Origin of the sequence: Nocardia xishanensis NBRC 101358, from assembly GCF_001613365.1 — a bacterium.
In the GTDB taxonomy this organism is placed as follows: domain Bacteria; phylum Actinomycetota; class Actinomycetes; order Mycobacteriales; family Mycobacteriaceae; genus Nocardia; species Nocardia xishanensis.
In genome coordinates this window covers 57,672-115,342 of the sequence record NZ_BDCF01000009.1, presented here as the reverse complement: position 1 = coordinate 115,342, position 57,671 = coordinate 57,672, and the positions used below count along the sequence as shown (strand labels likewise).

The following is a 57,671-nucleotide window of genomic DNA, read 5'->3' as shown; positions in this document are numbered from 1 at the left end:
TCGCGGGTCAGCAGATACCGCGCCTGCGCGACGGCGGTACGGACCGATTCCGAGCTCAGATCCGGTATCTCGATGCCGAGCGGGCCCGCGAGCGCCAGCAGCGCCCGCGCCTGTGTGTCCAGCTCCTGCGCGGCCTGCGCGACCTCACGGCCCCATTCGGCGAGATCGTCGTGGGCCGGCACCGACGGGGTGTGCTCGGCGTCGGCGGAGACCGGTGGCTCCAGCGAGGCGTCGATGCCTGGCGCGGGCTGCGCCGCCAGCAGTGCCTGCGGCACCGGCGGCCCCGCGAGGAAGCGGCCGGCCAGTCCGAGACGGCGGAGTTCGGCCTCGTGCTCGCTGATCTTCTGCGGGTCGCCGTCCTCGCGGGCGTAGTCGTAGACATCGCCGGTGCGCGAGACGGGCCCGTGCGATTCCGCGGAGGTGACCTGACCGAGCAGGAATGCCTTGATCTTCGGCCAGTTGCGCTTGAGGTTGACCACCTCGCGTGCGGTGACCGCGGGGTTGGCCTCGAAGTTTCCCCAGAAGTCGCTGTCGGCCAGGTGACCGACAGTCTGGACCGTGAACGACTGGCCCGCCGACACGAGCTCAGACGGCGGATGCTGCGGGTTGACCACACCCTGCCGGTCCCGCAGGGTCTGGAGCAGACCCGGATGGGCCTCCGGAGCCTTGACGATCGCGGCGGTGGGCACCTCCGGCGCGGCCAGGCGGGTGGCCGGTTCGACGCGCCAGCCGCCGGAACCGTCCGGGGTCAGCTGAACCGGGATTCGTTCGCCGCCGACCTCCAGGTCGATCCGCACCGGGCCGCCCGGTGTCCGTCCCGCTTGCAGCACCTGGGTGACATCGGCCAGATCCGCGACCGCTTGCGCGCGGGCCAGCGTTTCCGACCGCAGCCGCTCCATGGTCTCGGTGAGGTTCGCCGGCGCCAGGCCGTTGTTCGGTATCGCGAGCAGGTCGGCCCAGACTTCGACGATCTTGCCGATCTCGGTCCGCTGATCCGGGTCCAGCGCGAGATCGCGTCTGCCCACGGCGGTCGCCAGTGCTTCGATCGCACCCGCGCGCAACAGGATTCGATAGCGCTCCTGCGCGATGGTGCTCGCGAGATTCGCCGGGTCCCGCTGCTGTGCAGTGAGATTCAGCTGGTCCGCGAGCGACTGCTGAGCCTGCGCCATGGTGAGCGGGCGTGGCGGGTCGGCTGGATCGGGCGGCGAGACCAGCGGGCCCGCGACGGCATCCGGGTGCGCGAGCGGGATCGGCGGCGCCGGTTGAGTTTCCGGCGGCTGTCCGATCGACCGCTGGAACGCCTCGGCCGCGTCGCGCTGGGCGAGGAACTCGGCATCGGACGGATCGGACGGGTAGCGCCAGTAGTGCTCGCCGGGGAACTGCTCGTCCGCTGTGAGCGTGTCGAAGTTCGTCGGGAACAGCATGTGCTGGTCGGCCAGGCCATCCGGCGAAGCGTCCAGGAAGCGGCGAGCCAGCGCCATCTGCGCCAGGTCCTGCAGCGCGGACTGCGGATCCGGCAGTGCCCCGAGAGCATCCGCGAGACCGAGGCGCTCGGCGAGGTCTCGCGCGTAGGCCAGATGCGCAGCGGAGGGCTCGGCCCCTGACTCCGGTTCCGTGCGCAGGCTCGGTGTTTCGTCGAAGAACCGTGCCGCCTGATGCACCGGGTCCTCGGGCCGGCGCGGCGCGGGCGGATCCTGGCCGATACGCAGGTCGGCGTCCGGCATCGGACCCTCGTCGCCGAGACCCGGGACATGCGCGTCGTTCTGGAAGACGCTCGCCCAGGTGGCGGCGGTCTCCGCCGGTGTGCCACCGGTCAATTCGGCCAGCGACAGCGGATCGGTGCCGCCATTGGGGCCGAGGTCGAACAGCTGCTCCTGGCCCTCGGCATCGATATCGGCGAGCAAAACCCGCTGGCCGTCCACGTCGAAGACGTCGCGACCCAGGTAGGTCACGGTGTAGGCGTGGCCGCCGACCCCGTAGTCGTCGACGGTGGTCCGCTGGTCGATCACCACGGCCGACGCGCCTTGGCCCTGCGCGCGCAAGGTGGTCAGCAGGCGGGCGTGTGCGCCGCCCTCCTCCCCCGGCAGGAACGGCTCGGGCTGCGCGGTGCCGAAGTGGTCCGACAGCTCACCCCACGGCACGCCGCTGATCCGGCCGGGATCGACGGCGAACCCGCCGAGCACGTTCGGGTGCCGCACGGCCAGCTGGTCGAAAGCCCTTGGCACACAGTGGTTGATAAGGGCGCCGCCGGTGGGCAGTCGATAGTACGTTTCGGCCAGCGCGGCCAGGGCGGCGAGATCGGCGGCGTCTTGGCGGACATCGGCACGCAACTCCGCCAGCGCCTCCGCGATCTGCTCCGGCGTGCGCAGCGTGGCCACGTCGAGCCGGCCCGCCCGGAAGTTCTTGTAGATCGACTCCAGCTCGGACGGTGTCGCGGTGTCCACATCGATGCCGAGCAGGTGCACCCAGTCGGCGTCCGGGTCCGGGATGCCGGGCTCCGGCCCGGGCAGGGTCTGGCCGTGCCTGGCCAGCGCCAGGAAGTCCGCGAGATCGTCGACGAGCAACCCCACCTGAGCGTGGGTGTCGTGATGCATCGGCAAGCCGCCGGGCCGCAGCTGATCCTGCGCGTCGTAGAGGTTCGGATCGAAATCGACCAGGTCGGGGTCCTGGCTCAGCAGCCGGGCCAGCGCGTCGAGCTTCGCCGCCCGTTCGGGATGCCGCTGCTTCAGCTCCTCGACCGCCGCCAGCGGGCGCCCGCGCAGCTCGGACCGGTTCACCCCGGCTTCGTGCAGCGCCCGTTCGAAGGCGTTGAAGCGGGCCACGTTCGCGTGCAGACGGGCCAGATCGGCCATGGCCTCGATCCGCACCGCGCGCATCCGGTTCGCGGCGCGTGCCGCGTCGAGGGTGTCCGCGACGCGGTCCGGGGCCAGATCGGCCAGCTGCACACCCTGCCGGGCCGCCGCGTCCTCGACGCGGGCCGCCAGCTCCGCGGTCGACAGCGTGGCTGGGTCGGGCACCGGAATCCGGTTGTCCGGCTGTGTGAGCGCGCTTTCGCTGGGGATGACGCGCCATGGGCTGTCGTCGTTGTCGCGGACCATGGTGAGCTCGAGCCCGCGACCATCCGCAGCACCGGAGAAATGCCGGACCTGCGGTGCGTCCACCTCGGCCACATGGATGACGCCGGTGCGGTCGGCCCAGGCGACCCGGTATTCGAGCTCCAGCTCGCCCTGGGTCAGCATCTGCGCGATATCGGTATTGCGCGGGTCGGCGAGCGCGTTGGCCAGCTGCTGGTCGTGATCGCCGCCGTCGTTGATCACCACCAGTCGCTGCGGATTGCCGTCCAGCAGGCCGATACCCGGCGCGCTGTCCGGATCCAGCAGGTCGCCGCCCTGGTCGAGCAACCATCGGTGCCCCGCCGCGGCCGCCATCTCCTCGGCGATCCGGGCGAACTCGGTGTCGGCATCGGTGTAGGCGGTTGCCAGCTGCGCGAATTCGGTCGCCTGTCGTGCCAATTCGGCAGCACGGTCGTGCAGCGCGGTCAGCGCGCGGGCGACATCGGCCGGGCTGTGCTTGGCCGGATCGACATCGAGCAGGTTGGCCCATGTGCCCAGTTCGGCGCGCACCTGTTCGCGCTGCATCGCCTCGAGGAACGCCTCGCGGGCCTCCGCGCTCGGGTTGCCCTCCGGATCCCACCAGAGCTTCAGCCGCGTCGGATTGTTGTTGACGCCACTGGCTTCGGAGTCCGCACCGGGCAGGCCGGCCGCAACGGACTGCTCACGCATATAGCGCTCGAGCGGATCGGGACGCATGTCGTTGGTCGGCAGATAGCCCAGGCGCTCGTTCTCGTTGTGGAACCGCGTGGCGGCCTCCGCGTAGGCCGCGGCCGCCGCGGCCTGCCGCATCGCCCGGTAGTTCGCCTCACCGACCGCGGTGCGGACCGCGTCGGGGCCGAGATCGGCCAGCGATAGCGACAGCGCGTCCGCGCCCTCGTAGAGCGCGATACCGGCGGCATTGCGTGCGGCGATGGCGTCGCCGAGTTCCGCGCCTCGGCGCGCCAGATCCGGATCGGGTACCGGGCCTTGCGGTTCCGCGTCCGGAACCGGCGGCACCACGTCCTCATCGATTCCGGCGCGCTCGTCGGGCGAAACCGGATCCGGCGCCTGCGGATCACCGATCCGGGGACTGGCCGAGTAGTTGCCGGTGACCATGGCCCAGAACGCCTCGCGGCCCTTCCACAGCTTCGACGCCTGCAACGCGAAGAACGCCGGATCCCAGTCGAACCCACTGACATCGGCCGCCGCGTCACCGAAGAACAACTCGATCTCCGCGCCGAACGCGTTGTAGAGATCGGTGTTGTTCCCGGAACCGAGCGCGTACTGGATCGGCCGGCCGGTGCCGTGGCTGCCGAGATGGGTGCGCAGGAGCTTTACCGCCCGCTTCCCCGGGCTCTGCGGTTGCGCGCCGGGGTCGCTCGATGAGCCCGGCACCGGCGGCGGCGCCAGCGGCTCGGCGGGCCGCACCCGCCACCCTCCGGAACCATCGGCGGTCAGCAGCACCGGCACCCGCTGGTCGTCCACCATCACCGTGTACCGGCGGGTCTCGCCCTCGGCCACCTGGGTGGCCCGGCCCTCGACCGCGTGCACCGCCTGGGCGACATCGGCCAGATCGTTCAGGGCGACGACGCGGGCCAGCACGTTGTCACGCAGCCGCTCCAGCGTCGTGTCGACCTGGCCCTCAGCCAGGTCGCTGTCCGAGAGCTGGAGCAGATCTGCCCACTGGTTGACGATCTTGGTGAGATCCGCCTGCTGGTTCGGGTCGACGGCGGCATCCAGCCGGGCCTTGGCGTACGCGAGCGACTCGATCGCGCCCGCACGCAGCATGGTCCGATACCGCTGCTCCGCGATGGTTTCCGCGAGATTCGCCTGGGTCACCTGGTCGGCGTTCAGGCTCAGCTGACGCAGCAGCTGCGCCTGCGCCGTCTGCGGCGCGAGCGGATGCGGGGTCCGGGAGTCAGGCCGGGCCTGCGCCGGACCCAGCGCGGGTGCGATCGCGTCCGGCACGGCGATCGGCATGGCGGGCGCCGGGGCATCGGGATCGACAACCGGCAGGGCGTGAGCTTCGTCGCGCTGCAGGGCGAAATCGGGGTCGCTCGGGTCCGGCGAGTAGTTCCAGTACCGCTCGCCCAGATGCTGCTCGTCGATGCTCAATGGAGCGAAATCGGGCGGGCCCATGAGCTCGTTCATGTGCCCGGTGACCGGGGTCGGGTCGAGGAATCCACGCGCCCAAGCCATTTGGGCCAGATCCGCGAGGACGCGGCGCGGGTCCGCGAGGCTCGGCAGCGAGTCGCCGAGTCCGAGTGCCTGCGCGAGGCGGGTCAGGCGGGCGCGGTCGGCGTCGGTCAGCGAGGACAGGTCGCCCGTCGGCGTCGTCTGGCGAGCCGGGATCAGCTGCGGACCGGACGCCGATTCGGCATCGGGGTCCGGAGTCTGTTGTGGCTCCGAATCAGGCTGGGCACCCGGGTCCGGGTTCTGCTGCGAATCCGGTTCCGGCGCAGACTGGTTGGCGCCGCGCTCTCCCTCGCTCCTGCGCTGATTCTCTTGCTGCCGCTGTTCGTCCAGGAAGCGCCGGAGGTCGCGCATCGGATCCCGCCGGCCCTGATCGTCGCCGACCCGCGGCAGGTTCCGATCGTCATCGTCGTGGTCCTGGGTGGCGGCACCCACCGCGAGCGGGCGCGCCGCCAATGGGCGCACGGAGTTGCCGTTCGCGTCGTAGACCATGACCCAGGTCTTCTTCGCGTCCGGGAGATTGCCGGGGTCGAACTCGACCGGGCCGTCCGGATACTTGTACGGGTCGTCGACCATGATCTTGCCGGTCTCGGCGTCGTGGTACATGACGTACGCGTGCGCACCGACACCGTGCTCGTCGACCGTTTGGTTCTGGTCGACGACGATGACCGTCGCCTTGCCCTTCATGAAGTCCAGCGCCTCGGCGATCGCCTTGTGCGGCGACTTGCGCTTGCCGACCTCGACCTCGGTCGCCTGGGAATCGGCGTGTTCTTCGAGCTGGCGCACGGACACACCGTCCAGGCCGACATCGGTCGGCACGGTGATGTCCGGGTTACCGGTGCGCTGGCGTGCCCGGTACAGCGCCTGCTCGGAACACCCGTTCTCCCGCAGCGGGGGCCGATCGGTGTCCAGGAACGACTCGTTGTCGGGCGCTTGGAATTCGGTGGTGCCCGCGGCGATGTTCTCCAGCCGGTACATGCGGTCGACCGGCACGCCGTTGTCCGGCGGCTTCGGGCCGGTGGTCTCCGGTGCGTCGAACCGGTGGAACAGGCCGTTGGCGCGATCCTGGATGTGCACACGGACGTCGTCGCCGAAGTGCTTCTCCCGGATCAGCGGTTCGCCTTCTTCGCCGGAGAAACCGATGAGCACGACGTCGTCGACCAGGCGCTCCAAACGCCCCTTGTGGCCGGACGATTCGACCACGTCGACGCCGTAGCCGCGCGCGATGATCTTGTTCGAGACCGCGATCTCGGGTTGCCCCTGCGCCACCCGCCCCTCGTTGAGCGCTGCTCGAGTCGCGCTGAAGGCGGCCAGATCCCGGGCGAGCAGCTTGCCACCCTGACGCGCATGCCAGGTGGTCATGGACTGGGCCTTGTTCGGCGTGCCGTAACCGACCCACGCGATCGACGCCGCCGACTCGCCAGGGCGTAGTCGACCGGCGGTTGCCTGATACTGGCCGGCCATCTCGTTCACGGTGCTGCCGATATTCGCCAGCGACGCGTCCCGGCCCGGGACGTGCCAGGACACCTGGGTCGCGGTGTCGATGTGGCCCATGGCGATGGCCGCCCGGCCGCTGCCGTTGAACGCGGTGGAGTCGAAGGCCATGACGTACACCGGCGTATTCGGCGCGACGGTTCTGGCCACCCCCTGCGCCATGGCAATCGCCTCTCGAGTACGCAGCAGGTTTACCAGCTGCTTGTGCGAGGCGGAGTCCAGCTTGCTTTGCTGAATCAGACTCCTGAGCTCGTTCTCGACGCGCTTGACCGTCTTCGCGGCCTCTGTGCGAGCTTCGTTGATCCGCTGTTTGGCTTCGGCTCGTTCTTGGGCGGCCTGACGGCGTGCCGCCGCCTTCTCCGCCCGGCTGCTGTCCGGATTCACCTGTGTCCGCGCCCGCGGCTGCTCGGCTTTCGCCTGCGCCAAGTCGGCCGCCGCCTGCTGTTGCTCGGCCAGCAGACGCACCATTTGCGCCTGCTGGTCTTCGGTCAACCCGCTGCGAGCGATCAGACTCTGCGACTCCCGGACGATCTGTATCCGGTTGGCGATGTCGACATCCGGCGCGGGGATGCCCGGCGCATTGTTGCCGAAGCTGGCCGGATGCACTTGGAGCAGGACCAGCTGCTGCTCTGGTGTGAGCGAGTTCCACCGCTCGGAGTTCTTGCGCGCCAAAGCATCCGCCTCGGCCTTCGTGGCCTTGGGGTCGAGCTGGAAATCGGCGGGCTTCGGCTTGCCCTCCATGCTGTCGAGGATCGCGGCGGCCTGCTGCTTTTCCGCGTCGGTCGGTGGCCTGGCGTCGGGCACCCTACGCGGGCGAGCGTTCTCGTCGGTGTCGGGATTCTGGCCCGCCGAATCATCGGGCTGGTTAAGGGTTTCCGGATCGCTGTCGGTATCGGTGTCCGTGTCGGGGTCCGTGCTCGCATCCGGATCGGTACTGGGGCGCGCCGGAGCCGGGGCCGCCGGAGTGGGCGGCGGAGGCGGCGGAGCAACCAGCGCGGATTCCTCGTCGGCATCCGAACGCGCCGCCGGATCCTCGTCGCCGTCCGGGCGCGCGGGCGCACTCTCGTCACTATCGGGACGCGCCGGACCATCCTCGTCGCTGTGCGGCCGCGCCGCCGGATCCTGATCGCTGCGGGGACGGGCGGGAGCATCCTCGTCGCTGTCGCTCTGTGTCGCCGGATCCAGGGTGCTGTCGGTCCGCGCCTGGACGATTTGCGGATCGCTCTCCGGTGTGACCTGCACCTGGGTGTCGGCGTCGCTCGCCGAGTCCACGGTGGTATTCCGTTGCGGCGCTTCGGTATCCGAGATCTGCGTCTGCACCGGACTGGCCGGGGCGGCGCCGGGGGTCGCGGCCCGAGCGGACGAGCCCGCGCGCGACGCGGGGGGCGACTCGGCGTCGGTACTCGGGGCGACGTCGGACGTGCCGTCGTTGAAACCGGCGACGGAGGTGTCCCCGGCCCGGGGCGTACCGGGCAGGTTGGGCGTCGACGGCCGCCCGGCGCCCGGCTGGCCGGTGGCGGCGCTCGACTGGCCAGTTGCCGGAGACGTGGAGGTGGACCCCGGCGCGGACGACGAGCTGCCCGGCGCGACACTGGACGCGCCCGTGCTCATCGACGCGCCCGGCGTCGGCGTGCTCGCACTCGGCGCCGTCGTCGCTCCTGGTGCGGGTGCTCCCGGCGCCGTCGTTCCAGCCCCGTTGGTGTTCGAGCCGGTGTTCAGGCTCGAGTTGGGATCGCCCGAAATGCCTGCGATTTGGGGGTCGCCCAGCGGTGAACCGGCGAAGTTGTTGACCGCGCCCGGATCGGTGACCGGGCTGACCTGCGCGGCCCCCGCACCGGGATCCGTAACACCCGCACCCGGGTCCGAAGCACCTGCGCCTGGGTCCGAAACAGCGGCTCCAGCACCGGGATCCGAAACACCGGAGGTGGGACTGCTGGCGGCCGGACTCGAATCGCCCGTCTGCGGTGCCGAATTGCTCTGGTTTCCACCGGAATTCGACGAGCTACTGTCGCCAGCACCGGCTTGCGAGCTCGGCTGACCCGCCTGTGGCCCGGCGCCGGTCTGCTGCTGGTTGCCCGCGCCCGAGTCAGCGGCGCTGGCCTGCGGCGCGTTCGTGTGCTGCCCGGCCTGCGGCGCGGAGGTATCGCTGGCACCGGCGGCGTTCGTGCCCGGGCTGTTGTTCCCGGCACCGTTCTGGTTTCCGGCACCGTTCTGGCTTCCGGCGCCGTTCTGATTCCCGGCCCCATTCTGGTTCCCGGCACCGTTCTGGCTTCCGGCCCCATTCTGTCCCGCGCCCGAATTATTTCCGGAACCAGTGGAATTGGACGGATCGGTCCCGTTGGTCGGCCCGCCCGGCGGCGACGCGGTACCGTCCGGCGCGTTCACGTTGAAGTTTCCGCCGTTGAAGTTCCCGCCGCCGACGTTGGGCGCACCCGCGTACTGCCGATTTCCCCGGAAACTCGACGCACCGGAGGGAATCGCGCCCGACAGGCCGCCACCGACGAACGACTCCAGAGTCCACTGACCGGTCAGCAGGCCCGCTGCCGTCGCACCGACCACACCCGCGCCGATACCGACCAGCCCACCGGCCATGGCGCGGGTCCACCGGTTGTCGCTCATCATCATCCGGTTGAGCGCCGGGATGTGGCCCATGCCATAACCGGCGCCGCCGCCCGCCGCACCCGCCGCGAACGAGACACCGACGTTCTTCAGGTAGCCGCCCCAGTCGAAGGGCTGCGACTTCAGGCCCTCCGCCTTGAGGATGTAGTGGGTAGCGGCTTCCTCGATGGTGCTCTGGACGACCTCGACGAAACCCTCTTGAAGCATCTCGTAGACGACTTTGGCGATGACGGTGCGCGCCGCCTCGGACAGGAAGCGCTGACCGATGATCCGGGCGATCGCGCTCTCCAGAATCTCGCCGATCACCCGGAAGGCGGCACGGGTGGCAGCGATCGCACCGGCCTCGACGGCGGGCGCGGCCGGGCCCGAGGCCAGCGCCCAGGCCAGCTCGATGACCAGCCAGCCGAGCGCGAAGATCGCGCTCAAATGGTTGCTGTGGACCTCGCCGGTGAAGTCGTCGACCGCGGTGGCCAGCTGGTCGAAGGACTTGCCCATCAGCTCGATGGAGCCGTGTTTCGGGTCTTGGCCGTGGATTACGCTCTGGAGCGATTCGAATATCTTCTCGCCGCCGCTGCCCTGCGGGTAGGACACGCGGACGGATTGGCTGGCGGTATCGGCCTCGGCGATGGCCTGCTCGAGGATCTCCCGGCCGACCTCACGCAGCACATCCGAGATCCCGTCCAGGTCGTTGGGATCGATGTGGGTGATCTCCGCACCCGCCACCCACCCGACCCAGGCGAACTCGTCGGGGATATGCCAGTAACCCATCTAAACCGTACGCACGTCACCAAACCGAGTCGGTGACGCCCTTTCCGGTTTCGGACTTGCCCTCGAGGGTCTCCACATCGGTGAAAACCAGTTCCGCGTCCTCGCGCTCGGCGTCACCCGGCGGCGCGACGGAAACCGGCGGCTCCATCGGGATCTCGCTCTGGAAGTCGGGCATTCCCGGGATCACGTCGGAAAGCTTGGGCAGCCGCGCCCGCTCCTCCGCCAAGGGCGCCATGACTCGCTTGCTCTGCTCGAACACATCCTCGGCGGCCTGCTGGGCCAGCCGAGTGATGGATTTGGCGATGTCCTCGTAGCTGTATTCGTCGATGCCGCTGCCGAATTTGGTTTGGATGACCACCCCGTTGGCGTTCACCGTCACCGAGATCTGCCGGTCCCTTGTGCTCGCGGTGGCCGTGAGCTTGACCCGCTGCTGCTGCATCTCGGCGATCTCGCGGATGCGGCTGCGGAATTCCTCCATCACACCGGCGATCTCGGCATCGCGTCTGGCCATCTAGTTCTCACCCACTCCACAAACTCTCATGGCGGTCCGAGTGGACCGCCGGCCGACTACCAACAAGCGGTGCGGCTCAAATGTTCTCGAACTGCTCTCGGCGCTTCTGCTCTTCGCGTTCGGCGTTGGTCGCGTTCTGGAACTGGCCATCGGAGAGCTTGCCCCAGGACTTGGCCATGGTCCGCGTGCCCTCGACGGCGCCCTCGAGCTGGTATTTGAGACCCTTCGGGTCATCCATGAACTTCTTGCCGAATACCGGGTCGGAGCTGACGATCGAGATCAGCGAATCCAGCTGCGCCTGCACTCGATCGGCGAGTTCGTCCATGCGGTCGCGCACCTTGCCGGTGTCGGTACCCGCGATGCGCTGCTTCTCCACAAAACTCTCGACGTCCACAGTGCACCTCTCATCTCACAGGCTCGTACCAGCCACGAAAGCCGCTGGTAAGCACAGCTTTCCGACCATTCTGGCACCTCGGCCGACGATGCGGGCCGATTCACCGGTCCGAAAAGCTTAAGAACCCGTAAGGAAATTCGCCATCGATCCGTTCCCTGATGTTAACCCGCAATGGGCGGGTAACCAGGGTCAGGCGTCGACCATCCCGTTGCGCTCCTGAAAGCGCTGCTCGAACTCCGCGATGTAGCGCGAGGGCGCGATCGACGACGAGGACTGCTCCAGCACACCGTCATCGGCGATGTAGAACAGCGCGCGGCCGATGGCGATCTCGCCCGGCGCGGTAGGCACGTAGACCATCCAGCCGCAGCTGATCCGGTCGGCGCGCAGCTGATCCAGCGGATAGCCGGTGGTGTCGAGATCGCGCTCGAGAATGTAGCGGCGCACCTGATCGATGGCCTCGTCCTCGGGCATCGGATCCGGCAGCGTGGTGGCCACGCCGGCCATGGTGAGCTGGTAGAAAGCGCTGTCGATATCGTAGTCGCCCTCGTCACCGAAGACGCTGATCAGCGTATCCCTTGTCACCACACCGGCTTCCGCGGCCGAGACCAGCGTGGCCACGGCGGCGACCTGGCCGTCGGTCGGCTCAGCGGCGACCAGGCTGGAGATCACGTTGGTCACCGTCTGCGCGGTCCAGATACCGGGCACGGCCTCGGCGAGCTGATCGGCCGTCGGCGACTCGGCGCGGTACCAGCGACCGCCCTCCCACCAGTAGCAGAACGACAGCAAACCGCTGGCGGCCCGAGGGTTCAGCACCGGGTTCGCCACCCAGGCCGGAGCACCGGCGTAGTACGCGGGCAGCTGCGCGCCCTGGTTGTACGCCGCGTCCAAGGCGGGCGCGTTCCAGACACCACCGGAGAACACCGCTCGGCCACCGGGCAGCATGTACAGCGTCGAGCCGCCCCGTTTGGCGCCTTCGAACCACCCGAGCGCGGGCAGGATACGCGGCCCCCACTCGGAACCGACGGCGACGAACGCGGCCGCCAACACCGCCCAGCGGGCCCACAGTGTGGGCAGCGCCGGGAAATCACGCTCCGAGATCGTCCCGCGCACACCGGCTTCTCGATCCGCACGCGCCCAAACGGCAGCCTCGGCCGGGGTGCGGGACTGGCGGTTGCCGTGACTCACGTACGCGGCCAGCCACACCGGCAGCCGCTCCCGCGGATTGGCTTCCAGGTCGGCCTGATACACCTCGGCCGGGAACAGGTGCTCGTCCGGGAACGGCTCGTCACCGTAGTCGTAGTCGATATCCAGCTGACCGGCAGGCGTCAGCTGCAACAGCAGCCGCCACCACGGGCCGTCGCCCATGGCGGCGGACACCTCGCGGTGCCTGCGCACCAGCTCCAGCACCGCCTCCGACGGCTGGATGCGGACCGAACGCTCCCGATCGTCGCTGAACACGATCTGCGCGACCTCGGCGACCGCGGTGAAAACGAACACCGCGTCCAGCTTGGACCAGCCCTGCGGAGCGCCGGTGGCCAATTCGCGGGCCAGGTTGTGGCCGATCTCGCGGGCCTGCTCGGCCGGGTCGACGGTTTCGGGCCCCGGCTCCGGCTCCGGCTCCGGCTCCGAATCACCTAGCGAGAACTCCACATCGGGTTCGTCGCTGCTCTCCTCGAACGCCTGCTGGAACTCCTGGCGGAACTCTTCGTCGGCGCGCTGCTCGGGTGTGCGATTCGGCTGCTGATCGCCGGGGACCTGGTTGTCGCCGGCCTCGTTGTTCGGGCCTTCTTGGCTGGTCACGGTGCAGCTATCTCCTCATCCACGCACCCGTGACCGGAATCCCGACGGGGCGTCCGGTCGCAGGCTAGAGCCGACTTGCTGTCCTTCATCCTGACACAGGATGTCGAAAACCGACCCGGAGCCGAAACCCACACCCCTCAGGAGGATTTACGGACCCGCCGTGGCGGGCCTCGGCCGACCTCCGCAGGGCAGGACGAGGCCGCGGCGCTGCCGGCGGACCGGGGCCGCTGGTCATCGGCTACTTCGAAGGAAGCAACTGAGAAGCAATTCTCGCGCACCGGGCGGTTTTCGTCCCCCTCACGAGCGGTGACTTTCCTAAGAACGTGTCAAGGTCTCGGATAACCTCCGCGTCCTTTCCCTAAGGGACGGTTAGAGATTTCGCATTACTCGTGGCATTTCCAGTGACCGGCGACACAGTGGGGTTGCCCAAAAGTGTGCGGAGTCCAAAGGAGTTCTCATGACTGCGACACAAGCCGCCGGCGAACGCAGGGTCGTCGGCAACGTGATGCGTGGATCGCTCGGCAATCTGATCGAGTGGTACGACTGGTATGTCTACGCGGCGTTCAGCGTCTACTTCGCGAAGACGTTTTTCCCCTCCGGCGATTCCACCGCCCAGCTCCTGCAGTCCGCGCTGGTCTTCGCGCTCGGCTTTCTGATGCGGCCGATCGGCGGCTGGCTGCTCGGCCAGTACGCCGATCGGGCCGGTCGCCGAACGGCTTTGACGCTCTCGGTGACGGTGATGGCGGCGGGCTCGCTGATCATCGCGGTCACGCCGAGCTACCACACCATCGGCATCGCCGCGCCGATCATTCTGCTGGTGGCGCGCCTGCTCCAAGGGTTGTCGCTCGGCGCCGAATACGCGACCAGCGCGACCTATCTGTCGGAGGTGGCCACCCCCGGCAAGCGCGGGTTCTACTCGAGCTTCCAGTACGTGACCCTGGTCGCCGGTCAGCTCACCGCCCTCGGCGTGCAGATCATCTTGCAGCACATCCTCACCTCGGAGCAGATGAACAGCTGGGGTTGGCGCATTCCGTTCGTGATCGGCGCGGCGGGCGCGGTGGCGATCATGTGGCTGCGCCGCGGGATGGACGAGTCGTCGCACTACGAGGCCGCCGCCTCCGACGCCACGGCGCAGGAGAAGAAGCGCGGTTCGCTGCGCGTGCTGCTGGAATACCCGCGTGAATGCCTGGTCGTGGTCGGCCTGACCCTCGGCGGCACGGTGGCGTTCTACACCTACACCACCTACATGCAGAAGTTCATGATCAACACCTCCGGCATCTCCAAGGGCACGGTGGCCTGGATCAACTTCATCGCGCTGCTGGCGTTCGTGGTGATCCAGCCGCTGGCCGGGGCACTGTCCGACCAGATCGGCCGACGGAAACTGCTGCTGTTCTTCGGCATCACCGGCACGGTGTGCACCGTTCCGATCATGACCGTGCTCGCGCACACCTCGAACCCGGTCGCGGCATGGGGACTGATGATGCTCGCCCTGATCATCATCACCGGCTACACCTCGATCAACGCCATCGTCAAAGCCGAGCTCTTCCCCACCAAGATCCGTGCGCTCGGCGTCGGCCTGCCCTACGCACTGACGGTGTCGATCTTCGGCGGCACGGCCGAATCCATCGCGCTCGCTCTGAAGAAGGCGGGTCACGAATCCGTGTTCTTCTACTACGTAGCCGGATGCATCGCGATCTCGCTGTGCATCTACTACTTCATGCGGGAGACCTCGGCGACCTCGGTGCTCGAGTCCGAACGCGCGGCCGACGCCACGCGGGAGGACACGGCCGAAGTCCCGGTGGCGTGACGCGGAACCGAAACGCCTGCGCACCGATCCTTCGATTTGCGAGGATCGGTGCGTGAGGCTTGCCGTAGTCGAGGACGATGATGGGGTGGCGAGCGCGCTGCTGGAGGCGTTGCGAACCAAATACGAAGCCGATCACATCAAACGCGGCAGCGATCTGTTGCTCTTCCACAACCGCTACGACGCGGTGGTCCTCGATCTCGGACTGCCGGACATGGACGGTCTGGAAGTGCTGCGCAAGCTGCGGAAGGTCAGCTCGGTGCCGGTGGTCATCCTCACCGCGCGCGGCGGTGAGCGGGCAGTCGTTCGCGGGTTGCACGCCGGGGCCGACGACTACCTGGTCAAACCGCCGCGCATCGCGGAATTGATCGCCCGGCTGGAGACCGTCACCCGGCGCGCGGCCGCGCACGCTCCGCCGCCGCAGCACGTGATCGTCACCGGCGATGTCCGCGTCGATCTGATCGCGCGGCGAGTCGAGGTCGCGGGCGAACCGATCACGCTCACCCACAAGGAATTCCAGTTGATCCGCATCCTTCTGGAACGACCGGGGGCGGCGGTGAGCAGGCAACAGCTCATGGACCGGATCTGGGGCGACGCGTTCGCGGCGGTGTCGCGGGCGCTCGACGTGCACATGGCGGCGCTGCGCGCCAAGCTCGGCAGGCCTGGGCTGATCACCACCATCCGCGGCTTCGGATACCGGTGGGAACTGGACGATATGCCGTAGTCCTCCGCGTCCCACGTCATCTGCGGAGGGGCGGCGGTGTCGAGATCGGTCGGCACGGATTGATGGGGGCGCGCGCGCAGAGTTCCCGATTCACCGGATGGCAGGATCACCGCATGCGAGTTCTTGTACAGCGTGTGACCGCCGCGCAGGTGACCGTCGGCGGCGAACTCGTCGGACGGATCGAGCCCGATCCGCAAGGGCTGGTCGCGCTGGTCGGCGTTACCCACGACGACACCGAGGCGATCGCGAAAGCCCTGGCGGACAAGCTGTGGCGGCTGCGGATTCTGGACGGCGAGCGTTCCGCGGCCGATCTGAACGCGCCGGTGCTCGTCGTCAGCCAGTTCACCCTCTACGCCGACACCGCCAAGGGCCGCCGCCCCTCCTGGTCCTCGGCCGCGTCAGGCCCGATCGCCGAACCATTGGTCGACGCTTTCGCCGCGGCACTGCGCGCCCTCGGCGCGACCGTCGCGACTGGGCGTTTCGGCGCGCACATGCATATCGAGCTCACCAACGACGGCCCGGTAACGCTGCTGCTGGAGGCGTGAGCACGGGGTTCGCGCCGAATTAGCTGGGAGCTAGCAGCATGCCTGATCGTTCCTGGGCGACGACACCCGATTTGTGGCAGACTCTCCGCGAGAACAGATGTGGCCGAAGGCACGACCGTCTGTGAAAGGTGATGCGGGAGTTGGGGTCGCGATGGATCTGAGTGCTATCGAACGACAGGTAGCGGTCGATCGCAGTGCGGCCCGAGACCGAACGGTCGATTCCGAACTTCGATTGGCCACCTCGCTCGCCGAACTGGCCAAGGCGCTGATCGCCACCCGAAACGATCCCACCGCCCGCCGTGACCGCACCTTGGAAGCTCCGGCGCCTGCCCAGGAAGCTGTCGGCATCCGGCTGCACTGGCTGGCCGCCGGAATGGTCGAGGCGCGGTTCGCCGGCGAATTGCAAGAGGCCCTGCGCATCTTCGAGCAGGTGACGCGGGAGGCGGGCCGCCGCGATCTGGCGACCAGCACCATCCGGGGCGCCTGCGCCACGTATCGCCAAGTGGCGCAGACCCATCCGCACGTGTCGGGAATGTGCGCCGACGGGCTCGGCAAGTGCGGCGTGTGGCTCGGCAGGCTGGACCAGGACGCGGCCGTTGCCGCGGTGGAGGACGCCGCACGGATCCGCGCCCAGCTCGCCGCGGCCAATCCCGAGTTGGCGGGCAAGTACCTGGCCAGCCTGAGCACGCTGCTGCGCACCCTCATGGTCGGCCGCTCGCGCAAGCAGGCGCTGGCGATGTACCGCGAACGGTATGCCGCGTTCACCTCCACCAGCATGTCGATCCGCCTGCGCGCGTGCGGTATTCGCGATCTGGACCTCACGCCGAAGTCCTACAACGCGCTGGTCGAACTGGAGTGCCGCACCCTGGAACAAGCGGGACGGCTGACGCAGCAGCAGATCGTCCGCAAGTCCTCCGGCGACCTGTCCACGGTGGAGGAGATCAACTGGCGCTTGGCGCTGGTCGGGCTGCGCCCGCTCGCGCCGGGCGAGGACCCGGAGCCGCCGTCGACGCCGCTCGAGATCGGACCGACCTTCGGGGCACTCGGCGTGCGCTGCCCGGACCGGGACGCCATGACGCAACTGCGCGCCGCCATCATCGCGGCCTACGCCGACGACGACATCCACCCCGTCGACAGCGCCACCTACCTCAATGCCGACGACGAGGACTGGGTGATCGGCGAGGCCGAGTTCAACACCGCGACCACGCTGGGCGACGACGTGGTGCTGATCGAGATGTCCTACGGCGGCTGGGTGAACGTGATGAGCCTGAACTGGGAGCTCGCTCCCGTCGGAAAACATCCGCTGGCACTGCGGCTTTCCCAGCGCTGGCCGGTGGTCGGCGTCACGGCCACCGCGAACATGTCCTACGAACTGTGCCGGTACGAGCAGGGCAAGGCGACGCAGTACGCAGCGCTCGGCCGCCCGGCCGGTCCCGCGTCGCTCGACGAGCCGCTCGCGCCCTTGGACTTCGGCGTACTGGCCGCCTACGGCGCGTCGCACGCCACCGAGAACAAGGTGCGTTCGGCGTTCGGCAATACGCAGTCCTTCTCGAACCTGACCTATCTGCCCGGCGCGGGCATCCGGCAGATGCGCAAGTCGATAGCGCTGATCGATCACGATCACGTGCTGTTCTTCCGCAAGACCGGCCAGAGCTGAATCACGGTCCGCCCCAGCGTATTCGGTAGCGCCGACCGCTGCACGCCGCGCGCCCTCACGGGCAAGCTGCGGCTCCTCGCAACGAGATTCGAGTAGTTCGCTACTCGGGAACCTATCCGGGTGCGGAACCTAATCTGACTGCATCGTCGGAGAGTTCACGACCGAGCCTGGGAGGTACCGAGAAGAACCGCCGAAAACCGCTGCACTGCCGAAGGTCTCGGCTAAGCGCACAGGGCGCGGGTGCAAGGAACGACGTCACCGATCCAGCGGCGAAGCTGGGTATCGTCGGGCGACTCAGGCCAGTACACGAACGTGTCGAAGCCGGTCGTCACGGCGAGATCGACCAAGATACGGGCCCAGCCCGCGGCGTCGGTGCGAATCGGTTCCTCGCCGCGCAAGCGCACCGGGCCGGGCGCGTCGGTGATCGTCCCGACCAGCTGTGCCATGCGGGTGATGTCCGCCGGGGAACGTCCGGCGTCGACGGCGGCCGCGGAAATAGTGTCTTGTGCACCTTGCCATTTCTCGTAGGGCAGATAGTGCGGGATCGGCGCCGCCCAACCGTCGGCGATCCGTCCGGTCAGCGCGTTGGCCTTCGGGCCGACGCTGCCGAACCAGATCCCGACGGGATGTGCCGGCGCCGGACCCGACTGCACGCCGTGCACGGAATAGTGCGTGCCGTCGACAGTGGCCTTCGCGTCGGGCCGCCACATCGCGCGGATGATCTCGGTAGCCTCCTCCAGCGCTTGCAGCGCTTCGGGATTCGTGCGCTCCGGGCCGCCCATCGCCTTGATGGCGGGCCAGAACGCGCCCGCGCCGAGGGCGAGCTCGAACCGTCCGCCACTGAGCAGATCCAATGTCGCCGCCTGTTTGCCCAGCATCGCGGGCCCGCGCAGCGGGAGGCTCGCGACGTCCGGAAAGACCCGCAGCCGCTCGGTTTCCGCCAACACGGTGGCGATCAGCGCGAAAGTGTCGACCAGCGCTCCGGAGTACGGGTGATCCTGGATGCCGAGCAAATCGAGCCCGTCCGCGTCGGCGATCTTGGCCAGCTCCCGGATCCGATGCAGTTCGGTAGCTTTGGGCGCGAGCTGAATCCCGAAACGCAACGTCACGGCGTGCTCCTTGTCTGGACGAGAGGTGGCTGCCCGCGGAAAGCGAAACGGCGGCCCCCGATCCTATCGGGAGCCGCCGTGCGGAACTTTCGCGCTACTCGGGGCGCACGGTGAGAATGCGCGGGCCGTCCTCGGTGACAGCGACGGTGTGTTCCCAGTGGGCGGAGCGGCTGCCGTCCAGGGTGACCACGGTCCAGTCGTCGTCGAGCACCTTGGTCTGGGTGGTGCCGAGGGTGAGCATGGGTTCGATGGCCAGCACCGAGCCGACCACCAGCTTCGGGCCCTTGCCCGGCGCGCCCTCGTTGGCCAGGAACGGGTCCATGTGCATCTCGCGGCCGATGGCATGCCCGCCGTAACCGTCGACGATGCCGTAGGCCCGGCCGTGCAGTTCCTCCGCGGCGCGGGTGCCCATTTCGATGGCGTGCGACACGTCGGTCAGCCGGTTGCCCGGCAGCATCGCCGCGATGCCCGCCTCCATGGACAGCCGGGTGGCCTCGCTCAGCAGACGGTCGGCCTCGATGATCTCGCCGACGCCGAAGGTCCACGCGGAGTCGCCGTGCCAGCCGTCCAGGATGGCGCCGCAGTCGATCGAGATCAGATCGCCCTCGGTGAGGATTTCCTCCCCGGTCGGAATCCCGTGCACGACTCGGTCGTTCACCGACGCGCAGATCGAGGCCGGGAAGCCGTGGTAGCCCTTGAAGGACGGCACTGCACCGGCATCGCGGATGGTCTGCTCGGCGACCTCGTCCAGTTCCAGGGTCGAGACCCCGGGCTTGGCGGCCGCGCGCACGGCGACCAGGGTGCGGCCTACCACCGCGCCCGCCGCCGCCATGGCGTCCAGCTCACCGGCGGTGCGGAACGGCACCACCTTCTTGCTCTTGTTGCGCCCGAAGACCATGGCTCAGCGTTCCCGAGACAAGGACATCAGTGGCCAAGCGCGCGCAGCGCGCGTCCGTTGACCTCGTCCACCTCGCCGACGCCGTCGACCGTGACGACCAAGCCGTCGTAATGCTGAAGCAGCGGCTCGGTCTCCTCGCGGTACACCCGGAGCCGGTTGCGGATCACGTCCTCGCTGTCGTCGGCGCGGCCACGCGCGAGCATCCGCTCGACCACGGTGTCCTCCGGCACGACGAAGCACAGGACAGCGTCCAGCTTCTTGTCCATGTCGCCGAGGATCTTCTCCAGCGCCTCGGCCTGATCGATGGTGCGCGGGTAGCCGTCCAGCACGAAGCCGTTCACGGCGTCCGGCTCGTTGACTCGCGCCTCGACCATGCGGTTGGTGACGTCGCTGGGCACCAGGTCGCCCGCGTCCATGTACTTCTGCGCTTCGCGACCCAGCGGAGTCTGCTGGCCGATGTTCGCGCGGAAAAGATCCCCTGTGGAGATGTGCGGGACGCCCAGCTTTTCCGACAGCAGGACGGCCTGGGTGCCTTTGCCGGCACCCGGCGGACCGAGCAGTACAACTCTCACTTGAGGAACCCTTCGTAATTTCGATTCATCAGCTGGCTTTCGATCTGCTTCACGGTGTCCAAGCCGACGCTCACCATGATCAGCACCGCGGTACCGCCGAACGGGAGGTTCTGGGCGCCACCGGAGTTGCCGATATCGAGGAACAGGTTCGGCAGGACTGCTACCAGACCGAGGTAGATGGAGCCGGGGAGGGTGATGCGGCTCAGGACGAAGTTCAGATAGTCGGCAGTCGGCTTACCGGGACGATACCCCGGGATGAAGCCGCCGAACTTCTTCATCTCGTCGGCGCGTTCCTCCGGATTGAAGGTGATCGCGACATAGAAGTAGGTGAAGAACACGATCAAGCCGAAGTAGATGGCGATGTACACCGGGTTGCCCGGGTTCACCAGGTACTTCTGGATGATCTCCTGCCACCAGCTCGGTTCGGGCTCGTTCTGCGCTCCCGTCAGCTGCGCGACCAGGTTCGGCAGGTAGAGCAGCGAGGAGGCGAAGATCACCGGGATGACGCCCGCCTGGTTGACCTTCAGCGGCAGGTAGGTCGAGGAGCCGCCGTACATCTTGCGGCCGACCACGCGCTTCGCGTATTGAACCGGAATCCGGCGCTGGCCCTGCTCGACGAAGATGACCGCGACGATGATGGCGAACGCGGCGACACACACCAGGCCGAACACGAGTCCGCCACGGCTGTCCAGGATGGCCTTGCCCTCGGTGGGGATGCGCGCGGCGATGCCCGCGAAGATCAGCAGGGACATGCCGTTGCCGACGCCGCGCTCGGTGATCTGCTCGCCGAACCACATGACGAGCGCCGCGCCCGCGGTCATCACGAGCACGATGATGATCATGCCGAAGATGCTGGTGTCGGCGAGGATGTCTTTCTGGCAGCCCTGGAGCAGCTGACCACGCGCCGCGAGCGCGACCAGACCGGTCGCCTGCAGGATGGCCAGCGCGATCGACAGGTACCGCGTGTACTGCGTCATCTTCGTCTGGCCGGATTGGCCTTCCTTGCGCAGTTCCTCGAACCGCGGGATGACGACCGTGAGCAGCTGAATGATGATACTGGCGGTGATGTAGGGCATGATGCCGATCGCGAAGACCGACAACTGCAGCAGCGCACCACCGGAGAACAGGTTGATCAGCTGGTAGATGCCCGCGTTCTCACCGCCGGAGACCAGGTCGACACATTCCTGGACGGCTTTGTAGTCGACGCCGGGAGACGGTAACGCGGCACCGGCACGGTACAGCGCGACCAACCCCAGCGTGAAGAGAATCTTCCGCCGTAAGTCCGGAGTCCGGAAGGCCGATACGAAGGCGGAAAGCACTGATCCTCCTGGCGCGAACGACATGGTCATGACATGGCAGTTTCAGCTTCGCCCGATTCCCTGGCGTACAGGGGGACGCCGAAAGCCATGACGTGGCTTGGCAGACAACAATTGAACTCTAACAGTGGCACCGGACGAGCTCGTCACTCGTCCGGTGCCACTAGTTGCAGAGTACCGTCAGCCCAGCTCGGTGACAGTGCCACCGGCCGCGGTGATCTTCTCCTTGGCGGCGCCGGTCACCTTGTCGACGGTCACCTGGACCGCGACGCCGATCTCGCCATCGCCGAGAACCTTGACCAGCTGGTTCTTGCGCACCGCGCCGGCGGCGACCAGCTCGGCCTTGCCGATCTCGCCGCCCTGCGGGAACAGCTCGGCGATCTTGCCCACGTTCACGACCTGGTACTCGGTGCGGAACCGGTTCGTGAAGCCCTTGAGCTTGGGCAGCCGCATGTGCAGCGGCATCTGCCCGCCCTCGAAGGCGGCCGGGACGTTCTTGCGCGCCTTGGTGCCCTTGGTACCACGGCCCGCGGTCTTGCCCTTGGAGCCTTCACCGCGACCAACGCGGGTCTTCTCGGTCTTGGCGCCAGGGGCGGGACGCAGGTGGTGCAACTTGATGGTCATGTCAGACCTCCTCAACTGTCACGAGGTGGCGCACGACGTTGATCAGCCCGCGGTTCTGGGCGTTGTCCTCACGCACGACCGACTTGCGGATGCCACGCAGGCCGAGGGTCCGCAGGCTGTCGCGCTGATTCTGCTTGGCGCCGATCGAACTCTTGATCTGGGTCACCTTGAGATCTGCCATTGTCAGGCTCCCTGTCCCGCACGCGCACGCAGCATGCCCGCCGGAGCGACGTCCTCGAGGGGCAGGCCACGACGGGCCGCCACCTCTTCCGGACGCTGCAGCTGCTTGAGCGCGGCAACCGTCGCGTGCACGACGTTGATCGCGTTGTCGCTACCGAGCGACTTGGCCAGAATGTCGTGAATGCCAGCGCATTCCAGCACGGCACGAGCCGCGCCACCGGCGATCACACCGGTACCGGGGGAAGCCGGACGCAGCATGACCACGCCGGCCGCCGCCTCACCCTGAACCGGGTGGGTGATGGTGGAGCCGATCATCGGGACGCGGAAGAAGCCCTTGCGAGCCTCCTCGACACCCTTCTGGATGGCCGCGGGAACTTCCTTGGCCTTGCCGTAGCCGACGCCGACCAGACCGTTGCCGTCGCCGACGATCACGAGGGCGGTGAAGCTGAAGCGACGACCACCCTTCACGACCTTGGAGACGCGGTTGATCGCGACGACGCGCTCGAGCTGGTTCTTCTCGGCCGCGTTGTCCCGACGGTCGCCGCCACCGCGACGATCGCCACCGCCGCGACGATCGCCGCGGCCGCCCTCGGGGTTGCTGCCATTCTGTCCGGCGGGTCCGTTTCCGCCGTCACGCCGCTGACGTCCCGGCATCAGACGTTCCTTCCGTTCGCAATCATCATCATCAGAACTTCAACCCGCCTTCGCGAGCGGCATCGGCCAGTGCGGCGATGCGGCCGTGGTAGTCGTGGCCACCACGGTCGAATACGACGGCCTCGACACCGGCTGCCTTGGCACGGGCGGCGATCAGCTCGCCGACCTTCTTGCCCTTGGCGGTCTTGTCGCCCTCGACCGCGCGCACGTCGGCCTCGATCGAGGACGCCGCGGCGATGGTCTTGCCGAGCGAGTCGTCGATCAGCTGCGCGTGCAGGTGGCGCGAGGAGCGGTTGACCACCAGGCGCGGACGCTCGGTGGTGCCCGCGACCTTCTTGCGCAAGCGGAAGTGACGGCGCGTCTTCGACAGACGACGCTGGGTCGACACGTCCTTGCCCAGCGGAATGCGCTTGGCCTTCTGGTTTTCGGTTTGCGCCATGATCACTTACCCGTCTTTCCGACCTTGCGGCGAACGACCTCGCCTGCGTAGCGGATGCCCTTGCCCTTGTACGGGTCGGGCTTGCGCAGGCCGTGGATGACCGCCGAAATCTGGCCGACCTTCTGCTTGTCGATTCCGGACACGGAGAACTTGGTGGGCGATTCCACCGCGAAGGTGATGCCCTCGGGCGCCTCGATCGGCACCGGGTGGCTGTAGCCGAGCGCGAACTCGAGGTTCGAACCCTTGGCCGCCACGCGGTAACCGACGCCGAAGATTTCCATCTTCTTCTCGTAGCCCTTGGTCACGCCCTCGATCATGTTCGAGATCAGGGTGCGGGTCAGGCCGTGCAGCGAGCGGTTGCGGCGCTCGTCGTTCGGGCGAACGACCTCGAGCTGGCCGTCTTCGCCACGGGCGACGGTGATCGGCTCGGCGACCACGTGCGAGAGGGTGCCCTTGGGACCCTTCACCGACACGTTCTGGCCGTCGATGTTCACCTCGACACCGGACGGGATTGCGATGGGCTTCTTACCAATGCGCGACATTGTCCTGACCTCCCTTACCAGACGTAAGCGAGGACTTCGCCGCCCACGCCGCTCTGTGCCGCCTGCTTGTCGGTGAGCAGACCCTGCGACGTGGAGATGATGGCCACGCCGAGGCCGCCCAGGACCTTGGGCAGGTTGGTGGATTTCGCGTACACACGAAGACCGGGCTTGGAAACGCGGCGCACGCCGGCGAGGCTGCGCTCACGGCTCGGGCCGTACTTGAGGTCGACGATGAGCGTCTTGCCCACCTGCGCGTCCTCGGTCCGGTAGTCGGCGATGTAGCCCTCACGCTTGAGGATCTCGGCGATGTTCGCCTTGAGCTTCGAGTGCGGAGCCTTCACCTGATCGTGGTACGCCGAGTTGGCGTTGCGCAGACGGGTCAGAAAGTCTGCGATCGGATCAGTCATGGTCATAGTTCGACCTCGACACCTTTCTCGCTGCGGTTCCCATACAGCACCCGCGCGCCCGGGAGCGCGCTGATGGTGGGCCTACAACAATTCGGCTGGTCCGGTCGGCAACTGCCGACCGGCGGGGTACGTATCGCCCGGATCGGTACACATGCGGACATGGAGGCGCCCAGGCAACCGCTCTAGTGTAGGCAATGGTCTGACCAGGACAAAATCGGGGTCGAGCGGCCCGATCACCCGCGCCGGCACCGACAACCGCCCTTGCTGGTATCTACAACATATGCCACCATACACATATGCCTCTCAAGCGGACCATGGTCTACGCCGACGTCGACGACCTCGCGACGATCAAGGAGGCTGCTGCGCGCACCCACGTCAGCGAGGCGGAGATCATCAGGGACGCAATTCACTTGGCGGCGATGCGAGTGCGGCGCCGCTCGGAGCCTCTACGGCTACGCCGGTTCGCCAGCGGTGATCCGACCCTGGCCGAACGCGTTGACGAAATCCTCGTCGAAGACGACACGCGGTGACGTCGCGATCCCATGGGATCGACGCAACCGGCGCGGGCATAGTCATCGCCGACACTTCCGGCATCCTTGCCGCTTTCGACACTTCCTCGCCCGAAAGCGACAGCGCGTTCAAGGTGCTCGAAGCCGCTGGCCTGATCGTATTGTCGCCGCTTATCCTCGCCGAACTCGACCACGTCGGCAGGCGCGCGCTCGGGCAAGCGCATGCGGTCTCGATGATCGAGGACATAACAGCTCAAGCGCGCCTCGGCCTGTTCGAAATCGCGACCCTGAGTACGGACGTCCTCGATCAGGCGAATGCAGTACGGACCCTTTACCCCGCCTTACGTCTTGATCTCGCCGATGCCGTCGGCGTAGCACTCGCGGCCGAGTACGAAACCGACGCGATCCTCACACTCGACCGCCGAGATTTCCGAGCCCTCACACCGCTCACATCACACACGGCGTTTCGGGTCCTTCCGGACGACCTCTGATCGAGTCGTCTCGACTCGCGACTGAACGAGCAGGTCCACTTTTCACCGCTACTGAGGCGCGCCAGGCGGCGACCTCCGCGACGACTTCCGGCAGCGCGGCGAGGATTCGTCACGCTGCGGTGCTCGCGCCCGTCGTCCGTCTCGGTGCGTCGACCGCACCACCACCGACCCCCGAACGGTCGACGCGTCGAGAATCGGCGCACCAAGCAGTCCGAGCGGGCGCACCGCACCGATCGAGTCGACCGAACGACCGCACCACCGAACCTGGCGCTGTGACGCGCACGGGTGGCAGGCCGAGCAGCGACCAGTTCGCCCAATTCGGGTGCGCCACAACCTCTTCCTGGATCCGACGGCCGTGCTACTCGCCGCCACACAGCACGATCACGAAGCGTGTCCAATCGTCGCTTCATCAGATAGCCTGAAGCGCAACCGAACTCAGTGGGGCGCGCATGCTGCGGCCTGAGACGGTTCTCGATGAGCCGCCGTCCTCGCGACACCCCGATGCCCGGGATCGGTTGTATCGCCGTCGCGTACAAGGCGGCACATCGACGATGAGGTCAGCGCCGCGAGCAGGAATCCGGCGTTCGAAGGCAAGCACCGAGCGCAGCAAAGAGGTGAAGCACATGCCGGTCAGTGGGGGGTTCTCGCCGGCCTGTTCGCTACCGAGTCGACCAGCGATCCACCACCTTCGGCCCCACGCAGAACCTGAGCAGGGCGTCGCGAGATCGGCGAAGCACGCTTGTCGGCCGAACGACGGCACGCAGCGGTTGGAGGTGTAGTGGACCGACTGACCGCCAAGTTCGAGGAGCTGGCCAGCGTTATAGCGATCCCTTATCCGTGGAACGCATCGGCATATGTCGCCCGTGTGGCCGAGTACCGGGGGCGAGCAATCCAGCTGTGCCCAATCGATCCCGAGGCCTTGGCAGGAACAGGCTGCGGTACAGGATCTGGTCTGTGGATCGCCCGTGAACACGACGATGTGATCATGTACGGCGGCGAGACACCGTGGCACAACGACCAGATCATCGCTCACGAGATCGGGCACATGCTGCTCGGACACGGACTCGACAATGCCGACAACGCCGACGACGCGGCAGACCTTCCGCTACACGAACTGATGCCGTCGCTGTCGGCCGACGCGATCCGCAGCGTGCTGCGACGTGACGACTACGGCAGCGATCGAGAGCACGACGCGGAAGCTTTCGCCGACTTGTTGATGGTCCATGCAATGTTGCCCCGCCGGCGTGCGAGCCGGTTACGGTCGACCTTCTTTCGCACACAGCATCGGTGATATGACCTCTCCGATACCGGAATACCTCACCGTGCCCGTGATCGTTGGCATCGTCCTGACCCTCATCGGTCGGTGGTCACTGCTACGCGACACCATCGTCGACAGGCTGATCAACCGTGCGATCGCCGCATCGCTGGTCGGCATGTTGCTGCGCGAATCGTGGTTCGAGCATGCCTTGACCTGGGCGCTTCCCGGCGACGACGACACTGTGGTGAACCTCGCCCGCCAGCTCTCTTTCGGCGCGATCCTGCTCATCGTGTCCAATCTCTACGGCATCGCGAAGCTATGGGACGGCGCGGGCCCTGACCGTGCCTACCAACGACAGCGCATCTACGACCTGGTCGTTGCCACCGCCACCGTCATCATCCTCATCGCCGGAACACCCGCCCGCCGCGCGAACCTATTGGTGGATCAGCTCCTCGGCCGGCCGGCTGTCGTGCTCTGGATCGCGTTTTGCCTGCCCGTGGGCATTACCGCCGTACTCGTCGGCCGGATCTGCATCAGGGAGATGCTGACAGGCGACATCACCCGCCAGGAGCGTGCGGTCTTCGTCGTCATCCTGTGTACCGCCGTCGCGCTCGGGTTCGACGTGAGCACCATCGTCATCGAGACGATCGGATGTGTGCTGACGGATCGACCGGTCTTGGATCCGGAGATGCACCGCAAGGCGTGGTCCTTCGCCACCTCGACATTCTTCGCGGTCAGCGTCTCGGCTGTCCCCCTGATCAGCACACTCACCGTGCGCCTCGGCCGCGATCGCACCGGGCGTTACCTTCGCAGGCTCCGGCCGCTGTGGACCGACCTGACCGCCGCCGTACCCGAGGTAGTGCTCGATAGCACGACAAGCCGGGGACAGCCTGACCCCGCCATCCGGCTCCACCGCATGACCATGGAGATCCGCGACAGCCTGCTGCACCTGCGCCGCTACGTCACCATCGATGATGCCGACTACCAGGATCCGCAGGTCTATACCCGCCGCATTGCCGAGGCCATCGTCGCGAAGGCCGCAGGTCGACCGCCTGTCGACAACATCGCGAAAACCAAGCACCGTGCGCAACCCGGCGTCCGGGACCTCAATGCCGAGCTCCATGAACTGCTCGCGCTCGCCCACGCATGGCCGCAGGTACGCGGCCAGATCACCACCCACGGCCACCGGCGCGACACGTCGCTGGCCCGATAGGAGTTTCAATGGCAGTTCGCACGCCCTCGACCACGGAGTCCAGAGCTCCGCTTCCGCACCCGCGGTGGCGGCTGCCGGTATTCGGCGATCTCCTCACCACCGACCCGATCAAGCCCACGCAGATGTCGATGCGTGACGCACAGGCGCTCGGGCCCATCTTCGAACGCCGGATCATGGATTGGCCCATGATCGTTGTCTCGGGCGCGGACCTGATCGCCGAGATCAACGACGAGAAGAACTGGACCAAGCACGTCGGGGTGCTGTTCAAGAAGATCCGGCCCGTCGCCCGTGACGGCCTGTTCACCGCGTACAACAGTGAGCCGAACTGGCAGAAGGCCCACAACATCCTCGCCCCCTCCTTCACCAAGGAGGCCATGATCGGCTACCACGACACGATGAATGCGGTGGCCGGAGACCTGATCGCCTACTGGGCTTCGCGCCGAGGCCAGTGGGTCGACGTCGCAGAAGACATGAACCGCTTCACCCTCGAAGTCATCAGCAAGTGCGGATTCGACTTCACCTTCGACTCGTTCACCCGCGAGAAGACCCACCCGTTCGTGGCGACCATGCTGCGGGGACTGCGGTACATCAACAGCAATGCCAACCTCCCGCCGATCATCCAGAAGACGGTCGGCCGCAGCGCGTCTATCCAGCACAAACGCGACATCGCCTACGTCCATGAGGTCGTCGACGAGATCATCGCCACCCGCAAGTCCAGCGGCACCGTCGGCGAGCACAGTGACCTGCTCGACCGCATGCTCACGGTCCCCGACCCCGAGACCGGCGAGACCCTCGACGACCTCAACATCCGCAACCAGATCCTGACCTTCCTCGTCGCAGGCCACGAGACCAGCGCGGGCGTGCTCGCCTTCGCACTGTACGAGATCGCACGCAATCCAGGGATCGCCGCGCGGGCGCGCGAGGAGCTGGCCGAACGGTTCCCCGGCCAGAGTCACCTGACAATCGCGTTCGACGACGTCGCGAAACTGCGGTACATCCGCCGCATCGTCGACGAAACGCTGCGGCTGTGGCCGGTCGCGCCGGGATACTTCCGGGAAGCCCGCCACGACGTGGTGATCGGAGACGGCCGCTATCACTTCAAGGCCGGTGAGTGGGTTCTCGTCCTGACGTTGCAGGCCCACCGAGACAAGACGGTGTGGGGCGAGGACGCCGAGAAATTCGATCCCGACCGTTGGCTGCCAGGCCGCCAGCGAGACCAGCGCGCCTACAAGCCCTTCGGCACCGGGTTACGCGCCTGCATCGGCCGCCAGTTCGCGTACCACGAAGTGATGCTCGCCCTGGCCCACCTCCTGCGCGAATTCGACTTCGAGCACGACCCCGGCTACAAGCTCGACATCAAGGAGCAGATCACGCTCAAGCCTTCGGGATTCAAGCTGCGGTTGTCGCCTCGGAGCAGCTGAAGCCACCGCTGCGCGCCATCCGCGAGGCGGCCACCTGACTGCGGCGCTATCGGCACTGGTCAGCGCCGTGAAAGCGGTGGCAGGGCGTCAGCTGGACACTACGATGAGGACATGTCGAGTCCGCGTATCGAACGCCCCGACCTCCCCGAGTACATGACATGGGAGTAGCTCGAGCAGTTGCCGGAGGAGATCGCGGAGCAGATCGAACTCTGGAACGGCCGGGTCGTCTGGCCGCGACGCGGTCCTTCGGAGCATCAGACTTTTACGAACCTGATGTGGAGCGCCCTCAGGCGCTGCGCGCAAACGGATTTGCCGGACCGCCCGGAACGCTGTTGGCGCGTCACCACCGAGACGAACGTCTTCCTCGGCAAGAGCGGTAAGTCCGACTTCCTGACGCCGGACTTCCTCATACATCGTTGCCTCGACCAGCCCTACCAGGACCTTCGCGCCGCCGACACCCTGCTGGTCGGCGAAGTCCTTTCACCCTCGAACACCCAGTCCGATATCGAGGCGAAAAAGGGACGCTACGCGGGCGCCGGAATTCCCTGGTACTGGGAAGTGACCCTGGAGCGCGAGAACAGCGCCATCGCCATAGTCCACGCCTATGCCCTGGAGACCACGCACGGCCAGCTCCCGCCCGGGGTCCACCCGCTCTACCCGGCCAACTATCTACTGACCGGCAAATGGACACCGAAGGACTCCGACGCCATCGCGATAGACTTCCCGTTCCCCATCCACATCCCCTGGTCCGAACTCGAATTCTGAACTCGCACAAAGGGATTTCGGCCGGGCCGCCTTCGGGTCGTGGTAATACTCGATTCTGCAGTAGTGGCCACGGCCATGGCATCGAACGCGCGAAAGCGCGGGCTCCGGTTATCCGCGCTTTCGCCTCGCCTGGCCGACGCTCAGCGGCAAGCCGGGTTCGGGTGCGGCTGCGTGCTGCCCCACGGACCACACATCAGCAGCTTGAGCAGGCCCAGCGGGAAGTCGATGGCCGCGGAGCCGGTGCCCGAGGAACCGGAATCCGCGACCGGTGCGGCCTGCGGCGCCACCGGAGCCGGGGCCGCCATCGCGGGCGCGGCACCCGCGCCCAGGATGGCCACGGACGCGACGGCGACAGCGAATTTTGTTGCGAGATGGTTCATTTCATCCTCCATGTGATGGTCCACACGGAAGATCGGTAATCAGAAACGTCTGTTACTACATATTGAGATAACGCCCCGATCCGAAGCTGTTCTTAACATTGCCCAGGCAACCACGCTTGGCTGAAAACGGAGGCGGAGATACCCCTAGCGAGTCGGACGGCGGGGTACAGGACGGTTCGGATCCGAAGTCCGCGTGTCGCCGTCCGGACTGGCGAGGCATCGTTCCAGGGCGGTGAACGCGGTGATCGCTTCGGGTGACTCGAAGGCCCGGTTGCGGCGGCCGATGGTGAGCTGGCGCAGGATTCCGGCCTCGGTCAAGCGGTCGACCGCGGCATTCGCGGCGGGGAAGCTGCGGCCGATCAGAGTGGCCGCGGTGGACACCGTGAGGATCGGGGCTCCGATGAGTTTGCCGAGGAGCAGGTCCAGTGCGGAGTTCGCCCGCACCGGCGCCACTCGATCCCGCCACGAGCGTTGCAGATCAGCGGCTTTCACTTCGAAAGCTCTGGCATCCTCGGCTGCCCGGGTACAGGCCGCGGCGAAGCGCGCCACCCACGTGTTCAGATCGTCGGTAGCCTGCACTGATTCAGTCGAACCGATGTGACGGAAGCGAGTCAAGCCGTCGATATAGCCATCACTCCAGGTAGCGAGGACCAGCGACACCGGCGCGATGACGCGTTCGGCCACGCCACGCCGACGCAGGACGAGATGGATCAACGCTCGCCCGGTGCGGCCGTTGCCGTCGATGAACGGGTGGATCGTCTCGAACTGGGCGTGCGCGATCGCCGCTTGCGCGACAGCGGGCAGGTCGTCGCTGTTGCAGAAGTCGATCAGATCTTTCATCAACTCCGGCACATATTCCGGCGGCGGCGGAACGAATGCGGCCGAGCAGGGGTTGAAGGAGCTGCCGCCGATCCAGTTCTGTACGTCGCGTAGGCATCCGCCGTGCTCTGCCAGCTTGGTGCCCGCCAGTAGTCGACGATGCACCTCGAGCAGAACGCCCTCGCCGATCGACTCGCCGCGACCGACCGCATTAGTGGCCACTGCCATCGCGTCGATATTCGCCAGCACCTCGGTGGCCGTCACATCCGAGGACTCACCCTCCAGCTGTCGCGCCGCCTCCGCGCGCAGGAGCCGCCGGGCACCGATCTCCAGCCCCTCGATCCGCGACGATGCGACAGCTTCGGCGCGTAGCAGCGATCGAGACAACGCCTCTGTCTCGACCAGGGCTACCGCCTCGGTGTCGAGCCGGGCGATGGCCACTTCGGCATCGACAACGCGCGCCCCGAACGCGCGAGGGCACGGACTCGTCGGAGTCCGTGCCCTCGTGCGGTGTTCGGTTATCCGTGCGCGCTCACGAGGAGCGCGAGCTCACCAGGAGCTCTTGTGCACGCCCGGCAGCTCGCCGCGGTGCGCCATTTCGCGCAGGCACACGCGGCAGAGGCCGAACTTGCGGTAGACAGCGTGCGGGCGGCCGCAGCGCTGGCAGCGGGTGTAGGCGCGCACCGCGAACTTCGGCTTGGCGTTGGCCTTGTTGACCAGTGCTTTCTTAGCCATGTGTTCAGTTCTCCTTGAACGGGAAGCCGAGGTGCTTCAGCAGGGCACGGCCTTCTTCGTTGTTGGTCGCGGTGGTCACCACGGTGATGTCCATACCGCGCGGGCGGTCGATCTTGTCCACGTCGATCTCGTGGAACATCGACTGCTCGCTCAGGCCGAACGTGTAGTTGCCGTTGCCGTCGAACTGCTTCGGCGACAGGCCGCGGAAGTCGCGGATACGGGGCAGCGCGATGGAGACCAGGCGGTCCAGGAACTCCCACATGCGGTCACCGCGGAGGGTGACCTTCGCGCCGATCGGCATGCCCTCACGCAGCTTGAACTGCGCGATGGACTTGGTCGCCTTGCGGATCTGCGGCTTCTGACCGGTGATCAGCGCCAGGTCCTCGACGGCGCCGTTGATCAGCTTGGCGTCGCGGGCGGCGTCGCCGACACCCATGTTCACGACGACCTTGACCACGCCAGGGATCTGCATCACGTTGGCGTAGTTGAACTCGCTGTTCAGCGCGTCCTTGATCTCGGCGCGGTAGCGCTGCTTCAGGCGCGGCTGGGTCTTCTCAGAGGTGGTCATGTCAGATGTCCTTCCCGTTCTTACGGGAGATCCGGACCCGCTTGCCGCTCTCCTCGTCGGTCCGGTAGCCGATACGGGTCGGCTTGCCGTCGGAGTCGACAACCATCACGTTCGACACGTGGATGGGGGCTTCCTGGGTCACGATGCCGCCCGAGGAGGCGCCGCGCTGGTTGGCGGAGTTCGCGACGTGCTTCTTGATCCGGTTCACGCCCTCGACGAGGACCTTGTTGGTCGCCGGGTAGGCCTGGATGACCTTGCCCTTGGCGCCCTTGTCCTTGCCCGAGATGACGAGCACGGTGTCGCCCTTGTGCACCTTCATGTCAGAGCACCTCCGGAGCCAGCGAGACGATCTTCATGAACTTCTTGTCGCGCAGCTCGCGGCCGACCGGGCCGAAGATACGAGTACCGCGCGGGTCGTTGTCCGCCTTGATGAGCACGGCGGCGTTCTCGTCGAACTTGATGTAGGAACCGTCCGGACGGCGGCGCTCCTTCACGGTGCGCACGACGACGGCCTTCACCACGTCACCACGCTTGACGTTGCCGCCGGGGATGGCGTCCTTCACGGTGGCGACGATGATGTCGCCGATACCGGCATAGCGACGCGACGAACCACCGAGAACGCGGATGCAGAGGATTTCCTTCGCACCCGTGTTGTCGGCGACGCGCAGTCGCGACTCCTGCTGAATCACTTCAGCCTCCTTGACCTGGACGTATACGCACGCCGGATTGCCGACCCGACGGGCATGGTCGTGTCACCACCCGAACGCGCGCCTGCCAGCGGTTTCGTATGGTCTGAGCAAGAACTCGAGAGCCAACCACTGGGGGTTCGCGGCCAGGATGCGGGCACAGCTCCCGCAGGCAACCGGTCTAGTGTATGGGAATCCCCAGGTCGTTCCCAAATCGGGAGCGCAGGCCGAGGAATCCGTGCCCGCGACCGGCCGCGCCGGTAGCCTCGGCGCGAACGAACGTCGCCATCGATCACAACGTGCGGGCGTGAACCGCATCGGGGAGAGGATTCACGTGACATCAAACGGTCGCCGGGCCCAGCTGGACCGCCGCGCCTTCCTGATCGCACTCGGCGTCGCCGCTCCCGCCGCGGCGCTGCTGTCCTCCTGCACGAGCGACGGCGACGCCAGCACCGTGCGGCTGACCGGCGTCGACATGGGCGGGGCCGATCAGCTCGTCCGACCACAGGACGATCTGTACCGGCACGTCAACGGCGCCTGGCTGCGCGACTACCAGCTACCGCCGGACAAGTCCGAGGTCGGCGCGATCAGCGAGGCGATCGATCGCACCAACGAGCAGCTGCGCGCCATCATCGAGGGCATCGAGAACCCGAAGCCCGGCTCGGAGGCGCAGCAGATCCGCGATCTGTACGACGCCAGGTTGGACCTGGCGGAGATCGAGCGGCTCGGCATGAGCCCGCTGGCCGACCTCTTCGCGAAGATCGACGGCGCGGCGAACAAGAGCGAGCTGGCCAAGGTGATGGCCGAGCTGCCGATCGGCGGCCTGATCGGCCTCGGCATCAACGTCGACCGGAAGAACTCCAGCGCCTACATCCCCTCGATCGGGCAGTCCGGTCTGATGCTCGGCGAGCAGGAGTACCGCAAGCCCGAGTTCGCCGCCCGGATCGCCGGCTACAAGGTCTACCTGGAGAAGATGGCCGCCGGCGCTGGGTTCCCCGACCCCGCCGGGCTGGCCCAACGGGTGCTCGACCTGGAGACCAGGATCGCGGCGGCGCACTGGGACAGCGTGCGCGCGCGCGATACCGACGCCACCTACAACCTGATGAGCTGGAACGAACTGAAGGCTCTCGCACCGCAATTCGACTGGGATCAGTGGCTGGCGGGCAACACCGACCGGCCGCGATCGCTGTTCGAGAAGATCGTGGTCGGCCAGCCGTCGTTCGTCACCGCGGCCGGGCAGCTCTGGGACGAGGTGGATATCGCGCAGTGGCGCGAGTACCTGCGCGTGCACGTCACCAACGCCTACGGCAGGTTCTTGCCCAAGGCCATCGCCGACGCGCGGTTCGACTTCGTCGGCAAGGTGCTCGGCGGGCTCGAGGAGCGGCCGGAGCTGTGGAAGTCGGCGGTCGGCGTGGTCGACGACAATCTCGGCGAGCAGCTCGGCAAGCTGTACGTGGACGAGCACTTCCCGCCGGAGGCCAAGCGGCGCGCGCAGGAGATGATCGCCGACCTGATGGCCGCGTACCGGGAGAACTTCACCAATTCGTCCTGGATGTCGCAGCCCACCCGCGAGGCCTCGCTCGCCAAGCTCGCCAAGATCAACGTGAAGATCGGCTACCCGGACAAGTGGGTCGACTACTCCGGGCTGAAGATCACCAGGGGCAAGCTGATCGAATCCCTGCGCGCGATCAACGCTTTCGAGGTGAAGCGGGCCTTCGACAAGCTCGGCACTCCGGTCGACAAGTCGGAGTGGGCGATGTCGCCGCAGACGGTGAACGCCTACTACTCCCCCACGAACAACGAGATCGCCTTCCCCGCCGCGTATCTCCAGCCGCCGTACTTCGACAAGGACGCGACCACCGCGGTGAACTACGGCGCGGTCGGCGCCACCATCGGCCACGAGATCGGCCACGGCTTCGATGATCAGGGCGCCAAGTACGACGGCGAGGGCAACCGCCGCGACTGGTGGACCCCGGAGGACCTGGCCGCGTTCAAGGCCAAGACCGATCAGGTCATCGCGCAGTTCGACGGACTGGTGCCCGAGGGCCTCGATCCCAAGTACAAGGTGGACGGCAAGCTGACCGTCGGCGAGAACCTGGCCGACCTGCGCGGCTTGCAGATCGCGCTGGCGGCCTACCGGATCGCCGCCGAACGCGAGGGCGTCACGCCCGACTACCGGGAGATGTTCTTCTCGCACGCCCGCACCTGGCGCGAGAAGCAGACCGAGGAGTCCACCGTCTCCCGGCTGCAAGACACCCACGCCCCCAACGAATTCCGCTGCAACCAGGTGGTGCGCAATATCGCGGAGTTCTACACGACCTTCGAGGTGAAGGAAGGCGACGACCTGTTCCTGCCGCCGGAGCAGCGGGTCAGTCTCTGAGCCGCACCGGCATTCGGCCGAGGGTCACCGCCGGCGCCGTCGCGCGGCGATCGTCATCTCCGGCCGGATCCCGGTGCGAGTAGGCCGTCGACGAGGGCGCGCAGGCCCTCGGCGTAGGTGTCGGCGGCGCTGAGCGCGGCCCACCGAGGGCCGAGTTCGGCCAGGCGCGGGAGCGTTTCGGGGTCGAGGTCGGCGAAGACCTCGTCGCGGTAGGTGGGCCGTTCGTCGGCGGCGCGACGAACGGCGTTGCCGCGGATGAGGATTTCTCCCGCGGTGTAGTGCCAGATGGCGCGGTACGCGTGCGCGGCACGGTCGAGGGTGAGACCTGCGGCGACGGCAGCGTCGATGATGTTCTCGCTGAACCACAGTGCGGACAGCCCGAACAAATCGCCCTCGGTGAGCACCTCGACGATCCACGGACGAGCGGCCAGCACGTCGTGCATCGCGGTGGCGGCGACCAGGATTCGCTGTTTCGGATCGGCCGGCAGATCCGGCAAGGCGACCTGGTCCGCGTAGTCGTTGAGCAGCACACGCAGCAGGTCCTCTTTGTCGCGCACGTGGTGGTAGAGCGCCATCGGCGTGCAGCCGAGTTCGGTGGCCAGCCTGCGCATCGTCAGCTTCTCGACGCCCTCCGCATCGAGCACCGCGTGCGCGGCCGCGACGATCTCCGCGCGGGAGATGCGCGCGGGCCTGCCGGTGCGGCGCTCCGACGACGCGCGGTCAGCCGACGGTTCATGGTCGTCCGCCTTCGCACCGGCTGGCTTACGGCGCGCCGGTGCGGTGCGCTCACCCGGCTCACGCTGCGACGACGAAGGGGACATGGGCCCCATCTTCGCGTACGGCGAGGCGAAGGTGTGGACAAGGGTCCGCCGCGCGGTTAGTTTTTATACATGTATAAAAACTCGAATCGAAGACCTGGGGTCGCGTTGACGGCGGTGGCCGTCGCGCAGTTCATGGTCGCGTTGGACATGGCGGTGGTGAACGTGGCGCTGCCCGCGATTCGCGCGGATCTCGGGTTCGCGCCCCTCGATCTGGCCTGGGTGGTGCACGTCTACGCGCTGACCTTCGGCGGGTTCCTGCTGCTCGGCGGCAAGGCCGCGGATGTGTTCGGGCGACGCAGGCTGTTTCTCGGCGGGCTCGTCTTCTTCGGAATCGCGTCGCTCGCAGGCGGATTGGCACAGGCGCCGTGGGAGCTGGTCGGGTCGCGGGCGATTCAAGGCGTCGCCGCCGCGGCCGTCGCACCCGCCGCGCTGGCGACCCTCACCACCACCTTCGCCGAGGGGCCCGCGCGGGTTCGGGCGCTCGGGGTCTGGGGTGCGGTGAACGCGGCGGGCGGCGCGATGGGCGTGCTGGTCGGCGGGCTGCTCACCGAGTACCTGAGCTGGCGCTGGGTGATGTTGATCAACGCGCCGATCGTGGTGGTCACATTGGTCGCGGTGCTGGCCGGCGTCGCCGCCGATACGTCCGGCGGCGCGGCGCGGCGGCTGGACATTGCCGGGGCGGCGCTGGCCACCGGCGGAGTCGGCCTGCTGGTTGTCGGCGTGATCCGCACCGAGCGGTACGGCTGGCTCTCGTCGGTTACCGGAGCGACACTGGCCGCCGCGGCGGTGACGCTCGCGGCGTTCGTCGCGTGGGAGCGGCGCGCCGCGGACCCGCTGCTTCGCCTCGGGCTGTTCCGCAGCCGTTGGGTCACGGGCGCGAACACCTTCGTATTTCTAGCCGCCGCTGCGCAATTCGCGGCCTTCTACCTGACATCGCTGTACTTGCAGCAGGTGCTCGGCATGAGCGCGGGCGCGGCGGGTGCGGCGTTCGTGCCGTTCTCACTCGCGGTCATCGCGGGCACGGTGGCCGCCACCAAGCTCGGGGCGCGGCGCTCGCCGCGCGGGCCGCTGATCGGCGGTGGAGCGGTCGCCGCGCTCGGGATCGGATGGTTCGCGCTGATCAGTCCGGATGGCGGGTTCATCGCCGACGTACTCGGCCCGTCGCTGGTTGGCGGATTCGGGCTCGGACTGTGTCTCGCGCCGGTCGCGACCGCCGCGACGATGGGCGTCGCCGGCGCCGAAGCCGGAATGGCCTCGGGAGTCTTCAACAGCGCCAGGCAACTCGGCGGCAGCGTCGGCGTCGCCGCCCTGGCCACCCTCGCCGCCGCCCGCACCGGGGACCGGATGGATCCGGCGGGCCTCAACGACGGCTACGCGCTCGGCTTGGCCGTTGCCGCACTGCTCTTCGTCGGGGCGGCGGCCGTCGCGGCCCTCGTACTGCCCGCCGCACGCCGCGCGCCGAAAGCGAAACAACCACTGCTGGAAGAACTTCCCGCGGTCACTCGATGAAAGGAAACACCATGAAGTCCATCGATCTGTTCAGCAGGGCCCTGCAGTTCCGCCCCGACGGCAACGTCGGAACCGCCCCCCGCCGTATGGCCGACGACTCAGGCGGCTGGCAGCTGGCCGCCTTCCACGTCGAAACCGACGCCGACGTGCACGCCGACCACTGGGAGATCCACCCGTCCAGCGAGGAGGCCGTCTGCTGTCTCTCCGGCGGATTCCGCCTCTACCTGCGCCCCGAGAACGCAGGCGATCCCGAAACCGTGGTGCCCCTGTGTGCGGGCAGCGCTTATGTCGTTCCCCGAAACCGTTGGCACCGCATCGAACTCGACGAGCCCTCCGACATCATGTCCATCGGCCTGCGCGCCGAGACCCGTCAGGAACCGGTCACACCTTGATCCGTTCCTTCGGCCACGCCTTGGCGAGCCGGAGCAAATCACGAAGACCCGCGGCGCGGTCGTCCACCCCGAGCGCTTGTACGGCGCTCGCGGGTGCGCCGCCGCGCGTGCGGGGTGGTTCGCCGGAGGTCTTCGCTCGTGCGGCGTGCGCGATCCGCCTGGCGTAGTCGGCCATGCTCGGCTCGCCCGACGGTTCCGGCTCGTAGGGCCGCAGGTGCAGCAACGCGTCCTGGATCTCGACCGTCATCCGATACAGCCGCTGCATCGGCTCACCGGGGTGCGAATCATCCGGTAGCAGCACGATTTCCGGGACGGCGGCGGTGAGGTCGCACCACAGTGGCCGCAATTCTCGGCATGCGCGGCCGTTTCGATCGAACCCGCTGCGCACAAGCGCGGCACTGAACAGCGGGATCGCGATCAATGCCGTCACTACGGCGAGCATCACGAAAGTTGCTACGGCCCACGGCAAACCGGGTTCCACGTACGGTGTCCCCGCGATGGTGCGGAACGCACCAACCCCCGACGCGAAGCAGCAGTACAACCCGAAGACGAGCAGAGCGTAGTACGCCCAACGCTCCCCGGTCGTCGGGTCGGCCGTGCGGAGTTCTCGTACGCACGCCTTGGCGATCAGTGCTCCACAACTCACGATGACGAGACTGCCCGCCGTCCAGATCACTCTGCTCTGGGCGGCGGGAGCGCCGAGCAGACCGGCCAGCGCCGGGCCCGACAGGATGAGCGCTCCCGTGATCGCGCCGACTCTGTTGTATCGAGGCTGCCGGGATCGCAGCGTCTCGGGGTCCATGCCGGCGAGCAGCCTGGCGAACCCGTACCCGTAGGCCAGTGCCATCGCACCAAGTCCGAGGAACAAGCGCTCCGCGAGATCGCGCACGCCGAGCACACTCGCGATCTCGTACGCGACGATCGCCGCCAGATCCCAGCTCAACGCCGCATTGATCAGCCGATCGATCAGCAACTCGTTCACCAGGAACCAACGCCCCACAATTATCGCGGCGATGAACACGGCCACCGCCCCCACGCCCGCGAGCGGCAAAGTACTCACGCCAGCACCCTAACCACCCGGCACCGACACAGCCTGGGACCGCTTCCGCTGAGCCCGCTAGCGGACGAGGTCGGCGAAGCTTATTTCTCCGATGATGACGTGCTCCAGCTCGAGAGAGCCTTCTCGGTGCAGCCGGTGCAAGCGGTACTCCCCCGCGTGCGCGTCAAGGCGGAACTCGCGTACTTCCTCGATCTCGTACTTGGTGTCGAGTGAAACCACCAGATAGAGAGGGATTCCCACCCGGGCATACTGAGCCTTCTTGTCGAGCAAGTCCTCGGCCGCGGTCGAGGGCGACGACACCTCGACGACGATCAATGCGTCCGACGCCTCCGGTTTGGCGCCACGCTCGGGCAGACAGCGGTAGACCGTGACATCGGGCCGACGGAACGTGAACTTCGGGATCCGCCAGAGCACCACATCGATATCGGTCTCGACCCGAATGCACGGCTCGGTGCTCGGCGGCTGTTCCATGGCGCTCGCCAGCCGCCGGGCAACTCGATTGTGTTCGGGCACCGGTGACTCGCAGACGATCACGTGCCCATGCACCACTTCGATCTCGCGGGCGATGTTCTCCGGCAGCCGACGGTACTGCTCCTCGGTCATCTCGTGCGGCAGATGCTCGGACATGCGCGCAGCGTACCCAGGCTGGGAGTCGTCCTCGTCGTATCCGGCCGAGGGCCATTTCAGGGATAGGTTAGGCTTGGCTGACTAAATCTGGTGGCTCGGAAGGGCAGATCGAGGGGTTCCTCGGTGAAGGAGGGTTCGGCGATGAGGTCTGTTCGGGCGTCCCGCGGTTGGGCGCGGGCGGTGGTGTCCGTGCTGGCCGGCGCCATGGCCCTCGGCGTCACCGCGTGTGGATCGTCGAGTGACGCGGCGAGCGGTGACGGCGAGTCGATCACCGTCAGCCACGTCAGGGGCGAGACCACCATCACCGGGGTACCGAAGAAGATCGTCGTGCTCGGCAACCAGTGGCTCGACACCAGCATCGCGCTCGGCGTGACGCCCGCCGCCTACATCGACAATGTCGCCGTGCTCGGCAAAAGCGCGCCGCCGTGGCAGCCCAAGATCGGCGAGGGCGCGAAACCGCTGAGTACCACGGGCAACTTGGCCGAACAGGTCGCCGCGCTGGAACCGGACCTGATCCTGGCCGACTCCTTTATCGCCGATCAGAAGAACTACGACGAGTTCTCCAGGGTCGCGCCGACTCTGCCCGGCCTCGGCAAGGAGATCGTCACGCCCTGGCAGGACCTGGTGACCACGCTCGGCAAGGTGCTGCACAAGCAGGACGAGGCGACGAAGCTCATCGCGGGCGTGAACGACAAGATCGCGGGCATCACGACGGCCAACCCCGGCCTGAAGGGCAAGACCTTCGCCAGCACCTGGCTGGCCAGCATGACCCAGCTGATGGTGCTCAACGACCCGAACGACGGATCGAGCAAGGTGTTCGCCCAGCTCGGTCTCGGCATTCCGAAGAACCTCGTCGATCTGCCCGCCAACCAGGGCCGCGTCGCGCTGTCGCCGGAGCGCGTCAACGAGCTCAGCGCCGACCTGCTGCTGGCCGGTTTCTCGGCGGGCATGGACGAAAAGTGGCGCCAGCTGCCCGGTTACGCCGAGCTGCCCGCGGTGAAGAAGGACGCGGTCGTCTTCCTCACCACGCAGGAGATCACCGGGGTCAACCAGCCGACCGTGCTGAGCATCCCGTTCATCCTGGACAAGCTGTCGCCCGCGCTGGCCAACGTCGCGAAGTAAGAAGCAAGAGGAGTTCCCGGTGCCCGCCGTCACCACCTACCCCGATCAGACCCGGTTCGCGCTGCGCGACGGCGTCACCTGCGTCACCGTGCCGACGGGTGCGGTGCTGTTGAATCCACCGAACAACCAGAAGCTCACCGACCTCGGCGCGGACCAGGTGCGGGCGCTGAAGACGCTGAACCAGGGCCCGTCCACGCTCGGCGAGTTGGCGGGCACGGACGGCGGCGACGGGGTCGGCGAGCTGGTGGAGCGCCTGACCGACGGCGGCTGGCTGTCGGTGACCGTGCGCGACGGCGGCCGCGACCTCTACACCATCCGGCCATTCGCCAACCCGCCCGCCCGGCCGAAGACCCCGCTGCCGTGGTCGGCCACCCTCTCGAAATTCGCTGTGCTGCACCGTGACTCGGAGGGCTTCGTGCTGGAGCATCCGCTGGCCTGGTGCGATCTGCGCATCCACGACCCGCGCTTGCTCGGCCTGCTCGACGGCCCCGGCGCGGCCGACTCCACCCTGCCGGTCGGGATCAAGTCCCAGCTCGCCGACGACCTGCACTGGTGCGGATTCCTTGTCGCCGATCCGGACGCCGAGGAACGCGAGTTCACCACGCGCAGCTGGAGCGCGCCCGACCTGTGGTTCCACCGCCGCAGCACGCTCGGTCCGCGCACCATCACCTGGGAGCACTTCGGCCCGACCAAGTGGGGCAAGCCGTCCTTCCCACAGCCGCCCGCGCGCAAGCCGAACTACCCCGGCGCGGCGATCACGCTGGCCGAGCCCGACCTGGACAAGTTGCGCATCGCCGACCCCAGCCTCACCGACGTGCTCGAAGACCGGGTCTCCTGCCGCGATTTCGACGACGCCGCGCCGATGAACGTCGACCAGTTGGGCGAGCTGCTGTACCGCACCGCCCGCACCCGCTCGGTCCGCCAGGTCGCCGACGGCGAGGAGCTCACCTCGCGCCCGTACCCCTCGGGCGGCAGCGTGTACGAGCTGGAGCTGTACCCGATCGTGCGCAACGTCGCGGGTCTGGAACCCGGTATGTACCACTACGATTCGTTCGACCACGTGCTGCGTCCCGTCGCCCCCGCCGACTCGCCCGCCGTGCAGAAGCTGATCCGCTCCACCTCGGCCACGCTGGTCGACGGCGGCGAACCGCAGCTGGTCCTGCTGATGGCCGCGCGCTCGGGGCGCGTGATGTGGACCTACGAGCAGGTCGCCTACGCGAGCATCCTCAAGCACGTCGGCGTGCTCATGCAGACGGTGTATCTCGCGGCCACCGCGATGGGTCTCGGCGCGTGCGCGCAGGGCTTCAGCGACACCGCCGCGTTCGTCTCCGCCGCGGGCGTGAACGAGCTCGAGGAATGCAACGTCGGCAGCATCATCGTCGGTTCGCCCGCGCGGGCTCGCTGACCGCGCCCGGCCAGGCCCTGGCCAGCTCGAGCAGGTGCCCGAGTTCGGCGTCCACATCCTGGCCCGCGTACGGGTTCTCCCCCGCCGCCAGCTCGGCGGACGGCGCGACCCCGGCCGCCTTGGCGTCGACGGCTTGCGCGATCCGGCGCGCGTAGGCCGCGATGCCGAGCTCGCCGGAGTCGTCCCGCGGCATGTACATCCGCAGCTGCCGTAGCGCGTCCCTGCTCTCGACGACCATGCGGTAGAGGCGCGAGTCCGGTTCGGTGATCCGTCCGGTCGCGGGCAACACGACTTCGGGAACGGCGGTCGTGAGGTCGCGCCAGAGCGGGCGCAGCGTGCGTAGTTCCCGCCCGGTGCGGTCGAGTCCGCTGTACACGCCAACGGCCCTGACCAGCGGCACCGCCGTGAGCAGGGTGACGAACAGGTAGACCAGGCACGAGGCCACGGTCCATTCGGTGGGATAAGTGACGCCGCGCAGGACCGATATGGCCGCGGCGAAAAGGGCCGCGCCGCACCAGTAAGCGGCGGTCACCATCAACGCCGAGTAGGCGATCCGCTCCAATCGTGAACTCGCGCGCGGCATTTCGCGCAGGCAAGCGCGCATAATGCGCACTCCCGCCCCGGCCATCGGCAGCTGGAAGACCGCGACCCACAGCAAAGTCCGCCACCAGTTCGCGGGCGCGGCGAGACCGTCACCGAGCAACAGCAACCCCGCGCCGCTCACCGCGAAAACGTCGTATCCCCACTGCCTGCGACGGACCGCTCGTGGGTCGGCGCCGTCGAACAATTCGGCCAAGCCGTAAACACTGGCCAACGCCAGCACACCGCAGACGAGGAAGACCCTGCTCGGGTAGCCGTCGGCACTCAGATCGGTGTCCCACAGCGCGGCGAACACGCAGATCGCGCTGAAACTCAACGCCCGGTTGATGAGTCGGTCGGCGGGCGTCTCGTTCACCAGCGACCACCGGCCGACGGTCACCGCGACCTGCAGCCCGAACGCCGGAACCATAAGCCCTATCGGCGCCGCGCCGCTCATGCCGGACATCCGGGCATCGACATCGGATGTGCGTCCTTGTCCAGCCGATTCACCGCATGGACGACCGGATGACGTCCGCACGGAGGGCGGGCCATTCGCGGGCCAGTTCCAGCAACATCTGAAGGTCCGCAGCACGGTGCCCTTCGCCACGCGAGAGTCCGTCGCCCACACCATCGGCAGGAAGCGCTTTCCGCACGAGCTCAGGCATCTGCCGGGCGAGCGCCTCGCGCTCGTCGCCGACGTGCGTATCTCCGGGCGATTCGAGATCCAGTTTTCTGAGATAGAGCAGAGCGTCCGAGATTTCGACCATCATGCGGTAACGCCGCGCGACCGAGTCCGCGTGATGGAGTTTCCGGTCGAGGACGACTCCCGGCACCACCGCCGTGAGGTCCAGCCACATCGGACGCAACTGGCGGCAGTCACGACCGGCCCCGTCCAACCCCAATCGTTCGAGGACCACTGTGACCAGCGGAACAGCCACGAGTACCGCGTAGAGCAACAGACAGATGAACGCGCCGACACTGCCCGCCGCGCCCGGCTCGGTCGGCGGCTTGCCCGCCGCGATGTTGATCAGCGCGGTGACCGTCAGCACGCCGGAGGAGCAGGCGAGCACCAGCAGGCTGGAGTAGGTCAATCTTTCCTGCACCGTGGCGACTTGGCCGCGCAGCTCTCGCACGCACGCCCGGGCGATCAATACCACGGACACCGCGATCATGATGTCGGCCGCCACCCAGACCACCGTGTACCAATCGAGAATTCGATCGATGGAGAGCACGCGGCCGATCGGCGACACCGCGACGATCGCGGCGCCCGCTACCGTCACGGCGACCAAGTGATAGTTCCGCAATCGGACCGCCGCGTTCTCGGTGTCGCCGCGGTCGAGCAGCCGAGCCAGACCGTAGACGTTGGCCATGGCGAGCAATCCGCTGGTGATGAACACCTGCGGCGCGAGTTCGGGAAACCCGAGCCATACCACGATGCCGTACGCGAACACCCCACCGACGCTCCAGGTCAAGGCACGATTGAGCAGCAGGTCGATCGTGCTGTGGCGGAGCAGAACCCATCGTGCGCCGATGATCGCGGACGTGATCACGAGGACCGGAACGAGGACCGAGGCGGGCGTCGAGTTCATCACCACCGACCGTACAGCGCTGGTCGCAGCTCACCAACCGGCCGCAGAGGGAGGCACGCCGGACGTTCCGGTCGGCCGATCGGAGACCGGCCGACCGGAGCACATCAGTTCTGCGCTGCCCACGAAGTCTGCAGCGCGGCAAGGGCATCCTGATCCAGGCCGGACACCGACATAGCCTCGTGCCGGTGCTCGTCCTCGGTGGGCGGGTTCGCGGCTGCCTCGTCCACGGCTGCGGCCAATTCGGCGATGGTGAAGTACTCGAACACCAGCTGCGGAGTCAACGGCAGACCCGCCTCGCCCGCGCGCGCCGCCCACTGGATGGCGATGACGCTGTCGCCGCCGAGGCCGAAGAAGCCGTCGTCGCGCCCCACGTCGGTGATCTCGAGCAATTCCTCCAGGATCGCGACCAGCGTGCGCTCGGTGTGGGTCTGCGGCGCCTCGCTCTCGCCATCGCTGAATCGCGCGGGCGCGGGCGTCATGTGCACGACCGACCTCGCCTTGTCCCATTCCGCGGGAAGCACATTCAGCTCGGTGAGCGCGCGGTCGGGCTGTTCGGCGAAGGCCTCGAACGCTTTGGCCAGCACGTCGGCGAAGATCTCGCCGGTCGATGCCTCGTACAGGTCGGGGTTGACCACGACGCGCGCGATCAGGTCACCGGTGGTGTCCACGGTGTAGTCGAAATGGAAGTCCATGAACGACACGTCGTAGAACTTGGCGATGCCCGTCAGCGTCGTCGCGCCGTCCTCGCTGAACGCGACCGGCGCCTGCCGGTGCCGGAAGTGCATCATCACCTGGAACAGCGGATTGCGGGCGAGGGAGCGGGCCGGGTTGATGGTCTCGACCAGTCGCTCGAAGGGCACACCCTGCTTGCTGATCGCGTCCAGCGCCGAGTCACGCACCCGGTCCAGCACGACGCGCGGGGTCGGATCGCCCGAGAGGTCGTTGCGCAGCACGACGACGTTGGCGAACAGGCCGATCAGATCGTCGGTCGCCTCGCCGATGCGGTTGGCGACCGCGGCGCCGATGGCCAGGTCGTCGCCCGCGCCGAGCGCGTTCAGCACCACCGCGCTGACGGCCTGGCAGAGCATGAACTCGGTGGCCCCGGCCTGCTCGGCCCTGGCCCTTGCCTGCTCCCAGATCGCGGCGGGCACGGTGCGCGCGGTGCCGACGCCGTTGCGGCCCAGCACCTGTGGGCGCGGCCGGTCGTGTCCGACGGCGATCTCGTCCGGCAGTCCGGCCAGCGCCTCGCGCCAGTAGTCCAGCTGCGCCTGACCGAAGGCGCTGACCTCGCGATCCGTACCGCGGTCGAACACCTCGCGCTGCCACATCGCGAAATCGGCGAACTGAATGGCCAATTCGGGCCACTCCGGGGCTGCGCCGCGCACCCGGGCGCGGTAGGCCGCGGTGAGATCGTCGACGAAGATCTGGCAGGACCTGCGGTCGGCGATGATGTGGTGCATCAGGATCGACAGCACGGTGGTCCGCTCGTCGAGTGCGAGCAACCGCAGCCGCAGCAGCGGCTCGGCCTGTAGGTCGAACACGTAATCGGCGTCGGCCGCGAGTTCTTCGTCGAGCTTCCCCTCGTCGCCGTTCAGGTCGAGGACCGGGACATCGACGTGCGCGATCGGGTGCACGAGCTGGTACGGCGTGCCCTCGTGCTCGGGGAAGGTGGTGCGCAGCGATTCGTGCCTGGCCACCACGTCGTCGACCGCGGCGAACAGCGCGGCGCGGTCGATCGGCCCGTCGAACCGGATCGGGTAGGTGACGTTCTCACCGTCGATCGAGCCTTCCATGCGCCGCTGCAACCAGTACGCGCGCTGCGAGTACGACAGCGGGATGTGCTCGGGCCGCTCCCTACGCACCAGTTCGGGCCGCGACGAGCGCGCCTCCGCGACGGCCTGATCGGCGTTCGATTCCTCGGCCGCACCGAGTTCGTCCAGGTCGATGCCGAATTCGTCGAGGAACGAGGCGACCAGATAGGCCGCGAGACCGGCGACGGTCGGCTTGTCGAAGGGCACGCGCATATCGATCTCGATGCCGAACTCGGCGCGGATCATGGTGATGAGGCGGGCGGCGAGCAGCGAGTGCCCGCCGAGCTCGAAGAACGAGTCGTCGGCGCCGATCCGGTCCTGGGTGAACAGGGTGGCGTACAGCGCGGCGACGCGAATCTCCGTGGGCGTCTTCGGTTCCCGGTAGCTGCGCGCCACCGCGAGCTCGGGGGTCGGCAGGGCGCGCTTGTCCAGCTTGCCGTGCGCGGTCAGCGGCACCTCGTCGATGACGGTCAGCACCGCGGGCACCATGTACTCCGGCAGCCGCGCGCCGACGAACGCGCGCACCTGATCGAGGTCCAGTTCGATGCCCTGGGCGGGCACCACGTATCCGGCCAGGATCGGTCCGAGCGAGGCATGCTCGGTGACAATCACGACGCAGTGCACGACGCCGGGGTGATCTGTGACGGTGGCTTCCACCTCTCCGAGCTCGATCCGGTGGCCGCGCACCTTGACCTGTTCGTCGGCGCGGCCGATGAATTCGATCTCGCCGTGCGCGTTACGACGAGCGAGGTCACCGGTCCGGTACAGCCGGCCACCGGCGGCGAACGGGTCCGCGACGAACCGCTCCGCGCTAAGCCCCGGCCGGTTCAGGTAACCGCGCGCCAGCTGACGACCGCCGAGGTAGATCTCACCGACGACGCCGGTCGGCACCAGCTGCAACGCAGTATCGAGCAAATACAGGGAGACATTCCGGTTCGGGACACCGATCGGCACGATCCCGTTGCCCTGTGGTCCGTCCACCTCCATGTGCGTCGAGCACACCACGGCTTCGGTTGGACCGTAGTGGTTGCGCAGCCGCGCGTCGAATTGCGTGGCGAACCGATCGGCGACCTCACCGAGCAGTGCCTCGCCACCCACCGGAACGTGCCGCAGCGTACGCCATTCGTTGACTTCTGGCAGCACAAGGAAGGTGGCCAGCATCGAGGGCACCATGTGCAGCACCGAAATGCCGTGCCGGGTGACGAGATCGGCAACATACGGAATATCGCGATAGGCATTGGGTTTGGGGATGACCACCCGGGCGCCCATGATCAGCGGCAGGAAAATGTCGCCGAGCGAGGCGTCGAAGCTGACCGATGTCGATTGCAGCACCCGGTCTTCGGGGGTGAAATCCCACTCCGCGTGGAAGCTCACCAGATGGTCGGCGATCGCTTCGTGCGGTACCGGGACGCCCTTCGGCTTGCCGGTCGAGCCTGAGGTGTAGATCACGTACGCCGTGTTCGAGGGCCGCAGCGGCGCCGTCCGATCAGCGTCGTCCGGGTTCCGCTCCGGCAGCGCGGCGGCCTGCGCCTCCGCGGCGTTGAGCGCGGCGGCGTCGAGGACGAGGTCGGGTTGCGCGTCGCCGAGCAGGTATTCGATCCGTTCGGCCGGATAGCCGGGGTCGATCGGCAGATAGGCGGCGCCGGCTTTCATCACCGCTGTACTGGCGACGACGAATTCGATCGAGGTCGTCACTTGCAGCGCGACGATGCGCTCGGCGCCCAATCCCTGTCCGATCAGCCAGTGCGCCAACCTGTTCGCGCGTCGCTCGAGCTCGCCGAAGGTGAGTTCGACGTCGTCGGAGGCCAGCGCGATGCGATCCGGCGTCGCCGCGGCCTGCGCTTCGATCAGGGCGGTCAGCGTGGTCACCGGCTGCTCGAAGAGCTCGCCATGCGAGGCCGCGAGAATGCCGGCCCGATCGACGGCGCCGAGGATGTCGAAATCGCGCAGCGGTAGGTCCGGCGCGGCCAGCGCGCTGTCGAGCAATTGCGCGTAGTGATCCAGGAACTGAGCGATCAGGTGCTCGTCCAGTGCGTCGACCAGGTAGGTGGCCTCGACCCGCGCGCCCGCGCTGTCGAGAACCACCATCAGGCCGAGTTCCTCCTGCGCCACCGCGCTGCCCAGCTGCAGCTCGGCGGCTGTCACACCGGCCAGGTCGAATCCGTTGGCCTCGCCGCGCACGCTGAAGCTGAGCTGCACCAGCTGGGCCATCGCGTCGCGGCCCGCCACACGCTCGGGGCCGACCTCGCGGACGACGCGGTCGATGCCGACGCCCTGGTGGCCGAACGCGCCGATGCAGGCGGCGCGGGTCTTGTCCAGCAGCGCGGCGAAATCGGCGGAGCTGTCCAGGTCCGCGCGTACCAGCACGGCATTGCCGAAGTAGCCGATCAGGCCCTCGGCGCCCGCGCGCCGGTCGACGACCGGCACCGACACGAGGAAGTCGGTCGCGGCGGTGTACCGGTGCACTAGCGCCTCGAACGCGGCGAGCAGCACCATGAACGGCGTGGCCGAGTGCAGGCGGGCGAGCTCGGCGACCCGGGCCATCAGCTCCGGCGCGAGCGGCCGCACGCAGCGCTCGGCGTTCTTCGACGGTGTGCCCACCGCGGGCTTGCTCGGCAACTCGAGGCGTTCGGGCAGCGGTGTCAGCGTCTCGCGCCACCAGGCCAGAGCGGCGGCGTCGGCGTCCGAGCCCGCGCCGACCTCGACGTCGATGTACTGGGCGCGCAGTTCCGGCAGCTCCTCGCCGCGGTAGGCGGCGTTGACCTCGGCGAAGAACACCGGCCACGAGTCGTCGTCCCAGCCGACGTGGTGCACGACGAGGATCAGCACGTGCTCGTCGTCCGCGGTCCTGGCCAGGGTCGCGCGCAGCGGCAGGTCGGTGGTCAGGTCGAAGGGGCGCGCGAACTCGCGGCGGGCGAGCACCTCGACCCGCAGGCTCCGGCTCGCTTCCGGGAGAGCGCTGAGATCGTATACTTGCCAAGGCAATTCGGCGTCGTCGCAGGACACCTGGAACGGCTCGCCGTCCGCGTCGACACCGTAGGTGGTGCGCAGCACCTCGTGCCGCGCGAGAACGGTGGCGCAGGCCGCGCGCAGCCGTTCGGCGTCGAGCGATCCGGTCAGCCGGTAGGCGACGCACACGTTGAGCGTGGTGTCGGCCGGGTCGAGTCGCTGCACGAACCACATGCGCCGCTGGGCGTCCGACAGCGGGCTCGGCTCGCCGCTGGTGCGGGCGCGCACCGGCGCGGGCGCGGCCGCTTTCACGGCGTTTTCGCGCAACCGGCGCTGTAGCAACTGCTTACGACGCTCGAGAATGTCCTCTGACATGACGGTCCTTCGATTCGACTGACGGGCTTGTGGTTCCGGGTTCACTCGGCCTGCGCGGGTGTGCCGACGGCGACGGGCGCGACGGCGCGCGCCAGCGCGGCGACGGCGGCGTGCCAGATCTCGGCGAGCCGCGCCACGTCGGTGGCGGTGAACAGGGCATCGCTCCACCGCAGCAGGGTGACCAGCTGCGGCCCGGCGTCGGTGGGCTGCACGCCCGCGATGACATCCATGGCGTACCGGAGTGGGAAATCGGGTTCGGGCGCGGTCGGCAGCTGGGTGAACAGTTCGACCTCGTGGACCGGCGACCACGGCTTGCGCGCTACGGCCAGGTCCATCCGGCCGAGGTAGTCGAACAGCACCTGCGGCTCGGGAGCGGCGGCGAGCTCGGTGTCGGCCTCGAGGTAGCGCAGTACGCCGTAGTCGACGCCGTTGTTCGGCACCGCGGCGAGCGTCGCGGCGACGGAATCGAGCAGGGCCCGCGCGGCGGCCGGATCCTGTTCCGCCGCAGCGACATCCACCGGGTCGGCGCCCGCACCGAAGCGTGCGGGGAAGACGCTGGTGAACCAGCCGACCGTCTGCGCGGTGTCGACGTCGGCGCCGAGCACCTGGTCTTCGCGGCCGTGGCCCTCCATCGCGAGGTACGCGCCGCCGGTGGCGTCCTGGCCGCGTTCGCGGCGCCAAGTGGCCAGGGTCGCGGCCACCGCGGCGAGCAGGAATTCGCGCACGCCGAGCTCGCCGGTCAGCCCGTCGAGCACCGCCTTGGTCGTCTCCGGCGCGGTGAACAGCGGCTGCACCCGGTACGAGGACCAGGTGTCGGTGCTCGGGTCCGGCCGCCGGGCGGCGAGCACCGGGTCCGCCGCCGTGGTCTGCGCGATCCAGTACTCGCGCTGCCCCGCGACCTCCGCGCTGCCCGCGCGGGCGCGGGTCCGCTCGGCCCAGGTGCGGTACGAGGTGTATTCGACCGGTGGCGCAAGTTCGGCCACCGGCGTACCCGCCGAAACCTGATCCCAGGCCGCGGCCAGGTCGGCGCAGATGATGTGCCAGGACACCGGATCCACCGCGAGGTGGTGGATGTCGATCAGCAGCAGATCCGGCGCATCGGCGCGGGTGAACCAGACCGCGCGCACCAGATCGCCGGTGAGCGGATCGATCTCGTCGGCCACCGCTTGGGCGTACGCGCCGAGTTCCGCCGGGAAGCTCGGGCCCGCTTCGATTTTCGTCAGGATGTCGGCGGCGACCACGACGCCGGGCTCCCGGGTGACGACGTCGTAGCCCGCCGCGGTCTCCACGAAGCGGGCCCGCAGCATGTCGTGGCCGTCGAGCAGGGACTGGAGCACCGCTTCCAGGCGCGGGCCGTCCACGTCGGCGGGCAGCTCGAGCAGGGTGTTCAGCGCCAGCCTGCGGTAGTTGCCGTGCTCGTGCATCCAGGACAGGATCGGCACCCGCCCGACGGAGCCGTACTCCGCGACGGCGCCGGTCTGCTCGCCGCTCGCGCTCGCGTCGATGGCAGCCGCGAGCTCCCGGATCGATCCCGCGGTGAGCACCGCGCGCGGGCTCGTGGCGATGCCCTTGCGGCGCAGGGCGTTCGCCAGGGAAATGGCGACGATGCTGTCCAGACCCAGCTCGACCAAGTGGTCGTCGATACCGGGTTCGGCGCCGCCGGTCAGTTCGGCGACGGTCGCGCACAGCGCGCGTTCGGTGTCGGAGGTCGGCGCGGTGGTCTGCGCCGCGCTGTCCAGCGCGACGTTCGCGAGCGTTTCGAGCCTGCGCGCGTCGAGCTTGCCGTTACCGGTGACCGGCAGCGCGCCGACGGACAGGATGCGATGCGGCACCATGTAACCCGGCAGCTTGTCGGCGAGTTCCGCACGCAGCCGGGCGGATTCGACCTCCGCGCCCACCACGAAGCCGACCAGCACCGGTCCGCTCGGGCGGCGCAGCACCAGGACGGCGGCTTCCCGTACGCCGGGCAACGCGTGCAGCGCGGCCTCGATATCGCCGATCTCGATGCGGTAGCCGCGGATCTTCACCTGGTCGTCGGCGCGCCCCAGGTAGGCGAGATCTCCGGAAGGCAAGCGGCGCACCAGGTCTCCGGTGCGATACATGCGCTGACCGGGCCGGAACGGATCGGCCACGAAGCGCTCGGCGGTGATGCCCGGCTTGCCCGCGTAACCGCGCGCCAGCTGGGTGCCGGAGAGATACAGCTCGCCGATGACGCCGTGCGGCACCGGGCGCAGCCGGGAATCGAAAACGTAGCCGGTCATTCCGGTGGTCGGCGATCCGATCGTCGGCGTCGCCTTCGGGTCCGACACCGACGCCACCACCGCTTCGACCGTGGTCTCGGTGGGGCCGTAGCAGTTGTGCACAGCCGTGTCCGGCAAGGCGCACAGCTGCTTCCACAGCGGCACGCCGATGGCCTCGCCGCCGAGCGCGAGCACCGCGAGACCCGCACCGCGCTCGTCCACCAGGCCCGCGGAGGCCAGCTGGGCGAACATCGACGGCGTGGTGTCGATCATGTCGATGCCGTGCCTGCCGATGCCGTCGACGAGACGCTGCGCGTCGCGCATCTCCTCGGCGTCGAACAAGTGGATCGACTGACCGTCCAGCAGGCCGATCATCGGCTGCCAGGACGCGTCGAAGCTCAGCGACCACGCGTGCGCGATCCGCAGCGGCCTGCCGAGCCGGGCCGTCGCGGGCCGGTACACCCGATCGCGGTGGTCGGCGAAGTAGGCGGCCAGCGCGGCATGAGTGCCCATGACGCCTTTGGGTTCTCCGGTCGAGCCGGAGGTGAAGATGAGGTACGCGCGCTGTTCCGGGTGCCCGGCGACCGGCGCCGGGAGCGCGGCGAAGTCGGTCACGACCGCGCTGAACGCCTCGACGGGCGGCAGCGACTCGATTTCGTCGAGTGCGGGCACGCCGGCGCCGTCGACCAGGATCAGGCGCGGATCGGACTGCCGCACGATCGATTCGATTCGCGCGGCGGGCAGCGTGATGTCGACGGGCACATAGGCCGCGCCCGCGGCCAGCACGCCCATGATCGCGATGATCGATTCCGCCGAGCGCGGCATGGCGAGGGCGACAACGTCTTCCGGACCGATGCCGCGTGCGGACAGCCCACCGGCCAGGCGCAGCGCTGCCTCGGACAGCTCGCGGTAGGTATAGCGCTCGTGCTCGGTGCTGAGCGCCAAGGCGTCCGGCGTCGCGGCCACCTGACGGGCGAACAGCTCCGGCACCGTCACGCCGAGCACGTCGTCGGCGGTGGCCGCGGGCGGTTGCGGCCGCTCCCCCGGCAACAGCACGTCGAGCGAATCCTGGTCCGCATCAGCGATTTTCGGCAGCTGACGCAGCACCTCGACCAGGCGCGCGCCGAGATCGGCGGGCGAGAGCTCGCCGAGCACCGCCTCGACCGCCTCCACCACGACGGCCAGTTCGCCGTCGAGGAGATAGGAGACGACCGCCAATGGGTAGTGGGTGAGGCTCTCCGAGGCTGTCGGACGGAAGGTGGTGCCGTCCGCGGTGGTGATCGCCTGGAGGACGTCGGCGACCGGAGCGTTCTCGTACACGAAGAGCGTGTCGAACAGAGCGCCACGCCCGGTGGCCCGCTGGATGGCGGACAGGCTCAGATATCCGTTGTCGCGCATGGCCGCCGACGCGCGTTGCAACTGGGCGCAGCCCTGCGCCACCCCGCCCGCGGCCGCCAGCTCGTCGAGCCGGATACGCACCGGAATGGTGTTGATGAACAGCCCGATCATGGTCTCCACACCGGCCAGCTCGTCCGGTCTGCCGGAGACCGTGGTGCCGAAGACGACGTCGCTGCGGTCGGTCAGCCTGCCGAGCACGATCGCCCACGCGAACTGGACGACCGTGTTCATGGTCAGCCCGTTCGCGCGGGCCCAGCGCTGCACCCGATCGGTGTCGGCGCGGTCGAGCGCCACCTTGTGGATGGTCGGCACGATCGTGTTCACCGCCGCGTCGGCGCGGTCGGCGAGAATCAGCGGGTCCACGTCGGCGAGATAGCCGGCCCAGCTGCGCAGGGTGGCGTCGGTATCGCGGGCGGCCAGCCAGCCGATGTAGTCGCGGTAGGGGCGCGGCGCGGGCAGCGCGGCGACCGACCCGCCCGCCTGGTAGACCGCGAACAGCTCGCGGAAGAACACGCCGAGCGACCAGCCGTCCATCAGGATGTGGTGGGCCGTGACGATCATCCGCCGCGATCCGTCCGGCAGGGCGACCACCGCGACGCGCAGCGCGGGTCCGCGAGACAGATCGAAGCCGTGGCGCGCCTCGGAGGCCACGATGGCCTCGAGTTCCCTTTCGTCCGCGGCCCTTTCGAACCACGGCAGCTCCACCGAGCTGGGCACGATCTGCACCGGCTTCGGCACGTCGCGGTCCCAGAACGCGGCGCGCAGATTGGCGTGCCTCCGCAGGATCGCTTCGACACTGCGGCGCAGCAGCGCGACGTCGACCGGGCCTGCCACGTCGATGACGAACTGCATGTTGTAGAGGTCGTCGTCACCGGCCAGCTTGGCGAGCGAGAACAGGCCCTCCTGCAACGGGCTGAGCGCTAGCACGTCCTCGATCTGCGGGGACGCCGCCTTGCGCTCGGGCGTCTGCGTGGTCTTCGACATTCCAGCGGACTCCTCAGCCTTTGTTCTCGGACATCAGCGACACGACGTCGTCGAGGGACGCGCCGCCGAGGATGGCGGCGACCGGAAGGTCGCGGTTCAGTTCGGCCTTGAGCCGCTTGCGCAGATCGAGTGCCTGCAGCGAGTCCATGCCGAGCGAGAGCAGCGGGACCGAGCCGTCGATGGTCTCGCTGCCGTCGGAGAGCATGACGCGGTCCAGCTCCCTGCGGATACGCTCGGCGAAGCCCGCTTCGGGCATCGACGGCGCGGAAACCGCCGGGGCCGTCGCGGTCTCGATCGGCGCTGTCGCTCTGGGCGCGACCGGCGCCGTCGGTGTGGCAGCCTGTTCGGCCAGTGCGTCGAGGGCGGGGGCGAAAACCGTTGCCAGTCCGACCGTTTCGGTGACATCGCGCAGCTTCGACCAATCCGCCGCGAGCACGATGCTGTTGGCGGAGGTGTCGGCCAGTCCGGCGGCCACCGCGTCGGCGGCGGCCATGGGCAGCAGCCCGGCGCCTTCGATCCTGGCCTCGACCGCCGCGTCCGCTTCCGCGGGCAGTACCCACAGACCCCACTGCACCGACGTGCACGCGCGGCCGTCGGCGCGCAGTCGCGAAGCCATGGCGTCGAGCATGCGGTTGGCGCCCGCGTACAGCGCCTGCCCCCAGCCACCGAGAGTGGCGGCGAAGGACGAGCACAGCAGCACGGTCGCCGTCGGCGTCGTCGGCAAGGCGCGCAGCACTTCGCCGAATCCGACGACTTTGGCCGCGGCGGCCTGCGCGACGGCCTCGGCGTCGGAATCGGCCGCCGCGGAGTACACGTAATCCACGGCCGCGTGCGCCAGCAGACTCACCGGCCGGTCCGCGTACCTGGCGGCCAGCTCGCCGACCGCGGCCGAATCGCTGATATCGCAGCCGAGCACCTCGATCTCGGTGTCGCCGAGCGCGCGGACGGCACGCAACCGTTCGGTCAGCGTGGCGGTCTCGCCGCTACGGTTCACCAGGGTGATCCGTCGCGCGCCGTCGCGGACGAACTGCGCGCAGAACTCGAGGCCGACGTGCCCGGTACCGCCGAGGATCAGCACCTCGCCCAGGTCGGGGGCAGTTGCTGCGGGCGCATCCTCTGCGACAACGAGTCGCTTGGCGTGCAGCTTGCCGTCGCGCATCGCCAGCTCGGGTTCACCCGCGAGGTGCAGCGCCTCCAGAATGCGGTCGGCGGCCAGCTTCTGCTCCAGCGCAGGGTAGTCCGCGGGCAGATCGATGCGGCGGAAGGCGACGCCGATGCGCTCCAGCGCGACGCAGCGGAAGGCGGCGCCGGCCGCCGCGGCGGCGAGCGCGGGAATCTCGTTCTCCCGCACCGCTTCCGCACCCGCCGTCACCAGCCAGCACTCGGTGGCGCGCGGGCCGAGGGCGGCGAGCCAGACCTGATCCGTGGCGAAGTCGGCGAACTCGGCGGCCGCCGCCGCCTCGTCCTGCGCGCTGCCCGGGGGGACCAGCACGACGACTGTGTCGGCTTGTTCGACCGGTGAACCGTCGAACATCGTCACCGTCGCGCCGTGCCGTTCGGCGCGCTCGCGCAATGCGGCGGCCAGCGCGGCGCAGCGGTCGTCGCGGTCGACGACGGCGACCGTGCGCGGCGGCGTCAGCGTGCGCCGGGTGAGCCGAGTCCACTTCTCCGCCAAACGAACCGGCGCGATCTCGGCCGGTCTCGCCGTCTCGGCGGCGGCCCGGTACGGCGCCCACAGCCGCTTCGACGACATCTGCGTGTGCGGGAAGTTCGGCAGCGGAAGGCGGACGGCCGAGTCGGCGATCCGCAGGCTCTCCCACTGGTAGTTCAGGTCGTGCACCGCGACGGTGGCCAGGTTCCTGGTGAATTCCTCTAGACCGGTCGCGGTTCGCCGCGACGTGCCGAGCACGTGGAAGTCGCGGGGGCCGGTGGCCGCGTCGTCCGGTACGCCTGAGAGGTTCTCCTGGAGGGCCAGCTGCAGCGCGGGGTGATCGGCGATCTCGATGAAGGTGTCGACCTCGGCGGTCGCGGCGGCGATGGCCCGATCGAAACGGACCCGGTTGCGCAGGTTCCAGTACCAGTAATGCTGGTGCGTGATGTCGGGAGTGATCGGCCCGCCGAGCGTGCCACCGTAACAGGTGATCTCGCTGGGCGAGAAGGTCGGCGCGCTCATCTCGTCGCCGAGCATGGACTCCAGCTCGGACCGGATCTTGGTCAGATACGAGGTGTGCCCCGGGTAGGAGACCTTGATCTCCTTGGCGAACTTCCCCGCGGCGTTGGCTGTCGTCACCAGCTCGGCGACGGTGTCCTGTTCGCCGGAGATGGCCAGTATGTGCGGCGCGTTCACCACCGAGAGCTCGGCCCAGCCGGAATGCCTGGCAAGCAGCTCCTCGCACTCCTCGCGATCCATGCCGAGCACCGCCATCGAGTACATGCCGGCGGGAATGCCCTCGTCCACGATCCTGGCCCGGTGTGTCACCGCAAGCACCGCGTCGCGTCGGGTCATCACCCGCGACACCGCGCCAGCCGCCAACTCGCCTTGGCTGTGTCCGATCGTCGCGACCGGCCGCACACCGAACGAGTTCCACATGGCGGAAAGACCGAGCATGTGGAACATCAACGCGGGCTGCACTTCCCAGACGACGTCCTGGTATTCGCCCTCGTTGTCGAGTAGGTAGTGCAGCGGCGCGATGTGGCCGTAGCGCTCTTCGTGGATCGCGACACAAGCGTCGACCTCGGCCCGATACGCCGGGGAGGTCTCGTAGAAGATCCGCCCCATACCGGGGCGCTGACTGCCCTGGCCGGGGAAGACGAACCCGGCGCGGCGCGGCGCGGCGACGCCGACGGTGCTCACCACCGCGGGGTGGGGCGCGTCCGCGGCGATAGCGTGCAGCGCGTCCAGCAGCTCCGCGCGGGTGCGCACCATCGCCAGCGCGCGGCGGCGGCGCGCGACCCTGGTCCGGAACAGCATGTCCGTCACGGCATCCGGCGTGACGTGGTCGCGACGCTCCAGGTAGGCGAGCACGACCGCGGCCTCGGCGCGCAGCCCGTCGGCGGTGTCGGAGGACAGTAGCACCGGAACAGTGCCGTCCGGGAGACGGTAATCAGGCATCGACATCCTCCAGAACCGGCATGGCCAGGATCGCGTGCGCGTTCGTGCCCGCGACGCCGAACGACGACACCGCGGCGTAGCGGACGCCCCCGTGCGCCGCCCACGGCTCGAGCTCGGTGGCCAGCCGCAGC

General features: G+C 68.1%; 44 protein-coding genes (2 of these 44 cut by a window edge). 15 read left to right on the top strand and 29 right to left on the bottom strand.

What is annotated here, in order from left to right; all coding sequences use genetic code 11:
* From NX1_RS10075 to NX1_RS10060, 4 genes are all read right to left on the bottom strand, one after another.
* Nucleotides 1-10,166, bottom strand: partial view of a sigma factor-like helix-turn-helix DNA-binding protein gene (locus NX1_RS10075; protein ID WP_068056974.1) — the 5' end (the start) only. 33,451 nt of this gene lie to the left of the window's left edge; 10,166 of the gene's 43,617 nt are visible here — the first part of the coding sequence; its start codon is at nucleotides 10,164-10,166; its stop codon lies off the left edge, out of view.
* A gap of 16 nt (nucleotides 10,167-10,182) precedes the next feature.
* Entirely contained in the window at nucleotides 10,183-10,677 is a 495-nt protein-coding gene (locus NX1_RS10070) for a YbaB/EbfC family nucleoid-associated protein (RefSeq protein ID WP_068056972.1), read from the bottom strand.
* Nucleotides 10,678-10,753: 76 nt separating this feature from the next.
* A complete protein-coding gene (locus tag NX1_RS10065; protein WP_068056970.1) occupies nucleotides 10,754-11,071 on the bottom strand; it encodes a hypothetical protein in 318 nt (105 codons plus the stop codon).
* A gap of 189 nt (nucleotides 11,072-11,260) precedes the next feature.
* Nucleotides 11,261-12,871 (bottom strand): hypothetical protein, encoded by a 1,611-nt coding sequence (locus NX1_RS10060; RefSeq protein ID WP_245668420.1) that lies wholly within the window; start codon nucleotides 12,869-12,871, stop codon nucleotides 11,261-11,263.
* Between the two features lie 457 nt (nucleotides 12,872-13,328).
* Here NX1_RS10060 and NX1_RS10055 point away from each other — a divergent pair, with 457 nt between their 5' ends.
* The 4 genes from NX1_RS10055 (at nucleotide 13,329) to NX1_RS10040 (ending at nucleotide 17,601) form a co-directional block, all read left to right on the top strand.
* Nucleotides 13,329-14,678, top strand: a complete 1,350-nt coding sequence (locus NX1_RS10055) for an MFS transporter (RefSeq protein ID WP_068056968.1) — start codon at nucleotides 13,329-13,331, stop codon at nucleotides 14,676-14,678.
* Nucleotides 14,679-14,730: 52 nt separating this feature from the next.
* A complete protein-coding gene (locus tag NX1_RS10050) occupies nucleotides 14,731-15,399 on the top strand; it encodes a response regulator transcription factor (RefSeq protein WP_068056966.1) in 669 nt (222 codons plus the stop codon).
* 113 nt (nucleotides 15,400-15,512) lie between these two features.
* On the top strand, nucleotides 15,513-15,944 hold the full coding sequence (gene dtd / locus NX1_RS10045; RefSeq protein WP_068057145.1) for a D-aminoacyl-tRNA deacylase: 432 nt from the start codon (nucleotides 15,513-15,515) through the stop codon (nucleotides 15,942-15,944).
* A gap of 232 nt (nucleotides 15,945-16,176) precedes the next feature.
* The gene (locus NX1_RS10040; RefSeq protein WP_245668419.1) at nucleotides 16,177-17,601 is read left to right on the top strand and encodes a hypothetical protein; all 1,425 of its coding nucleotides are present in this window, start codon (nucleotides 16,177-16,179) and stop codon (nucleotides 17,599-17,601) included.
* A gap of 221 nt (nucleotides 17,602-17,822) precedes the next feature.
* On the opposite strand, the gene NX1_RS10035 is transcribed toward NX1_RS10040, so the two are convergent.
* The 10 genes from NX1_RS10035 to rpsH all read right to left on the bottom strand — a co-directional run bounded on the left by NX1_RS10035 (nucleotide 17,823) and on the right by rpsH (nucleotide 24,348).
* Complete coding sequence (locus NX1_RS10035; protein ID WP_245668418.1) at nucleotides 17,823-18,710, bottom strand: LLM class flavin-dependent oxidoreductase; 888 nt, start codon at nucleotides 18,708-18,710, stop codon at nucleotides 17,823-17,825.
* Nucleotides 18,711-18,804: 94 nt separating this feature from the next.
* Nucleotides 18,805-19,608 carry a type I methionyl aminopeptidase gene (map, locus tag NX1_RS10030; RefSeq protein ID WP_068056962.1) on the bottom strand — a complete coding sequence of 268 codons (804 nt, stop codon included), beginning with the start codon at nucleotides 19,606-19,608 and terminating at the stop codon, nucleotides 18,805-18,807.
* A 26-nt stretch (nucleotides 19,609-19,634) separates the two neighbouring features.
* Nucleotides 19,635-20,180, bottom strand: a complete 546-nt coding sequence (locus tag NX1_RS10025; RefSeq protein WP_068056960.1) for an adenylate kinase — start codon at nucleotides 20,178-20,180, stop codon at nucleotides 19,635-19,637.
* On the bottom strand, nucleotides 20,177-21,499 hold the full coding sequence (gene secY, locus NX1_RS10020; protein WP_068057141.1) for a preprotein translocase subunit SecY: 1,323 nt from the start codon (nucleotides 21,497-21,499) through the stop codon (nucleotides 20,177-20,179). Before secY ends, NX1_RS10025 begins: the two co-directional genes overlap by 4 nt.
* A gap of 177 nt (nucleotides 21,500-21,676) precedes the next feature.
* Nucleotides 21,677-22,120 (bottom strand): 50S ribosomal protein L15, encoded by a 444-nt coding sequence (gene rplO / locus NX1_RS10015; RefSeq protein ID WP_067833562.1) that lies wholly within the window; start codon nucleotides 22,118-22,120, stop codon nucleotides 21,677-21,679.
* Nucleotide 22,121: 1 nt separating this feature from the next.
* A complete protein-coding gene (gene rpmD, locus NX1_RS10010) occupies nucleotides 22,122-22,301 on the bottom strand; it encodes a 50S ribosomal protein L30 (RefSeq protein ID WP_014349110.1) in 180 nt (59 codons plus the stop codon).
* Nucleotides 22,302-22,303: 2 nt separating this feature from the next.
* On the bottom strand, nucleotides 22,304-22,954 hold the full coding sequence (rpsE, locus tag NX1_RS10005) for a 30S ribosomal protein S5 (RefSeq protein WP_068056958.1): 651 nt from the start codon (nucleotides 22,952-22,954) through the stop codon (nucleotides 22,304-22,306).
* Between the two features lie 31 nt (nucleotides 22,955-22,985).
* Nucleotides 22,986-23,393: a 50S ribosomal protein L18 gene (gene rplR, locus NX1_RS10000; protein ID WP_068056956.1), complete on the bottom strand. Its 408-nt coding sequence runs from the start codon at nucleotides 23,391-23,393 to the stop codon at nucleotides 22,986-22,988.
* Nucleotides 23,394-23,395: 2 nt separating this feature from the next.
* Nucleotides 23,396-23,935: a 50S ribosomal protein L6 gene (rplF, locus tag NX1_RS09995; protein WP_068056953.1), complete on the bottom strand. Its 540-nt coding sequence runs from the start codon at nucleotides 23,933-23,935 to the stop codon at nucleotides 23,396-23,398.
* 14 nt (nucleotides 23,936-23,949) lie between these two features.
* Nucleotides 23,950-24,348 carry a 30S ribosomal protein S8 gene (rpsH, locus tag NX1_RS09990; RefSeq protein ID WP_067785212.1) on the bottom strand — a complete coding sequence of 133 codons (399 nt, stop codon included), beginning with the start codon at nucleotides 24,346-24,348 and terminating at the stop codon, nucleotides 23,950-23,952.
* Between the two features lie 290 nt (nucleotides 24,349-24,638).
* On the opposite strand from rpsH, the gene NX1_RS09985 reads away from it, so the two are divergent.
* From NX1_RS09985 to NX1_RS09960, 6 genes are all read left to right on the top strand, one after another.
* On the top strand, nucleotides 24,639-24,872 hold the full coding sequence (locus NX1_RS09985; RefSeq protein ID WP_068056951.1) for a ribbon-helix-helix protein, CopG family: 234 nt from the start codon (nucleotides 24,639-24,641) through the stop codon (nucleotides 24,870-24,872).
* The gene (locus NX1_RS09980; RefSeq protein ID WP_245668417.1) at nucleotides 24,869-25,342 is read left to right on the top strand and encodes a PIN domain-containing protein; all 474 of its coding nucleotides are present in this window, start codon (nucleotides 24,869-24,871) and stop codon (nucleotides 25,340-25,342) included. Before NX1_RS09985 ends, NX1_RS09980 begins: the two co-directional genes overlap by 4 nt.
* 778 nt (nucleotides 25,343-26,120) lie before the next feature.
* Nucleotides 26,121-26,633 (top strand): hypothetical protein, encoded by a 513-nt coding sequence (locus tag NX1_RS09975; protein ID WP_084501294.1) that lies wholly within the window; start codon nucleotides 26,121-26,123, stop codon nucleotides 26,631-26,633.
* A gap of 1 nt (nucleotide 26,634) precedes the next feature.
* On the top strand, nucleotides 26,635-27,813 hold the full coding sequence (locus NX1_RS09970) for an MAB_1171c family putative transporter (RefSeq protein ID WP_068056949.1): 1,179 nt from the start codon (nucleotides 26,635-26,637) through the stop codon (nucleotides 27,811-27,813).
* 8 nt (nucleotides 27,814-27,821) lie between these two features.
* Nucleotides 27,822-29,234 (top strand): cytochrome P450, encoded by a 1,413-nt coding sequence (locus NX1_RS09965; RefSeq protein ID WP_068056947.1) that lies wholly within the window; start codon nucleotides 27,822-27,824, stop codon nucleotides 29,232-29,234.
* Nucleotides 29,235-29,411: 177 nt separating this feature from the next.
* Nucleotides 29,412-29,999: a Uma2 family endonuclease gene (locus NX1_RS09960; protein ID WP_245668416.1), complete on the top strand. Its 588-nt coding sequence runs from the start codon at nucleotides 29,412-29,414 to the stop codon at nucleotides 29,997-29,999.
* Between the two features lie 140 nt (nucleotides 30,000-30,139).
* Here NX1_RS09960 and NX1_RS09955 read toward each other — a convergent pair whose 3' ends face one another.
* The 6 genes from NX1_RS09955 to rplN all read right to left on the bottom strand — a co-directional run bounded on the left by NX1_RS09955 (nucleotide 30,140) and on the right by rplN (nucleotide 33,190).
* Entirely contained in the window at nucleotides 30,140-30,379 is a 240-nt protein-coding gene (locus NX1_RS09955; RefSeq protein WP_157119654.1) for a hypothetical protein, read from the bottom strand.
* A 144-nt stretch (nucleotides 30,380-30,523) separates the two neighbouring features.
* Nucleotides 30,524-31,720: a Fic family protein gene (locus tag NX1_RS09950; protein WP_068056943.1), complete on the bottom strand. Its 1,197-nt coding sequence runs from the start codon at nucleotides 31,718-31,720 to the stop codon at nucleotides 30,524-30,526.
* A gap of 27 nt (nucleotides 31,721-31,747) precedes the next feature.
* On the bottom strand, nucleotides 31,748-31,933 hold the full coding sequence (locus tag NX1_RS09945) for a type Z 30S ribosomal protein S14 (protein ID WP_014981705.1): 186 nt from the start codon (nucleotides 31,931-31,933) through the stop codon (nucleotides 31,748-31,750).
* A gap of 4 nt (nucleotides 31,934-31,937) precedes the next feature.
* Nucleotides 31,938-32,501, bottom strand: coding sequence for a 50S ribosomal protein L5 (gene rplE / locus NX1_RS09940; protein WP_067785237.1), 564 nt, complete (start codon nucleotides 32,499-32,501; stop codon nucleotides 31,938-31,940).
* Between the two features lies 1 nt (nucleotide 32,502).
* Nucleotides 32,503-32,820: a 50S ribosomal protein L24 gene (gene rplX, locus NX1_RS09935; protein WP_068056941.1), complete on the bottom strand. Its 318-nt coding sequence runs from the start codon at nucleotides 32,818-32,820 to the stop codon at nucleotides 32,503-32,505.
* Between the two features lies 1 nt (nucleotide 32,821).
* Complete coding sequence (rplN, locus tag NX1_RS09930) at nucleotides 32,822-33,190, bottom strand: 50S ribosomal protein L14 (RefSeq protein ID WP_014981702.1); 369 nt, start codon at nucleotides 33,188-33,190, stop codon at nucleotides 32,822-32,824.
* Nucleotides 33,191-33,521: 331 nt separating this feature from the next.
* On the opposite strand from rplN, the gene NX1_RS09925 reads away from it, so the two are divergent.
* Nucleotides 33,522-35,567, top strand: a complete 2,046-nt coding sequence (locus tag NX1_RS09925) for a M13 family metallopeptidase (protein WP_245668415.1) — start codon at nucleotides 33,522-33,524, stop codon at nucleotides 35,565-35,567.
* 53 nt (nucleotides 35,568-35,620) lie between these two features.
* Here the strand turns inward: NX1_RS09925 and NX1_RS09920 are convergent, their stop codons facing one another.
* Nucleotides 35,621-36,388 carry a TetR/AcrR family transcriptional regulator gene (locus tag NX1_RS09920; RefSeq protein ID WP_084501292.1) on the bottom strand — a complete coding sequence of 256 codons (768 nt, stop codon included), beginning with the start codon at nucleotides 36,386-36,388 and terminating at the stop codon, nucleotides 35,621-35,623.
* A gap of 69 nt (nucleotides 36,389-36,457) precedes the next feature.
* Here NX1_RS09920 and NX1_RS09915 point away from each other — a divergent pair, with 69 nt between their 5' ends.
* Nucleotides 36,458-37,897, top strand: coding sequence for an MFS transporter (locus NX1_RS09915; RefSeq protein WP_068056939.1), 1,440 nt, complete (start codon nucleotides 36,458-36,460; stop codon nucleotides 37,895-37,897).
* Nucleotides 37,898-37,908: 11 nt separating this feature from the next.
* Nucleotides 37,909-38,289: a cupin domain-containing protein gene (locus NX1_RS09910; RefSeq protein WP_157119653.1), complete on the top strand. Its 381-nt coding sequence runs from the start codon at nucleotides 37,909-37,911 to the stop codon at nucleotides 38,287-38,289.
* On the opposite strand, the gene NX1_RS09905 is transcribed toward NX1_RS09910, so the two are convergent.
* Together NX1_RS09905 and NX1_RS09900 are read right to left on the bottom strand one after the other, a co-directional pair.
* Nucleotides 38,279-39,349: an MAB_1171c family putative transporter gene (locus NX1_RS09905; RefSeq protein ID WP_157119652.1), complete on the bottom strand. Its 1,071-nt coding sequence runs from the start codon at nucleotides 39,347-39,349 to the stop codon at nucleotides 38,279-38,281. The genes NX1_RS09910 and NX1_RS09905 overlap by 11 nt on opposite strands.
* 57 nt (nucleotides 39,350-39,406) lie before the next feature.
* Nucleotides 39,407-39,976 carry a Uma2 family endonuclease gene (locus NX1_RS09900; RefSeq protein WP_068056933.1) on the bottom strand — a complete coding sequence of 190 codons (570 nt, stop codon included), beginning with the start codon at nucleotides 39,974-39,976 and terminating at the stop codon, nucleotides 39,407-39,409.
* 141 nt (nucleotides 39,977-40,117) lie between these two features.
* On the opposite strand from NX1_RS09900, the gene NX1_RS09895 reads away from it, so the two are divergent.
* Nucleotides 40,118-41,098, top strand: a complete 981-nt coding sequence (locus NX1_RS09895; protein ID WP_068057131.1) for an ABC transporter substrate-binding protein — start codon at nucleotides 40,118-40,120, stop codon at nucleotides 41,096-41,098.
* Nucleotides 41,099-41,117: 19 nt separating this feature from the next.
* Nucleotides 41,118-42,503, top strand: coding sequence for a SagB family peptide dehydrogenase (locus NX1_RS09890; RefSeq protein WP_068056931.1), 1,386 nt, complete (start codon nucleotides 41,118-41,120; stop codon nucleotides 42,501-42,503).
* On the opposite strand, the gene NX1_RS09885 is transcribed toward NX1_RS09890, so the two are convergent.
* The 6 genes from NX1_RS09885 to NX1_RS09860 all read right to left on the bottom strand — a co-directional run.
* Nucleotides 42,472-43,548 (bottom strand): MAB_1171c family putative transporter, encoded by a 1,077-nt coding sequence (locus NX1_RS09885; protein WP_169812212.1) that lies wholly within the window; start codon nucleotides 43,546-43,548, stop codon nucleotides 42,472-42,474. The genes NX1_RS09890 and NX1_RS09885 overlap by 32 nt on opposite strands.
* A gap of 40 nt (nucleotides 43,549-43,588) precedes the next feature.
* On the bottom strand, nucleotides 43,589-44,671 hold the full coding sequence (locus NX1_RS09880) for a DUF6545 domain-containing protein (RefSeq protein WP_068056927.1): 1,083 nt from the start codon (nucleotides 44,669-44,671) through the stop codon (nucleotides 43,589-43,591).
* Between the two features lie 104 nt (nucleotides 44,672-44,775).
* A complete protein-coding gene (locus NX1_RS09875; protein WP_068056925.1) occupies nucleotides 44,776-49,806 on the bottom strand; it encodes a non-ribosomal peptide synthetase in 5,031 nt (1,676 codons plus the stop codon).
* Nucleotides 49,807-49,847: 41 nt separating this feature from the next.
* Nucleotides 49,848-54,428 carry a non-ribosomal peptide synthetase gene (locus NX1_RS09870; RefSeq protein ID WP_068056923.1) on the bottom strand — a complete coding sequence of 1,527 codons (4,581 nt, stop codon included), beginning with the start codon at nucleotides 54,426-54,428 and terminating at the stop codon, nucleotides 49,848-49,850.
* A gap of 13 nt (nucleotides 54,429-54,441) precedes the next feature.
* Nucleotides 54,442-57,540: a nocobactin polyketide synthase NbtC gene (gene nbtC / locus NX1_RS09865; RefSeq protein ID WP_084501291.1), complete on the bottom strand. Its 3,099-nt coding sequence runs from the start codon at nucleotides 57,538-57,540 to the stop codon at nucleotides 54,442-54,444.
* A protein-coding gene (locus tag NX1_RS09860) for a beta-ketoacyl [acyl carrier protein] synthase domain-containing protein (protein WP_068056919.1) crosses the window boundary here: on the bottom strand, nucleotides 57,533-57,671 show its 3' portion. 1,184 nt of this gene lie beyond the right edge of the window; 139 of the gene's 1,323 nt are visible here — the last part of the coding sequence; the start codon falls outside the window, past its right edge; the stop codon is at nucleotides 57,533-57,535. Before NX1_RS09860 ends, nbtC begins: the two co-directional genes overlap by 8 nt.

What these genes read in the sequence shown, in the direction of transcription:
- rpmD (WP_014349110.1), bottom strand. Translation starts at nt 22,301, where the DNA reads ATGGCAGATCTCAAGGTGACCCAGATCAAGAGTTCGATCGGCGCCAAG.
- rplF (WP_068056953.1), bottom strand. Translation starts at nt 23,935, where the DNA reads ATGTCGCGCATTGGTAAGAAGCCCATCGCAATCCCGTCCGGTGTCGAG.
- NX1_RS09915 (WP_068056939.1), top strand. Translation starts at nt 36,458, where the DNA reads ATGTATAAAAACTCGAATCGAAGACCTGGGGTCGCGTTGACGGCGGTG.
- NX1_RS09880 (WP_068056927.1), bottom strand. Translation starts at nt 44,671, where the DNA reads ATGAACTCGACGCCCGCCTCGGTCCTCGTTCCGGTCCTCGTGATCACG.
- NX1_RS09945 (WP_014981705.1), bottom strand. Translation starts at nt 31,933, where the DNA reads ATGGCTAAGAAAGCACTGGTCAACAAGGCCAACGCCAAGCCGAAGTTC.
- NX1_RS09885 (WP_169812212.1), bottom strand. Translation starts at nt 43,548, where the DNA reads ATGTCCGGCATGAGCGGCGCGGCGCCGATAGGGCTTATGGTTCCGGCG.
- NX1_RS10070 (WP_068056972.1), bottom strand. Translation starts at nt 10,677, where the DNA reads ATGGCCAGACGCGATGCCGAGATCGCCGGTGTGATGGAGGAATTCCGC.
- NX1_RS09970 (WP_068056949.1), top strand. Translation starts at nt 26,635, where the DNA reads ATGACCTCTCCGATACCGGAATACCTCACCGTGCCCGTGATCGTTGGC.
- dtd (WP_068057145.1), top strand. Translation starts at nt 15,513, where the DNA reads ATGCGAGTTCTTGTACAGCGTGTGACCGCCGCGCAGGTGACCGTCGGC.
- NX1_RS09955 (WP_157119654.1), bottom strand. Translation starts at nt 30,379, where the DNA reads ATGAACCATCTCGCAACAAAATTCGCTGTCGCCGTCGCGTCCGTGGCC.
- NX1_RS09920 (WP_084501292.1), bottom strand. Translation starts at nt 36,388, where the DNA reads ATGTCCCCTTCGTCGTCGCAGCGTGAGCCGGGTGAGCGCACCGCACCG.
- NX1_RS09875 (WP_068056925.1), bottom strand. Translation starts at nt 49,806, where the DNA reads ATGTCAGAGGACATTCTCGAGCGTCGTAAGCAGTTGCTACAGCGCCGG.
- NX1_RS09965 (WP_068056947.1), top strand. Translation starts at nt 27,822, where the DNA reads ATGGCAGTTCGCACGCCCTCGACCACGGAGTCCAGAGCTCCGCTTCCG.
- rpsH (WP_067785212.1), bottom strand. Translation starts at nt 24,348, where the DNA reads ATGACCATGACTGATCCGATCGCAGACTTTCTGACCCGTCTGCGCAAC.
- rplE (WP_067785237.1), bottom strand. Translation starts at nt 32,501, where the DNA reads ATGACCACCTCTGAGAAGACCCAGCCGCGCCTGAAGCAGCGCTACCGC.
- NX1_RS09900 (WP_068056933.1), bottom strand. Translation starts at nt 39,976, where the DNA reads ATGTCCGAGCATCTGCCGCACGAGATGACCGAGGAGCAGTACCGTCGG.
- NX1_RS09895 (WP_068057131.1), top strand. Translation starts at nt 40,118, where the DNA reads ATGAGGTCTGTTCGGGCGTCCCGCGGTTGGGCGCGGGCGGTGGTGTCC.
- map (WP_068056962.1), bottom strand. Translation starts at nt 19,608, where the DNA reads ATGGTCTTCGGGCGCAACAAGAGCAAGAAGGTGGTGCCGTTCCGCACC.
- rpsE (WP_068056958.1), bottom strand. Translation starts at nt 22,954, where the DNA reads ATGCCGGGACGTCAGCGGCGTGACGGCGGAAACGGACCCGCCGGACAG.
- rplO (WP_067833562.1), bottom strand. Translation starts at nt 22,120, where the DNA reads ATGACCATCAAGTTGCACCACCTGCGTCCCGCCCCTGGCGCCAAGACC.
- NX1_RS09985 (WP_068056951.1), top strand. Translation starts at nt 24,639, where the DNA reads ATGCCTCTCAAGCGGACCATGGTCTACGCCGACGTCGACGACCTCGCG.
- nbtC (WP_084501291.1), bottom strand. Translation starts at nt 57,540, where the DNA reads ATGCCTGATTACCGTCTCCCGGACGGCACTGTTCCGGTGCTACTGTCC.
- NX1_RS09910 (WP_157119653.1), top strand. Translation starts at nt 37,909, where the DNA reads ATGAAGTCCATCGATCTGTTCAGCAGGGCCCTGCAGTTCCGCCCCGAC.
- rplR (WP_068056956.1), bottom strand. Translation starts at nt 23,393, where the DNA reads ATGGCGCAAACCGAAAACCAGAAGGCCAAGCGCATTCCGCTGGGCAAG.
- rplX (WP_068056941.1), bottom strand. Translation starts at nt 32,820, where the DNA reads ATGAAGGTGCACAAGGGCGACACCGTGCTCGTCATCTCGGGCAAGGAC.
- NX1_RS09870 (WP_068056923.1), bottom strand. Translation starts at nt 54,428, where the DNA reads ATGTCGAAGACCACGCAGACGCCCGAGCGCAAGGCGGCGTCCCCGCAG.
- NX1_RS10055 (WP_068056968.1), top strand. Translation starts at nt 13,329, where the DNA reads ATGACTGCGACACAAGCCGCCGGCGAACGCAGGGTCGTCGGCAACGTG.